This is a genomic window from Aestuariibius violaceus (genome assembly GCF_040779325.2).
Taxonomy (GTDB): domain Bacteria; phylum Pseudomonadota; class Alphaproteobacteria; order Rhodobacterales; family Rhodobacteraceae; genus Aestuariibius; species Aestuariibius violaceus.
This window is the reverse complement of the sequence record NZ_JBFONT020000001.1, coordinates 940830-992517: the sequence shown is the minus strand read 5'-3', so window position 1 is coordinate 992517 and position 51688 is coordinate 940830. Positions and strand designations below refer to the sequence as shown.

Annotated in this window: 67 protein-coding genes (2 of these 67 only partly in view); 19 read left to right on the top strand and 48 right to left on the bottom strand. The window is 65.4% G+C overall.

All coding sequences use genetic code 11. The features are described 5' to 3' along the window. Nucleotides 1-291: the start of an AfsR/SARP family transcriptional regulator gene (locus AADZ90_RS05005; protein ID WP_367308849.1), read on the bottom strand. The gene continues 1278 nt to the left of window position 1, outside the view; the window shows 291 of its 1569 coding nt (coding positions 1-291); its start codon is at nt 289-291; its stop codon lies off the left edge, out of view. A gap of 127 nt (nt 292-418) precedes the next feature. Between AADZ90_RS05005 and AADZ90_RS05000 the strand changes: the two genes are divergently transcribed. The 3 genes from AADZ90_RS05000 to AADZ90_RS04990 are packed head-to-tail and all read left to right on the top strand — an operon-like array spanning nt 419 to nt 3491. Then, nucleotides 419-1513, top strand: coding sequence for a phosphatase PAP2 family protein (locus AADZ90_RS05000; protein ID WP_367308850.1), 1095 nt, complete (start codon nt 419-421; stop codon nt 1511-1513). After that, nucleotides 1504-1749, top strand: coding sequence for a hypothetical protein (locus tag AADZ90_RS04995; protein WP_367308851.1), 246 nt, complete (start codon nt 1504-1506; stop codon nt 1747-1749). The genes AADZ90_RS05000 and AADZ90_RS04995 overlap by 10 nt, the downstream gene beginning before the upstream one ends. Next, a complete protein-coding gene (locus AADZ90_RS04990) occupies nt 1746-3491 on the top strand; it encodes a S8/S53 family peptidase (RefSeq protein WP_411996942.1) in 1746 nt (581 codons plus the stop codon). The genes AADZ90_RS04995 and AADZ90_RS04990 overlap by 4 nt, the downstream gene beginning before the upstream one ends. Nucleotides 3492-3751: 260 nt before the next feature. Here the strand turns inward: AADZ90_RS04990 and AADZ90_RS04985 are convergent, their stop codons facing one another. After that, a complete protein-coding gene (locus AADZ90_RS04985) occupies nt 3752-4525 on the bottom strand; it encodes a division plane positioning ATPase MipZ (RefSeq protein WP_367308853.1) in 774 nt (257 codons plus the stop codon). Between the two features lie 161 nt (nt 4526-4686). Here AADZ90_RS04985 and AADZ90_RS04980 point away from each other — a divergent pair, with 161 nt between their 5' ends. Beyond that, nucleotides 4687-6048, top strand: coding sequence for a TrkH family potassium uptake protein (locus AADZ90_RS04980; protein WP_367308854.1), 1362 nt, complete (start codon nt 4687-4689; stop codon nt 6046-6048). Nucleotides 6049-6057: 9 nt separating this feature from the next. Here AADZ90_RS04980 and AADZ90_RS04975 read toward each other — a convergent pair whose 3' ends face one another. From AADZ90_RS04975 to trmD, 4 genes are all read right to left on the bottom strand, one after another. Then, nucleotides 6058-6486, bottom strand: coding sequence for a hypothetical protein (locus AADZ90_RS04975; protein ID WP_367308855.1), 429 nt, complete (start codon nt 6484-6486; stop codon nt 6058-6060). A gap of 133 nt (nt 6487-6619) precedes the next feature. Further along, nucleotides 6620-6841, bottom strand: coding sequence for a 50S ribosomal protein L31 (gene rpmE / locus AADZ90_RS04970; RefSeq protein WP_367308856.1), 222 nt, complete (start codon nt 6839-6841; stop codon nt 6620-6622). A 14-nt stretch (nt 6842-6855) separates the two neighbouring features. Continuing rightward, nucleotides 6856-7248, bottom strand: a complete 393-nt coding sequence (rplS, locus tag AADZ90_RS04965; RefSeq protein WP_367308857.1) for a 50S ribosomal protein L19 — start codon at nt 7246-7248, stop codon at nt 6856-6858. A gap of 55 nt (nt 7249-7303) precedes the next feature. Further along, nucleotides 7304-8092: a tRNA (guanosine(37)-N1)-methyltransferase TrmD gene (gene trmD, locus AADZ90_RS04960; protein ID WP_367309556.1), complete on the bottom strand. Its 789-nt coding sequence runs from the start codon at nt 8090-8092 to the stop codon at nt 7304-7306. Between the two features lie 79 nt (nt 8093-8171). Between trmD and AADZ90_RS04955 the strand changes: the two genes are divergently transcribed. Then, a complete protein-coding gene (locus AADZ90_RS04955; RefSeq protein ID WP_367308858.1) occupies nt 8172-9152 on the top strand; it encodes a phosphotransferase in 981 nt (326 codons plus the stop codon). Here AADZ90_RS04955 and rimM read toward each other — a convergent pair. The 20 genes from rimM to AADZ90_RS04855 form a co-directional block, all read right to left on the bottom strand. Next, nucleotides 9149-9652, bottom strand: coding sequence for a ribosome maturation factor RimM (gene rimM / locus AADZ90_RS04950; RefSeq protein ID WP_367308859.1), 504 nt, complete (start codon nt 9650-9652; stop codon nt 9149-9151). The genes AADZ90_RS04955 and rimM overlap by 4 nt on opposite strands. Then, the gene (locus AADZ90_RS04945; RefSeq protein WP_367308860.1) at nt 9649-10074 is read right to left on the bottom strand and encodes an EVE domain-containing protein; all 426 of its coding nucleotides are present in this window, start codon (nt 10072-10074) and stop codon (nt 9649-9651) included. Before AADZ90_RS04945 ends, rimM begins: the two co-directional genes overlap by 4 nt. Beyond that, the gene (locus AADZ90_RS04940) at nt 10071-10499 is read right to left on the bottom strand and encodes an EVE domain-containing protein (RefSeq protein WP_367308861.1); all 429 of its coding nucleotides are present in this window, start codon (nt 10497-10499) and stop codon (nt 10071-10073) included. The genes AADZ90_RS04945 and AADZ90_RS04940 overlap by 4 nt, the downstream gene beginning before the upstream one ends. A 9-nt stretch (nt 10500-10508) precedes the next feature. Continuing rightward, a complete protein-coding gene (gene rpsP / locus AADZ90_RS04935; RefSeq protein ID WP_367308862.1) occupies nt 10509-10931 on the bottom strand; it encodes a 30S ribosomal protein S16 in 423 nt (140 codons plus the stop codon). Nucleotides 10932-10981: 50 nt separating this feature from the next. Beyond that, nucleotides 10982-11281 carry a chorismate mutase gene (locus AADZ90_RS04930; protein WP_367308863.1) on the bottom strand — a complete coding sequence of 100 codons (300 nt, stop codon included), beginning with the start codon at nt 11279-11281 and terminating at the stop codon, nt 10982-10984. After that, complete coding sequence (locus AADZ90_RS04925; protein WP_367308864.1) at nt 11278-11802, bottom strand: GNAT family N-acetyltransferase; 525 nt, start codon at nt 11800-11802, stop codon at nt 11278-11280. The genes AADZ90_RS04930 and AADZ90_RS04925 overlap by 4 nt, the downstream gene beginning before the upstream one ends. Further along, nucleotides 11799-12221, bottom strand: a complete 423-nt coding sequence (locus AADZ90_RS04920; protein WP_367308865.1) for a DUF6691 family protein — start codon at nt 12219-12221, stop codon at nt 11799-11801. Before AADZ90_RS04920 ends, AADZ90_RS04925 begins: the two co-directional genes overlap by 4 nt. After that, nucleotides 12221-12649, bottom strand: a complete 429-nt coding sequence (locus tag AADZ90_RS04915; RefSeq protein WP_367308866.1) for a YeeE/YedE family protein — start codon at nt 12647-12649, stop codon at nt 12221-12223. The genes AADZ90_RS04920 and AADZ90_RS04915 overlap by 1 nt, the downstream gene beginning before the upstream one ends. Further along, a complete protein-coding gene (locus AADZ90_RS04910) occupies nt 12646-13137 on the bottom strand; it encodes a GNAT family N-acetyltransferase (protein WP_367308867.1) in 492 nt (163 codons plus the stop codon). Before AADZ90_RS04910 ends, AADZ90_RS04915 begins: the two co-directional genes overlap by 4 nt. Next, nucleotides 13134-13634, bottom strand: a complete 501-nt coding sequence (locus tag AADZ90_RS04905; RefSeq protein ID WP_367308868.1) for a GNAT family N-acetyltransferase — start codon at nt 13632-13634, stop codon at nt 13134-13136. The genes AADZ90_RS04910 and AADZ90_RS04905 overlap by 4 nt, the downstream gene beginning before the upstream one ends. Then, nucleotides 13631-14137 carry a GNAT family N-acetyltransferase gene (locus AADZ90_RS04900; RefSeq protein WP_367308869.1) on the bottom strand — a complete coding sequence of 169 codons (507 nt, stop codon included), beginning with the start codon at nt 14135-14137 and terminating at the stop codon, nt 13631-13633. The genes AADZ90_RS04905 and AADZ90_RS04900 overlap by 4 nt, the downstream gene beginning before the upstream one ends. Continuing rightward, a complete protein-coding gene (locus AADZ90_RS04895; protein ID WP_367308870.1) occupies nt 14134-14694 on the bottom strand; it encodes a GNAT family N-acetyltransferase in 561 nt (186 codons plus the stop codon). The genes AADZ90_RS04900 and AADZ90_RS04895 overlap by 4 nt, the downstream gene beginning before the upstream one ends. Beyond that, nucleotides 14691-15203: a GNAT family N-acetyltransferase gene (locus tag AADZ90_RS04890; RefSeq protein WP_367308871.1), complete on the bottom strand. Its 513-nt coding sequence runs from the start codon at nt 15201-15203 to the stop codon at nt 14691-14693. The genes AADZ90_RS04895 and AADZ90_RS04890 overlap by 4 nt, the downstream gene beginning before the upstream one ends. Further along, a complete protein-coding gene (locus AADZ90_RS04885) occupies nt 15200-15715 on the bottom strand; it encodes a GNAT family N-acetyltransferase (RefSeq protein ID WP_367308872.1) in 516 nt (171 codons plus the stop codon). Before AADZ90_RS04885 ends, AADZ90_RS04890 begins: the two co-directional genes overlap by 4 nt. Next, the gene (locus AADZ90_RS04880) at nt 15712-16227 is read right to left on the bottom strand and encodes a GNAT family N-acetyltransferase (RefSeq protein WP_367308873.1); all 516 of its coding nucleotides are present in this window, start codon (nt 16225-16227) and stop codon (nt 15712-15714) included. The genes AADZ90_RS04885 and AADZ90_RS04880 overlap by 4 nt, the downstream gene beginning before the upstream one ends. Then, a complete protein-coding gene (locus tag AADZ90_RS04875; protein WP_367308874.1) occupies nt 16224-16748 on the bottom strand; it encodes a GNAT family N-acetyltransferase in 525 nt (174 codons plus the stop codon). The genes AADZ90_RS04880 and AADZ90_RS04875 overlap by 4 nt, the downstream gene beginning before the upstream one ends. Then, on the bottom strand, nt 16745-17263 hold the full coding sequence (locus AADZ90_RS04870) for a GNAT family N-acetyltransferase (RefSeq protein WP_367308875.1): 519 nt from the start codon (nt 17261-17263) through the stop codon (nt 16745-16747). The genes AADZ90_RS04875 and AADZ90_RS04870 overlap by 4 nt, the downstream gene beginning before the upstream one ends. Further along, the gene (locus AADZ90_RS04865) at nt 17260-17592 is read right to left on the bottom strand and encodes an NIPSNAP family protein (protein ID WP_367308876.1); all 333 of its coding nucleotides are present in this window, start codon (nt 17590-17592) and stop codon (nt 17260-17262) included. The genes AADZ90_RS04870 and AADZ90_RS04865 overlap by 4 nt, the downstream gene beginning before the upstream one ends. Then, nucleotides 17589-19082: a signal recognition particle protein gene (gene ffh, locus AADZ90_RS04860; protein ID WP_367308877.1), complete on the bottom strand. Its 1494-nt coding sequence runs from the start codon at nt 19080-19082 to the stop codon at nt 17589-17591. Before ffh ends, AADZ90_RS04865 begins: the two co-directional genes overlap by 4 nt. Before the next feature lie 148 nt (nt 19083-19230). Then, on the bottom strand, nt 19231-19839 hold the full coding sequence (locus AADZ90_RS04855) for a hypothetical protein (protein ID WP_367308878.1): 609 nt from the start codon (nt 19837-19839) through the stop codon (nt 19231-19233). 110 nt (nt 19840-19949) lie between these two features. Here AADZ90_RS04855 and AADZ90_RS04850 point away from each other — a divergent pair, with 110 nt between their 5' ends. Beyond that, nucleotides 19950-20663, top strand: coding sequence for a class I SAM-dependent methyltransferase (locus AADZ90_RS04850; RefSeq protein ID WP_411996941.1), 714 nt, complete (start codon nt 19950-19952; stop codon nt 20661-20663). Here AADZ90_RS04850 and AADZ90_RS04845 read toward each other — a convergent pair. The 7 genes from AADZ90_RS04845 to AADZ90_RS04815 all read right to left on the bottom strand — a co-directional run bounded on the left by AADZ90_RS04845 (nt 20660) and on the right by AADZ90_RS04815 (nt 25191). Next, nucleotides 20660-21259 carry a hypothetical protein gene (locus AADZ90_RS04845; protein ID WP_367308880.1) on the bottom strand — a complete coding sequence of 200 codons (600 nt, stop codon included), beginning with the start codon at nt 21257-21259 and terminating at the stop codon, nt 20660-20662. The genes AADZ90_RS04850 and AADZ90_RS04845 overlap by 4 nt on opposite strands. 87 nt (nt 21260-21346) lie before the next feature. Continuing rightward, the gene (locus tag AADZ90_RS04840; RefSeq protein WP_367308881.1) at nt 21347-21793 is read right to left on the bottom strand and encodes a hypothetical protein; all 447 of its coding nucleotides are present in this window, start codon (nt 21791-21793) and stop codon (nt 21347-21349) included. Between the two features lie 19 nt (nt 21794-21812). Next, complete coding sequence (locus AADZ90_RS04835; protein WP_367308882.1) at nt 21813-22361, bottom strand: hypothetical protein; 549 nt, start codon at nt 22359-22361, stop codon at nt 21813-21815. Between the two features lie 93 nt (nt 22362-22454). Beyond that, nucleotides 22455-23378 (bottom strand): alpha/beta hydrolase, encoded by a 924-nt coding sequence (locus AADZ90_RS04830; RefSeq protein ID WP_367308883.1) that lies wholly within the window; start codon nt 23376-23378, stop codon nt 22455-22457. Nucleotides 23379-23418: 40 nt separating this feature from the next. Further along, a complete protein-coding gene (locus tag AADZ90_RS04825; protein WP_367308884.1) occupies nt 23419-23991 on the bottom strand; it encodes a hypothetical protein in 573 nt (190 codons plus the stop codon). An 82-nt stretch (nt 23992-24073) separates the two neighbouring features. Continuing rightward, nucleotides 24074-24445: a DoxX family membrane protein gene (locus tag AADZ90_RS04820; RefSeq protein ID WP_367308885.1), complete on the bottom strand. Its 372-nt coding sequence runs from the start codon at nt 24443-24445 to the stop codon at nt 24074-24076. Nucleotides 24446-24609: 164 nt separating this feature from the next. Then, the gene (locus AADZ90_RS04815; protein ID WP_367308886.1) at nt 24610-25191 is read right to left on the bottom strand and encodes an FMN-dependent NADH-azoreductase; all 582 of its coding nucleotides are present in this window, start codon (nt 25189-25191) and stop codon (nt 24610-24612) included. 137 nt (nt 25192-25328) lie between these two features. On the opposite strand from AADZ90_RS04815, the gene AADZ90_RS04810 reads away from it, so the two are divergent. Both AADZ90_RS04810 and AADZ90_RS04805 read left to right on the top strand, forming a co-directional pair. Continuing rightward, complete coding sequence (locus AADZ90_RS04810) at nt 25329-26222, top strand: LysR family transcriptional regulator (protein ID WP_367308887.1); 894 nt, start codon at nt 25329-25331, stop codon at nt 26220-26222. Beyond that, entirely contained in the window at nt 26219-27124 is a 906-nt protein-coding gene (locus tag AADZ90_RS04805) for a DMT family transporter (protein WP_411996968.1), read from the top strand. Before AADZ90_RS04810 ends, AADZ90_RS04805 begins: the two co-directional genes overlap by 4 nt. A gap of 83 nt (nt 27125-27207) precedes the next feature. Here the strand turns inward: AADZ90_RS04805 and AADZ90_RS04800 are convergent, their stop codons facing one another. After that, the gene (locus AADZ90_RS04800; RefSeq protein ID WP_367308889.1) at nt 27208-27567 is read right to left on the bottom strand and encodes an ArsR/SmtB family transcription factor; all 360 of its coding nucleotides are present in this window, start codon (nt 27565-27567) and stop codon (nt 27208-27210) included. Nucleotides 27568-27775: 208 nt separating this feature from the next. On the opposite strand from AADZ90_RS04800, the gene AADZ90_RS04795 reads away from it, so the two are divergent. The 5 genes from AADZ90_RS04795 (at nt 27776) to AADZ90_RS04775 (ending at nt 30308) form a co-directional block, all read left to right on the top strand. Continuing rightward, a complete protein-coding gene (locus AADZ90_RS04795; protein WP_367308890.1) occupies nt 27776-28111 on the top strand; it encodes an AtpZ/AtpI family protein in 336 nt (111 codons plus the stop codon). After that, complete coding sequence (locus AADZ90_RS04790; RefSeq protein ID WP_367308891.1) at nt 28098-28880, top strand: F0F1 ATP synthase subunit A; 783 nt, start codon at nt 28098-28100, stop codon at nt 28878-28880. Before AADZ90_RS04795 ends, AADZ90_RS04790 begins: the two co-directional genes overlap by 14 nt. Before the next feature lie 31 nt (nt 28881-28911). After that, nucleotides 28912-29148: a F0F1 ATP synthase subunit C gene (locus tag AADZ90_RS04785; protein WP_367308892.1), complete on the top strand. Its 237-nt coding sequence runs from the start codon at nt 28912-28914 to the stop codon at nt 29146-29148. A 69-nt stretch (nt 29149-29217) separates the two neighbouring features. After that, the gene (locus AADZ90_RS04780) at nt 29218-29742 is read left to right on the top strand and encodes a F0F1 ATP synthase subunit B' (protein WP_367308893.1); all 525 of its coding nucleotides are present in this window, start codon (nt 29218-29220) and stop codon (nt 29740-29742) included. Nucleotides 29743-29744: 2 nt separating this feature from the next. Then, nucleotides 29745-30308, top strand: a complete 564-nt coding sequence (locus AADZ90_RS04775) for a F0F1 ATP synthase subunit B (protein ID WP_367309557.1) — start codon at nt 29745-29747, stop codon at nt 30306-30308. Between the two features lie 51 nt (nt 30309-30359). On the opposite strand, the gene AADZ90_RS04770 is transcribed toward AADZ90_RS04775, so the two are convergent. The 5 genes from AADZ90_RS04770 to AADZ90_RS04750 form a co-directional block, all read right to left on the bottom strand. After that, nucleotides 30360-31019, bottom strand: a complete 660-nt coding sequence (locus tag AADZ90_RS04770) for a hypothetical protein (protein WP_367308894.1) — start codon at nt 31017-31019, stop codon at nt 30360-30362. 15 nt (nt 31020-31034) lie between these two features. Further along, nucleotides 31035-32435, bottom strand: coding sequence for a selenium-binding protein SBP56-related protein (locus AADZ90_RS04765; protein WP_367308895.1), 1401 nt, complete (start codon nt 32433-32435; stop codon nt 31035-31037). Between the two features lie 388 nt (nt 32436-32823). Next, the gene (locus AADZ90_RS04760) at nt 32824-33588 is read right to left on the bottom strand and encodes a FadR/GntR family transcriptional regulator (protein WP_367308896.1); all 765 of its coding nucleotides are present in this window, start codon (nt 33586-33588) and stop codon (nt 32824-32826) included. Between the two features lie 139 nt (nt 33589-33727). Continuing rightward, nucleotides 33728-34384: a YiaD family glycine zipper/OmpA-like lipoprotein gene (locus AADZ90_RS04755; protein ID WP_490372063.1), complete on the bottom strand. Its 657-nt coding sequence runs from the start codon at nt 34382-34384 to the stop codon at nt 33728-33730. Nucleotides 34385-34522: 138 nt separating this feature from the next. Beyond that, nucleotides 34523-35377, bottom strand: a complete 855-nt coding sequence (locus AADZ90_RS04750) for a methylated-DNA--[protein]-cysteine S-methyltransferase (RefSeq protein ID WP_367308898.1) — start codon at nt 35375-35377, stop codon at nt 34523-34525. 106 nt (nt 35378-35483) lie between these two features. Here AADZ90_RS04750 and nth point away from each other — a divergent pair, with 106 nt between their 5' ends. Both nth and AADZ90_RS04740 read left to right on the top strand, forming a co-directional pair. Continuing rightward, nucleotides 35484-36134, top strand: coding sequence for an endonuclease III (nth, locus tag AADZ90_RS04745; RefSeq protein WP_367308899.1), 651 nt, complete (start codon nt 35484-35486; stop codon nt 36132-36134). Next, the gene (locus tag AADZ90_RS04740; RefSeq protein ID WP_367308900.1) at nt 36131-37123 is read left to right on the top strand and encodes an adenosine kinase; all 993 of its coding nucleotides are present in this window, start codon (nt 36131-36133) and stop codon (nt 37121-37123) included. Before nth ends, AADZ90_RS04740 begins: the two co-directional genes overlap by 4 nt. 367 nt (nt 37124-37490) lie before the next feature. On the opposite strand, the gene AADZ90_RS04735 is transcribed toward AADZ90_RS04740, so the two are convergent. Continuing rightward, nucleotides 37491-38288: a sulfotransferase family protein gene (locus tag AADZ90_RS04735; protein ID WP_367308901.1), complete on the bottom strand. Its 798-nt coding sequence runs from the start codon at nt 38286-38288 to the stop codon at nt 37491-37493. A 149-nt stretch (nt 38289-38437) separates the two neighbouring features. On the opposite strand from AADZ90_RS04735, the gene AADZ90_RS04730 reads away from it, so the two are divergent. Both AADZ90_RS04730 and AADZ90_RS04725 read left to right on the top strand, forming a co-directional pair. Next, nucleotides 38438-40015 (top strand): DUF5928 domain-containing protein, encoded by a 1578-nt coding sequence (locus tag AADZ90_RS04730; RefSeq protein ID WP_367308902.1) that lies wholly within the window; start codon nt 38438-38440, stop codon nt 40013-40015. 12 nt (nt 40016-40027) lie between these two features. Continuing rightward, complete coding sequence (locus AADZ90_RS04725; protein WP_367308903.1) at nt 40028-40390, top strand: histidine triad nucleotide-binding protein; 363 nt, start codon at nt 40028-40030, stop codon at nt 40388-40390. 10 nt (nt 40391-40400) lie between these two features. Here AADZ90_RS04725 and ptsP read toward each other — a convergent pair whose 3' ends face one another. Then, nucleotides 40401-42650 carry a phosphoenolpyruvate--protein phosphotransferase gene (ptsP, locus tag AADZ90_RS04720; RefSeq protein ID WP_367308904.1) on the bottom strand — a complete coding sequence of 750 codons (2250 nt, stop codon included), beginning with the start codon at nt 42648-42650 and terminating at the stop codon, nt 40401-40403. A 335-nt stretch (nt 42651-42985) separates the two neighbouring features. Here ptsP and AADZ90_RS04715 point away from each other — a divergent pair, with 335 nt between their 5' ends. Further along, on the top strand, nt 42986-43306 hold the full coding sequence (locus AADZ90_RS04715; protein WP_367308905.1) for a hypothetical protein: 321 nt from the start codon (nt 42986-42988) through the stop codon (nt 43304-43306). A gap of 440 nt (nt 43307-43746) precedes the next feature. On the opposite strand, the gene AADZ90_RS04710 is transcribed toward AADZ90_RS04715, so the two are convergent. Continuing rightward, nucleotides 43747-44316: a YceI family protein gene (locus tag AADZ90_RS04710; RefSeq protein WP_367308906.1), complete on the bottom strand. Its 570-nt coding sequence runs from the start codon at nt 44314-44316 to the stop codon at nt 43747-43749. A 181-nt stretch (nt 44317-44497) separates the two neighbouring features. Between AADZ90_RS04710 and AADZ90_RS04705 the strand changes: the two genes are divergently transcribed. Continuing rightward, the gene (locus AADZ90_RS04705) at nt 44498-45742 is read left to right on the top strand and encodes an aminopeptidase P family protein (RefSeq protein WP_367308907.1); all 1245 of its coding nucleotides are present in this window, start codon (nt 44498-44500) and stop codon (nt 45740-45742) included. Here AADZ90_RS04705 and AADZ90_RS04700 read toward each other — a convergent pair. The 6 genes from AADZ90_RS04700 to AADZ90_RS04675 form a co-directional block, all read right to left on the bottom strand. Beyond that, nucleotides 45721-46728 (bottom strand): ABC transporter ATP-binding protein, encoded by a 1008-nt coding sequence (locus AADZ90_RS04700; protein WP_367308908.1) that lies wholly within the window; start codon nt 46726-46728, stop codon nt 45721-45723. The genes AADZ90_RS04705 and AADZ90_RS04700 overlap by 22 nt on opposite strands. Beyond that, the gene (locus AADZ90_RS04695) at nt 46725-47693 is read right to left on the bottom strand and encodes an oligopeptide/dipeptide ABC transporter ATP-binding protein (RefSeq protein ID WP_367308909.1); all 969 of its coding nucleotides are present in this window, start codon (nt 47691-47693) and stop codon (nt 46725-46727) included. Before AADZ90_RS04695 ends, AADZ90_RS04700 begins: the two co-directional genes overlap by 4 nt. Further along, entirely contained in the window at nt 47693-48616 is a 924-nt protein-coding gene (locus AADZ90_RS04690) for an ABC transporter permease subunit (RefSeq protein ID WP_367308910.1), read from the bottom strand. The genes AADZ90_RS04695 and AADZ90_RS04690 overlap by 1 nt, the downstream gene beginning before the upstream one ends. Nucleotides 48617-48626: 10 nt before the next feature. Beyond that, nucleotides 48627-49550, bottom strand: a complete 924-nt coding sequence (gene oppB, locus AADZ90_RS04685) for an oligopeptide ABC transporter permease OppB (protein WP_367308911.1) — start codon at nt 49548-49550, stop codon at nt 48627-48629. A 125-nt stretch (nt 49551-49675) separates the two neighbouring features. Continuing rightward, a complete protein-coding gene (locus AADZ90_RS04680; RefSeq protein ID WP_367308912.1) occupies nt 49676-51310 on the bottom strand; it encodes a peptide ABC transporter substrate-binding protein in 1635 nt (544 codons plus the stop codon). Nucleotides 51311-51446: 136 nt separating this feature from the next. Further along, on the bottom strand, nt 51447-51688 hold the 3' end of the coding sequence (locus AADZ90_RS04675; protein ID WP_367308913.1) for a serine hydrolase domain-containing protein. 913 nt of this gene lie beyond the right edge of the window; the window shows 242 of its 1155 coding nt (coding positions 914-1155); its start codon lies off the right edge, out of view; the stop codon is at nt 51447-51449.

Sequence of the window (51688 nt, the reverse complement as noted above, 5' to 3'; positions counted from 1 at the left end):
GATGACGTTTGGATCAAGTCCAATCCATCCCGGTCCGCTGACAAGCGCCGAGCGCAACGGCCCGAACGTGCGGCGGATCTCCGTCAGCGCCTGACGCAGACTGGCGCTGCCCTGTTCCGGTGACCGCTCGCTCCACAGCTTGTCCTGGAGCTTGGCGCGGGACATACGATGTTCGCGCGCGGTGCCAAGAATGGCCAAAATCCCCCGGGCCTTCATGGACAGCGGAGTCCGATCCTGCCCCTCGCTGTCTACAAGCGATACAGGTCCGGCAAGTGTGAGTGTCGCACGCATGTCAGCGATCCGTACAACTCCTTGGAACATTTACGAAGTTATCGCTCTACCCAGCATTTACGCATGGTCAACCTTCCAAGGCGACGCTAGCATATTCTCGTTGTAATGCGAAACAGGGAGGCATCCTGTGCTTCAAAACGCCGAGAATGCGGAGAACGCAGAGAATGCGGAAAACGCTGAAAACGCCGAGAATGCCGAAGGGCGATTTGCTGGCGGAGGACGCGGGTCGTTCTTGCTTTCGACGGCTCTGGCACGCACCCGCGATGGAATTATCGGCACCGAAATAATCACCGGGGCGCTTGGGACGATCCCCGATTTGTCTCTCGGCCATCGCTTTGATCGGCTTAACGGGTCGCATCGGACTGCGGTGCTGCTTGCCGAGATTCTGGCGGATCTCGAGTTTTCAAGCAACGCGGCGAACCCGGATGCGCGGGCCACGACCTCTACCCTGTCGGTCCGTACCAATGCCGGGACGCCCACTTACGCGACGCTTCTTGAAATGATTCGCCCCTCGAATGCCGAGTTTGAGAGGGATACCGAGATGGTCGCCAACTATGCCGATCTCCGCACCGAGCGCCTGCCGGAGATCTTTACGCAGCGCACCGATGTCCTCTCATTCTTCGGGGCGATCGACTATCTCACGCCGACGCGGAACAAGTGGACGATCTATCTGCTGTCGATCGTCCTCGACATCGCCACATCGGTCGCGCAGACGATGAAGCTCACGCTCGCCTGTCCGCGGCCGATCGTCTTCACGCCGAAGCTGCAGCCCCTGATCCAGACACCGGAACACGGCAGCTATCCCAGCGGTCATGCGACGCAAGCCTTTGCAGTCGCTACGGTTTTGGCCGAGCTCGCCGGGGCCGGTGTAGCGGCGGACAGCCAGCGGTTTCGGCTCGCATCGCGAATCGCTGCGAACCGGACGGTGGCCGGGGTGCACTTCACCTCGGACAGTGCGGCCGGAGCGATCCTTGGGACAACGCTTGGCCAGTACCTCGTCGCCCGTGCAAGGGGCAGCGGGTCGAGCCCGGCGCGGGAGTTCAAAGGTCAGAACTATGTCGAGAACGGCGCGACGCGCGACTTCACCTATGCCGAGTTCGCGAAGATGCTCGCCGGCGATCCCTCGACCTCTCAGACCGGGACGGTCACGCCGCGGCCCGCCGATATCCTGAACTGGATCTGGACCAAGGCCCTGAAGGAGCACGCGGACCAATGGACCTGAAATGGGATACCTGTGAGGACGACAACGCGCCGCCCTTCGACAACGACACCGATCCGGCGATCCATTACTGGCTGTCGCAGTTGCCGGTGGCCGCGCCGGGGCTGCCGACAGAGGACAAGCGCCGGAGCACGCTCGACCAGACCGTGCGGCTGAGCAAGAGCGCCGAAGAGCTGGTAGAGCGGGCCTTCGGCGGCGTGGACAGCAGCGACAAGCCCGTGGGGAAGTCCTTGAAATGATTGCGATGCAGGCGCTTGATGCGTTCGACGGGCTGCTCGACAACATCGCGGGGCTGGCCGAGAGCGACTCGCTCAACGCCGACCCTCAGCCCTATGACGAGACGACCGAAGAAGACTTCCCCTATCTCACCAAGGACGCCATTCCCGACGATCCGTCGAAGGCGGCAATCATCGGGATCATCGACGATGCGCTGCCGTTTGCCCACGAGCAGTTCCGGGTAGGAAAGGCAACGTCCCGCATTGCCTCTGTCTGGTTTCAGGATGCCTTTTGGGATCCGACAAACCCTGTCGGCCAGGATCTCCCCTTCGGGAAAGAGCTTCGCGGAGGGCAGATCACCCAGCTGCTGAAGGAGCTGCAGAACGGCACGCTGAAGAGCGAGGGCGACCTTTATCGCAAGGCGGGCGTGCTGGACCTCAACCGGCCGGTGCCGCCCCGGCTGGCCCTGACCGGCGGTCATGGGGCCTCGGTCGGGGGGCTGGCGGCTGGCGTCTCGCCCAAGGATCCTGATCTCGGGCAGGCGTTGCCGATCATCGCGACGTGCCTGCCGCCCGCGGTTATCCGGGATACGCTGGGCTTTGCGGCGCCATTCTATATCATCCTCGGGACGCTTCAGATCATCTTTCGGGCACGCCGCCTGTGCCGCTGGATCGAGAGGGTCAAAGGCCTGCCTGCGAACAGTGTCAGGCTGCCGGTTCTGATCAACCTGAGCTTCGGCCTGACCGCCGGGCCGAAGGACGGATCGAGCCTGATGGACCAGCTGTTCGACGCCATCGCCGATGTTCAATCGCCCGATCTTGGCCCGGTGCGGTTCCTGATCGCGATGGGCAATCATCGCCTGTCGCGGGTCCGGGCGCGGGTGCCGGCGAATGCGGCGGAGCCGCTGGATTGGAGCGTGAAGCCGGACGACCGCACGGCCAGCTTCGTTGAGATCTGGGGGGCGCCGGGCGGCACCAGGCCGCCATCGCAACCGATGCAGATCGAGGTCACGCCGCCGGGGCAAAGCACTGCGATCACAACGACTTTTGCCAGTCACGGCACCTACCAGAACTTCTTTCTGAACGGCCGCGAGATCGCGCGGGCCTATCTGCAATTCAAGCTGTTCGAGGGACGCGGCAGAGAGGTCATCACCCTGGTCGTGCCGCCGACGGTGCCCGAGAAGATCGGCGAGGATTATGGGGTGCCCGGTCGCTGGCAATTGCGGGTCATCGCCCCTGCCGGGGCCTTTTTCGACTGCTATATTCAGCGCGACGATACCGTGCCGGGCTTCGGGGTTCGCCGCGGGCGGCAGTCGCGGTTTCAGGATCCGGATGATCCGATCTACGCCCCAGATGGCCGGCCGATCCTGTTCGATCCGCCGGGGAAGATGACCGGGGGGCTGCGGATGGGCACGATCAACGCCTTTGCCTGCGGGCGCAATCAGATCCGCGTCGGTGGGCTCTACGAGGAGAGCTGCGAGACGGTGCCGTATTCGGCGCTTGGCTTTGAGCAGCCACAAACGGCGGCGGAAGGGGATGTGCGGGCATCGTCCGCGGTCAGCACGGTTCTGCGCAGCCTGCCGGTCATGGGGATGCAGAGCGGGGGCCGTTGGGAGATGGCGGGGACCAGCATGGCGACGCCGATCGTGACGCGGGCGCTTGCCCAGGCGTTTATCGATGGGGCGGTGACGGATGACAGCCATACGGGGCTGGTGAAGCTCTTGCGGAGCCGGGTGCCGTGCAACGGGCCGCCGCTGACGAGTTGAGGACCGGTTAAGATCGGGTTGCGAGGACGTTCGGTGGGCTGAGACAGGTATCGGGCGGAACCTGCACGAATCATCCTATTTTGCGCATTAACCTTGATTTTGCAGGGGGGCGGCGTTCCGTCGGCTTTGTGTCGGACTCCTGTCGGACAAAGGGATCGGAAATCGGCCTGATTAACGGTGCGGACGGTGGCGCGGCGCGCAACACCGATTCAATAATGAATTTGACACGAAATTGTCTCGTAAAATGAGACAATGATGCGCTAGACCCGGACCTGCACCCCCGGCAGGTCGAGGGCCTTGAGCAGGTCGCGCACCTCCTGCCGGGCGGCGATGTTCGACATGTTGAGCTGGCGGATGCCGGTATCGCGCAGGTCGAGGAGGGTGAGGCCCTTGGGAAAAAGCTCCCGAAACACCACGCGTTCGCCGAAGCCGGGCGCGGTGCGGAAGCCGATCCGGCGGGAGAGGAGCGCGAGCGCGGTTTCGACGCGCTTCTTGTTGACCATGTTCTGCGCGCCCAAGCGGTTGCGCACGACCACCCAGTCGATCGCCTCGCGCCCCTCGCGGGCGCGCATCTGGCGGGCTTTCCACACCATCTCGGCATAGACGCTGGGGCCTTTGATCTTCTCTCCTTCGCCGTCGATCCGGGCGAGAAGGTCGAAATCGACGAAGCTGTCGTTCAAGGGCGTGACGAGCGTGTCGGCGAGGCTGTGGGCCTGTTCGCTGAGCGCATTGTGCGAGCCGGGGCAGTCGATCAGGACGAAGTCGTGGTGGGCGAGGCTCGTCACCAGTGCGGGCAGGGCCGCCTCGTCGATCTGGGGCGCGTCGACGAGGGTCGGCGTGGGTAGGGCGGGGCCGCCATTCGCCATGAAGTCCTGCCGGTTCTCGATATAGCGGCCCAGCGAGCGCTGGCGGAGGTCGAGGTCGAGCACGGCGATGTCGTGGCCCATGCGGGCGAGCGCCGTTGCCACGTGCATCGACACGGTGGATTTGCCGGCACCGCCCTTTTCGTTGCCGACCACGATGATATGCGCCACGTCTGCCTCGGGATTTTCGGGAACTTTTCGAGGCTCCGTATATTTGGTTCATCGCGGCAGCGAAAGCTGGCGCGCGGGTCTTTACGAAAGGAAAGCTGCCCGGTGGTCGCGACTTTCAGGCTGGCCATTGCCAGCGCGTCGCCGGCGGCTCTCGGACATAGATGACGTCACCTCAAGCCCCCGAGCCGGTTCTGCACGGCATGGCACGTTTCCGGATGTTCCTGCTGAGTTTGCCGCCGGCAAAGATGCTTCTGTTCGGCTATGCGCTTTATATGGTGACGGGCTGGATCCTGCTGGCGCTCCCTTTCGCGCAGGAGGTGCCGGTCGCGCCGATCGACACGCTGTTCATCGCGACCTCGGCGGTGTCGACGACCGGCCTCGTGACGGTCGATCCGGGGACGAGCTTCACGCTGTTCGGGGAGATCGTGATCATCCTGCTGATCCAGGCCGGGGGGCTGGGTTATATGACGCTGGGGTCGTTCGCGGCGCTGGCCTTGCAGAACAAGCTGAGCCCGGTGCGGGAGAAGGCGACGCGAAGCGCCTTCAACCTGCCCGAGGACATCAAGATCGGGCCGTTCATCCGGTCGGTCGTGATCTTTACGCTGATCTGCGAGGCGATCGGGGCGCTGATCCTGTACTTCATGTTCCGGGCCGAAGGGGTGGAGGGCGCTGTCTGGAGCGCGATCTTCCACGCGATCTCGGCCTTCTGCACGGCGGGGTTCAGCCTGAACTCGACCAGTCTGGAGGCGTTCCGGGACAATGCCGGGATCAACATCGTCGTGTCGGTGCTGTGTATCCTGGGCGCGATGGGGTTCCTGATCGTGGTCGATGGCTGGCGGAACTTCACCGGCAAGGCGCGGCATCTGGGGTTCACCAGCAAGGTGATCGTGCGCATCACGATGAGCTTTCTGCTGCTCGGCACGATCTTCATCTTCGTGGCCGATGCCTCGCTGCAGGAGCTTGCGCCGCGGGAGCGTCTGTTGGCCGCGTTCTTTCAGACGATGACGGCCTCGACCACGGTCGGGTTCAACACGCATCCGATTTCGGCGATGTCGCTGTCGGTGATCGTGGTGCTGTTCTTTCTGATGGTGATCGGCGCGTCGCCCTCGGGGACCGGGGGCGGGCTGAAGACGACGTCGTTCGCGGCGCTGGTGGGCCTTGTCCGGTCGACGCTGAAGGGGCGGGAGCGGGTGCGGTTCGCCAAGCGCCAGGTGCGGCTGAAGACGCTGCAGACGGCGACGGCGGGGCTGGCCTATTACATGGTCCTGATGCTGGTCGCGATGATGCTGCTGTTCCTGACGGAGCCGGCGGCGGCGTTCGAGGTGGTGATGTTCGAGGTGATTTCGGCGCTGGGCACGGTGGGCCTGTCGCTGGGGATCACGGGCGATCTGTCGGTGCTGGGCAAGGTGATCGTCATCATCCTGATGACCGCCGGCCGGGTCGGGATCCTGACCTTCGGGATCGCCATCGCGGCCCATGACGAGAGCCGCGAGGAAGAGCGGGACAACGAGCTTGTCTGCTAGGGGCCGGGATCAGCGGCGGGCGCGGGCGCGGTACTGGATCCGGATGGAGCCCGGTCCGGCCTCTGCTGCGGGATAGCCCGTGGCCTTGCAGTTTCCGGTGGCATCCTCGGCCCTGCGGACGTTGCGCGGCTGTTCCCAGTAGCTGAGATCCTCGAGCACGACTTGGTCATTGATGAGGACCTTGGCCTGGCGAAGGCCGCGCCGCAATTCCTGACGGTAGATCGAGGTCGGGATGATCGCCGCGCCGCAGATTTCGATCTGGCCGTTTACGGCGATCGGCTGCCAGCCGATGATCTGGCCGACCGTGCCGTCGGTCCAGCGGGTTTCTGTAAATTCGAGTTCACTGGATGGAATTTGGCGCGACAGAACCTCTTGCGCGCCTGCAATGCTGGCGGTCAGGGCGAAGAAGAGCCCGGCCGCTAGGTCTCTGAATGTCATGGTCTTTCCTTGTCAAAACCCCTCAACCCAAAGTTCGTTTTGTCGGCTGCACCGCCGGGCCGCAACCCGTTTTTCTGCACATGCAAAAACGCCGCCCGGAGGGCGGCGTTTCAGCAAACGAGGTCGGCGTGTCTTAGAAGCCCAGACCTTCGTATTTCTTCTTGAACTTCGACACGCGGCCGCCGGTATCCATGAGGCGGGTGTTGCCGCCCGTCCAGGCCGGGTGGACCGTGGGATCGATGTCGAGCGACAGCTGGTCGCCTTCGGAGCCCCAGGTCGAGCGCATCTGGATGATGTCGCCGTTCGTCATCTTGACGTTGATGACGTGGTAGTCGGGATGGGTGTCTTTTCTCATCGCTGCGGATCCTCTCAGGCCTTGGCGCCGGCGTCAGCGGATTTCGGTTTGTAGTTGGCGACCTCGGCGATCCGCGCGGATTTCCCGCGGCGCGAGCGGAGGTAGTAGAGCTTGGCCCGGCGGACCCGGCCACGGCGGACGACCGTGATGCTCTCGATATTCGTGGAATGCAGGGGGAAGACGCGCTCGACGCCTTCGCCGAAGGAAATCTTGCGGACGGTGAAGGATCCGGCGATGCCATCGCCGTTCTTGCGGCTGATGCAGACGCCTTCGTAGTTCTGCACGCGGCTGCGCGTGCCTTCCGTCACCTTGTAGCCTACGCGGATCGTGTCCCCGGCCTTGAAATCCGGGATGTCCTTGCCGAGCTCCGCGATCTGCTCGGCCTCCAATTGTGCGATCAGGTCCATCTGTCGCGTCTCCTCATACTGCCCCCGGTTTGTCCGGAGAGGTGTCTGTGCCGCCTCAGAGCTCTGGGTCTTCGTCGCTGTCCCTACCGGTGTAGGCGCGCCAGAGGTCAGGTCGTCGTTCCTTTGTCAGCCTTTCGGCCTGGGCCTTGCGCCAGTCGGATATATGCGCGTGGTGGCCGGAGAGAAGCACCTCCGGGATCGCACGCCCCTTCCAGACCGCAGGCCGCGTATACTGCGGATGTTCGAGCAGGCCGTCGGAAAAGCTTTCTTCCTCGGTGCTTGCCTGATTCCCGAGCACGCGGGGTATAAGTCGGACGGTCGCGTCAATCAAGGCTTGTGCGGCGATCTCTCCCCCCGTCAGAACGAAGTCCCCCAACGAGATCTCTTCGATGGCGTATTCATCGATGACGCGCTCGTCGATGCCTTCGAAGCGGCCGCAGATCAGCGTCATGCCGGGGCCGTGGGCCAGCGCGCGGGCGCGGGCCTGGGTGAAGGGCGTGCCGCGGGGGCTGAGATAGATCAGCGGGCCGGTGCGGTGGGTCGCCTCGATCGCCTGGCCGAGGATGTCGGGCCGCAGGACCATGCCCGCGCCGCCGCCCGCGGGCGTGTCGTCGACATTGCGGTGTTTGCCCTCGCCCCAGCGGCGGAGGTCGGCGGTGTGAAGCTGCCAGAGACCTTCTTTCAGGGCCTTGCCGGTCAGACTGAGGCCGAGCGTGCCGGGGAAGGCTTCGGGGAAGAGGGTCAGGACCGTGGCCTGCCAGATCCCCGCCAGCGTCGGCGGCTCTGACATCAGATCCTGCGGCGCGCTGGAGGCGCGGATGGATTTGCGGCCGTGGCTTTTCATGGTTTGCCCGCGATAGCCGGGAAACGGTTTGGAACGGAAGCGTTTTTCGCGCTGCCGGTTCCTGCTAGGGGTGGCCGCCATGCTGGGATTGGAGATCAGACCCTACAGATCGGCGCTGGAGCGCACATGGCAGGCGCTGGTTCGCGAGATCGGCGTCGATCCAGCCTCCCTGCGGTCGGAGGTTCTGTGGCGGCGGGTTGAGGACGACCGGGTGCGGTTCGTGCTGCGGCTCAAACGGGCGGGCGCGCCGGATCTGATCTTCAAGCAGGTCTTCGCGCCCCATGACCCGGAAGCGTTTCGCATCTCGACCGTGATGCAGGAGCGGATGGCAGGGGCATTGCGGCCGCCATTTGCGGCGCCGCGGGTGCTGGCGCGGGCTGACAATGATCTGGCGCTTCTGATGGAAGAGGCGCCGGGGCTCACCGCCCATGACGCCCTGCTCGAGGCCTACGGGGATGCGGCGGCGCAGGTGCGTGTGATGCGCAGCGTCGGCGGATGGATCGGGGCCTTCCACCGGACGTCTCCGCAGCCCGAGCGGCCGTTCCGGCCGTCCTTCATCCTTAACCACATGCGCAAGCGCCGGCGCGAATTGGAGGACGGGGCAGGCGCCTTGCGCCGGCCCGCGCATTACCGGCGGGCGCTGGCGGCGCTGATGTCCTACGGCGAACCGGCGAAGGGGGCGGTGCTGCCGGTGGGGCCGAACCATGGCGATCTGCATGCGAAGAACATCCTGATCGGCCCGGACGTCGTGAACGGGATCGATTTTCGCAACGCCCATGACGCGCCGGTTTGCTACGATCTGGCCCGGTTCCTCGTCGATGCGACGGCACGGGTGATCGGGCCGCCGTCGGAGGGCGGGTCCCTTCTGGGCCCCGACCTGGCGGCGGCGTTTTGGGAGGGGTACGGCACCGATCTGTCGGCGCATCCTGCGCTGGATCTGATGATCCGGGTGCGGCTGCTGGAGGATTGGCAGGCGATGCCGGAAGGGCGGCTGGGGCGGATGCAGCGGGTGCGGTTCGACAACATCCTGGCGCTGGCGAGCGATCTGCTGGCGGCTTAGAACAGCCCCTCCGGCGGGTCGGCGACGATGCGGCCTGCGGTGAGGTCGACGGTGGGGACCGCCTCTTGCGTGAAGGGCAGGAGGATCGTGGTCGAGCGGCCGGGGGCGTGGATTTCCAGAAGGTCTCCCGCCCCGTGGTTCTGGACGGCGCGGACCGTGCCGAGCTGTTCGCCGCCAGTGTCGAAGACAGGCAGGCCGATCAGGTCGGCGTAGTAGAATTCGTCGTCATCCGTCGGCGGCAAGCGGTCGCGGGGGGCAAAGAGTTCGGTGTTGCGGAGCGCGTCGGCCTCTTCCTTCGTGGTGACGCCGTCGAGGCGGGCGGTGAGGCCGTTCTTGGTGCGGCCCGTCAGGACGATCTGGTTGAAAACGCGGCCCTTTTCAGTCTCCAAGGGCGTATAGTCGGCGATGTCTTCGGGGATCGCGCAGAAGCTTTTGAGGCGCACTTCGCCATGGACGCCGAAGGCGCCGCCGATGGTGCCGAGAACGACCTTGTCGGTCATGGAGTGCCTCCAAGCAGGGCGCCTGCCAGTCTGGAATAGTCGTCGGCCGAAATCTCGCGCTTGCCGTTCCGGAAGGCGGTGCCCCAGGACGGGCCATCGGGGACGAAATCGAGCTGGTCGCGGATTTGGGCGACCGGGATGTCCGTCACATCATCAAACGTTGCGCTGCGGATAAACCCCTGGCCCCAATCGCCGAAATCCCGCGTCTCGACCACGTCGCCGGTGACCGTGGCGTGGGCGATGAAGGCGCGGACGGGGGTGCCGTCCATATCGGATTTGGGCGCGTAGTAGATGACCTTGTCGCCGGGATTGAGCGGCTTGATGAAGGCCTCGCGCCCGTGGCTGAAGGAGACGAAGCCTTCTTCCTGCGCGATCTCGACCTGGCGCCGGTGGACGACGCTGATGTAGTAGCGGGCGGTCATGATCCACCCAGCATCGCACCTGCGATGCGTTGGTAGTCGCCCGCTGAGATCTCGCGCTTGCCGCCCTGAAGGTAGAAGCCCCAGTTTTTGGAGTCTTCAATGAAATCAAGGTCTTCGAGCAGTGGCTGGATCGGGGTTTCCTGCACATCCTCATAAGCGCAGTCGCGGACATGCGCCTCGAACCCGGTGTGGTCGGGCCAGTCGGTTTTCAGGCGTACCTCGTTGCCGGTAATCTCCCCAAGCGCGGTAAACGCCTGGAGGGGGTCGCCGTCATGGGCATCTTTTGGTGAATAGAAGATGACCTTATCGCCCGGTGCGGTGTTGCGCACGGGTGCCTCGCGGCCGCCGGAGAAGAGGACGACCCCTTCCCCGACAGCCGCGCGGACATAGGCCCGTTCGGCCACGCCGATGAAATAGCGCGCCATGGGGGCGGCTTACTCGGCTTTCTCTTCTGCCGCTTCTTCAGCGGGTGCCTCTTCCGCAGGCTCTTCGGCCGGGGCGTTGGCAGCCTCGTCGGCAGCGGCGGCCTTGGCGGCCTTCTCTTCGGCCCGCTCCTGGGCCTTCTTGCCGGGCGTGCCCTTGTTGGGGTTGTTGCGTTCCTTCTTGTCGAGGATGCCTGCGGCCTCGAGCATGCGGCTGACGCGGTCGGTCGGCTGGGCGCCCTGGTCCATCCAGTGCTTCACGCGGTCGAGGTCCATCTTCACGCGATCTTCGCTGTCTTTCGGCAGCAGCGGATTATAGGTGCCCAGCTTTTCGATATAGCGGCCGTCGCGCGGCATGCGGCTGTCGGCCGCGACGATGCGGTAGAACGGGCGCTTCTTGGAGCCTCCACGAGCGAGGCGGATCTTCATAGCCATTGTGTGTCCTTTCGTTAATGGCGGGTTTGGCGGCGGTCTGCCGCCCTACATCACAGTTTCGATTGATGTTCTTCGTGGTGACGGATGACTTCCTGGATGATGAAGGCCAGGAATTTCTTGGCGAAGGCGGGGTCGAGATCGGCCCGCTTGGCCAGATCCTCGAGACGGGCGATCTGCGCCGCCTCGCGGGTCGGGTCGGAGGCCGGCAGGTCGTTGGCCGCCTTGAGTTTCCCCACGGCTTGCGTGTGCTTGAAACGCTCGCCGAGGGTATAGACGAGGATCGCATCGAGCCGGTCGATGCTGTCCCTGTGATCCTTGAGGAGATCCGCTGCGCGGGCGGCGTCGGTCATTGGGGGAATCCTCCCGGGCGGTGGCGATAGACGAGGTCGATGTCGTCCGGGCCTTTGGCGGTTGTGTCGAGCGTCGCGCCGAGGCGTTCGGCGGTGCGGATCGAGGCGGCGTTGTCCGGTTCGATATTGCTGACGGCCGTCGTCCAGCCGAGCGTCTGCCACGCATAGGGCAGGATCGCCGACATCGCCTCAACGATATAGCCGTGGCCTTCGTGTTCGGCGGACCAGAGCGTCCAGCCGAATTCGTGTTCCGGCCAGCCTTCGGGGAACCAGGGACCCGCCGCGCCGATGGGCGTGCCGTCGCGGTCGAGCACGAAGGAGCCGAAGCCGCGGAGCGGCCAGTGGCCGACGATGTGCCCGAAGACGCGCCAGGCCTTGCGGCGGTCGAGATCCTCCGACCGAACGAAGCGGGACCGGTCGGTCGCCATGAACGCGGCGAAAGCGTCGAAATCCGACAGCTGCGGCAGGCGCAGGGTTAGACGTTCGGTCTTGAGCGTGGGGCCGGTGAGGGTGACGGTCATATCGCGGCCTCCTTCCGGCCGGGCAGGCGGGCGAGCGCCATGCCGGCGAGCATGGCGAGGAAGAAGAGCGAGGCAGGCCAGCCGCCGAAGCCGAGGACGGCCATGGCGGGGCCGGGGCAGAGGCCAACCAGCGCCCAGCCGATGCCGAAGAGCGCTGCACCGGTCAGCAGGCGGGCGTCGATGACGGGCGCGGGCCTCGTCGGAAGCGGGTCGCCGAGGACGGAGGTGCTGCGGTGCGCGGCGATGCGCCAGGCGACGGCCATGGGCAGGATCGCTCCGCCGAGGACGAAGGCGAGCGTCGGGTCCCAGGCGCCGAAGAGGTCGAGCCAGCCCTGGACCTTCGCCGTGTCGGTCATCCCCGACACAAGGAGGCCGCTGCCGAAGAGCGCGCCGGTGAGGAAAGCCACGAGCGGGCGCATCAGATCACCCCCAGCCCGTGACGAAGCAGCGCCATCGTGGCGAACCCGGCGCCGAGATAGACCAGCGTCGCGACGATGCCCCGCGGGGCGAGCCGCGAGATGCCGCAGACGCCGTGGCCGGACGTGCAGCCATTGCCGATCCGCGTCCCGAAGCCCACCAGCAGCCCGCCCGCGATCAGGAGCCAGGGTGCTGTGGTGATGTTGGTCGCGGGGGCCGCGACAAGCAGCGCAATGGCGGCCGGGGTGGCGATGGTGCCGGTGACGAAGGCGAGGCGTTCCTTCGCGGTGTTCCGCCCCGTGCCGTCGACAAGCCCGCCGAGGAGGCCCGAGGCGCCCATGATCCCGCCGGAGACGAGCAGGTAGAACGCCGCCGCGCTGCCAATCATCAGGCCGCCGATCAGGCCCAGTATCCAGTCCATGGGAATCATGATGGCCTCCTATGCGCCCAGACCTCGCAGGCCGGGTCGTGAGCTGCCATGTCGCCGGTCCAACTGGCGCCGAGTTTGGTCGCGACGGCCTTGGAGGCGGCGTTGTCGCGGTCGATATAGCTGACGATCCGGGGCGCGTCGGTGATGGTCCAGCCCCAGTCCAAGACGGCCCGGGCGGCTTCGGTCGCGTAGCCTTTGCCCTGAGCCGCGGGGAAGGTGTTCCAGCCGATCTCGATCTCGGCCTGGTGGGGCGGATGGTGAAGGCCGCAGGCCCCGACCGCTCCGGTGCCGTCGTCGAGGATGAACCAGCCGAAGCCCTTGAGGCGCCAGTGACCCGCATCTCCGGCAAAGAGCGTCCAGGCCTGTTTCGCGTCATAGGGGCCGCCGGTATAGCGGGTCGCGTCGGAGGCGTAGAAGTCCCGGTAGGCGGGCCAGTCGGACATCTCTTGCTGGCGGAGCGTCAGGCGGTCTGTGGTGAGCGTCGTCATGCGGGGACCTCGTGCCGGTAGACGAGGTCGTCCTTCGCGGGCGCCGGGGCGGTGGCGTCGCGGGTCGCGCCGAGGCGTTCGGCAAGCGCGATGGACCGGGTGTTGTCCTTCGAAATGTAGCTGACGAGCGTCGGCAGGTTGAGGGTGGCGAAGGCCCAGTTGCGGGCGGCGCGGGCGGCCTCGCTGGCGATGCCTTTGCCTTCGGCCTGGGCCATGAGAGTCCAGCCGAGTTCGGGTTCGGCGAAGGCGGGGGGCTGCTGGATCAGGACCTCGCCGAGATAGTCGCCGGTTACGCTGTCCTCGATCGACCAGGCGCCGAAGCCGTGGAGGAGCCAGCTGCCCGCGGCGGCGGCGAATTCGCCCCAGGCGGCGTCGCGGTCGAGCGGGCCGTCCTCGAACGTCGCGCGGGGGGACGCGCAGTGATCGGCGAAGGCCTCGAAATCGGCGAGGTGGGGCGCGCGGAGCGTCAGGCGCTCGGTCGTCAGGGTGGGGATCATGGGGACACCCCCGGCTGGCGGAAGACGTGGCAGGGTTTGTCCGGATCGGGGATCCGGGCCGCTGGGTCTTCGGTTGCGCCCAGCCTTTTGGCGAGCGCGACCGAGCGGTCGTTGCCGTGGGCGATGTAGTGCACGATCTCCGTCCAGCCGAGGCGGCTGCGGGCATCGGCGATCGCCGCCTTCGCGGCCTCGAAGGCGTAGCCGTGCCCTTCGGCGCCGTCGAACATGACCCAGCCGATCTCGGTCTCGGGCCAGCCTTCGGGGAAATAGGGGCCGACGAGCCCGATGATCCGGTCGTCGTCTTTGCGGGTCACCGCCCAGAGGCCGTAGCCGCGGGCCTGCCAGTGGCCGAGCGTGTAGGCGTAGGTCCTCCACGCCCTTGGACGGGGCACATGACCGCCGGCCATTGCCGAGCGTTCGGAGATGTAGAACTCCGTGATCGCCTCGGCATCCTGCGGGCCGGGGCGGCGGAGGGTCAGGCGGTCGGTGGTGAGCGTCGTCATGCGGTCCCCCCGTGACGATAGACGACGGTGTCGCCTTCGATCAGGTCCGGCTCGGGGTGCGCGCCGAGGCGCTGGGCGACGGCGAGGGAGGGGGCGTTGTCCTGATCGATATAGCTGACGAAGCGGCCCGCGCCGAGGAGGGCGAGAGCGTGGTCGCGGGCGGCCGCGGCGGCCTCGGTCGCGTAGCCCTGGCCGCGGTGGTCGGGGCCGAAGAGCCAGCCGAGTTCGGGTTCGAGATCGTCCCATTCGAGGCCGAGATGGACGAAGCCGAGGAGGGCGTCGTCGGTCTTGCGGGTGACCGACCAGAGACCATGGCCGTGGAGCAGCCAGCAAGCGGTGTAGTAGCTGAATTCCTCCCACGCCTTCTCGGGCGTGTAGGGGCCGCCGATATGGGTCGAGTCGGGACCGGTGAAGACCTGCGTCCAGAGGGGCAGGTCCGTCAGTTCGGGCGCGCGCAGGACGCAGCGCTCGGTCTCCAGCCGCGGGAGGGGGGCACGGTGGCGGGCGGCGGCCTGGGCCGCGCGGCCAGTCGGGGCCTGAGTGCAGCGGGGGGTCATGCGGGCACCTTGGCGGTCAGGCGGTAGGTGAGGCAGCCGTGGTAATGGTCCGGCGCCGGTTCCTCGGTCCGCTCTGCGCCGAGCTTTTCGGCGAGGCGGATGGAGGCCGCATTTTCGGGCTGGATGCGGACGAGCATTTCGGACCAGCCGAGATCTTTGCTGAGATGCGTCCAGACCGCCTGGGCGGCTTCGGTGGCGAAGCCGTGGCCTTCGCTTTCGGCGTCCCAGAGCGTCCAGCTGAGCTCGGGCACTTCTTCGCCCTCATGAACGGCAAGCGGGCCGACATGGCCGATGGGGCGGCCCTCGTGGACGATCACGTAGCGCCCGAAGCCGCGGATCGCCCAATGGCCGATCATGGCGGCGAAGCGGTCAAAGGTCCGGGCCTCGGTGAAGGGGCCGCCGACGAAATGGCTGCGCTCGCTTGCGCAATAGGCGGCGTAGGCGGGGAGGTCGGAGGCCTGCGGCTGGCGGAGGGTGAGGCGCCGGGTCTGGAGAGTCGCGGCGGTCATTGCAGCCCCTCCGGCCCCGGGTGGCGGTAGACGACGCACTCGTCATCGGGTCGCTCGGCAGCGGTGTCGAGCCGGGCGCCGAGGCGTTCGGCCAGCGCGATGGAGCGGGCATTCGACGGGTCGATATAGCTGACGGCCGTGGGCCAGCCGAGGTCGCCATAGGCCCAGCGGCGGGCGGCCAGCGCGGCCTCGTAGGCGATGCCCTTGCCTTCGGAGGCGGCGTCCCAGATGTGCCAGCCGAGCTCTTTCTCGGGCCAGTCGGCGGGGTAATAGGGGCCGGAAATGCCGAGGGTCCGGCCGGTTTCCTTCTCGGTGACGGCGAAGAGGCCAAAGCCGCGGAGCGTCCAGTGGCCGACCATCTTGGCATGGGCCCGCCAGGCCTGCCCGAGGGAGAGGGGGCCTCCGACACTCCGCGACCGTTCCCCCGTCAGGAAGGCGATCGCGGCGTCGGTGTCGCGATCGTCGGGCCTGCGCAGGATCAGCCGCTCGGTTTCAAGCACGGGGGCGGTCATGCGGCGCCTTCCGGTAGCAGGAAGACGTCGCGGGTGACGCCGTCGGGGAACGTGACGCGATCGGTGACCGTTCCGCCCAGCCGTTCGGCCAGCCGGCGGGCGGGCTGGTTGGTGTCGCGCATATGCGTTTCGACGCGGTCCCAGCCGAGGGTCCGGTGAGCGAAGAGGATCACGGCGCGGGAGGCCTCTGTCGCGATGCCCTGGCCGCGGAAGGCGCGCAGGAGCCACCACGTGAGCTCGTGCCGCGGCCAGCCCATGGGGTGCCAGAGACCGCATCCGCCGACTGCCGTTCCGGTCTGGCGGAACACGATGATCCACTTGCCGAAGCCGCGCAGGTGCCAATGGCCGATATCGGCGGCGAGGCGGCGGAACGCCTCGTCCGGGCGCAGAGGGCCGCCGTAATTCCCGGACCCCTCCGCATCGGCGTAGAAGTCGCGATAAAGCGGGAAATCTTCGGCCTGTGGCGCGCGCAGGGTCAGGCGATCGGTTTCGAGGGTGGGGATAGAGGTCATGCCAGAGCCTCTGGCGCCGGGTGGCGGTAGACGGTGAGCGTGCCGAAGCGGGGATGGGTGTAGTCGTCTTCGCGCCGGGCGCCCATCGCCTCGGCCACGCGGATGGACGCGCCATTGGCGGGGGCGATCATGCTGACGAGGGTGCTCCAGCCGAGCGTGCGGTAGGCGTGGTCGCGGGCGGCGCGGCCCGCTTCGCTGGCATAGCCCTTGCCGTTGCCGGACCACATGAACCAGCCGACCTCGGGTTCCGGCCAGTCGAGCGGGTAGTGCAGGCCGACGAGGCCGATCGCCTCGTCCTCGTCCTTCAACGTGACGATCCAGCGGCCATAGCCGCGCATCGTCCAGTGGCCGATCACCTCGGCCAGGTAGCGCCAGGTCTGCGCCGCATCGAGCGGGCCGCCGACGAAGCCGGCCGCGTCCGACGCGTAGAAGGCAGCGAAGGGGGGCACGTCCTTTGGCTGCGGAGCGCGCAGGATCAGCCGCTCTGTTTCGAGCGTGGGGATTGCGGCGACGAGAGTCATGCGGCCCTCTGGTGAAGCCAGGCGATGGCGTCCGGGTTGTGCGAGGGTGCGCGGGTCGGTGTCGCACCCAAACGGCGGGCGACGGCTTCTGATGCGGTGTTGCCGGGCAGGATGTTCGACGTCAGGCGCGGTTGTCCGCCTTGGAAGCTTTCCATCCACCAGTCACGTGCCGCGCGGGCGGCCTCTGTCGCATAGCCCCGGCCTCGGCCGCGGGCGAAAAGCAGCCAGCCCAGTTCCGGCTCTTCATGCGAAGGCGGGGCATGGATACCGCAGGTGCCGATGGGACCCGTGCCGTCGTCCAGCGTCCACCAGCCGAAGCCCTTGAAGGCCCAGTGTCCCATGTCGGCGGTGAACCGGCGCCAAGCCTCCCGCATCTCCATGGGCCCGCCGACGGAGCTGGACGCGCTACCATCCGCGTAGAAGGCGGCAAAAGGCGCGAAGTCCGCCTCGCGCGGAGCGCGCAGGATCAGCCGGTCGGTTTCGAGCGTGGGGATATGGAGCGCCGGGTCGGTCACAGGCCCAGTTCGTCCACGGTGGCCCCGTCCAGCAAAGGGCGGGTGAAGGAGCGGTCGTAGCGGCGGATGCATTTCGTGCGCTGGGCGTGGGCGTAGGTGCGCTGGCACTCCGCATCCGCCCACATCTTCGTGCGGTAGGCTTCGTAATCGGCGAGGCTTGGGAACGAGAAGTGGCAATAGGCGATATCGTTCGGCCCTTCGTGGGGCAGGTGATAGCCGTGATGCGTGCCGCCCAGCTTGGTCACGAGGTGGATCCACGCCTTGGCGTAGGCCTCGAACGCGTCAAGCTGATCGGGGTCGATCTCGTATCGGACGGTGCAGGTGATCATTTCTTCTTACCGAAGCCCGAGAGGCCTGGGGGCAGGCCACCGCCGCCCATGCCGGGAAGGCCGCCCATGCCCGGCGGCATCCGGCCCTTGAGCGCCTTGGCGGCCTGTTCCATCGCGGCCGGATCGCCCATATCGGGCATGCCGCCGCCCTTGCCCATCATGCCCTTCATCATCTGCTTGAGCATGCCGCCCTTGCCCATCTTCTTCATCATGTCCGCCGTCTGGCGGTGCATCTTGAGAAGCTGGTTCAGCTCGCGCACCTCGAGCCCCGCGCCCGCCGCGATCCGCTTCTTGCGGGAGGCCTGGAGGATCTGGGGATTGGCGCGTTCCTTCTTGGTCATCGACTGGATCAGTGCGATCTGGCGCTTGAGCATCCGGTCATCAATGCCCGCATCAGCGGCCTGGGCGGCCATCTTCTTGGCCCCGGGCAACATGCCCATCATACTTTCCATGCCGCCCATCTTGAGCATCTGGTCCAGCTGCATCCGCAGGTCGTTCATGTTGAACTGACCCTTCTGGAAGCGCCGCATCATGCGTTCGGCCTGTTCGGCCTCGATCGTTTCCTGCGCCTTTTCGACGAGGCTGACGATGTCGCCCATGCCGAGGATGCGGCCCGCGATGCGGTCAGGCTCGAACGTCTCGAGCGCGTCCATCTTTTCGCCGAGGCCCACGAAGCGGATCGGCTTGCCGGTGACGGCGCGCATCGACAGCGCCGCACCACCGCGGCCGTCACCGTCCATCCGGGTCAGGACGACGCCGGAGATGCCGATGCGGTCGTCGAAGTTCTGGGCGGTGTTCACGGCGTCCTGCCCGGTCAGGCCGTCGACCACCAGGAGCGTTTCGCGCGGGTTCGCGACGTCGCGGACGGCTTCGACCTGGGCCATGAGCTCTTCGTCGATGGAGAGGCGGCCCGCGGTGTCGAGCATGTAGACGTCGTAGCCACCCAGGGAGGCCTGGGTCTTGGCGCGTTTGGCGATGGCGACAGGATCCTCGCCCTTGACGATGGGCAGGGTGTCGACGCCGATCTGGGCGCCGAGGATCGCCAGTTGCTCCATCGCCGCGGGGCGGTTCACGTCGAGCGAGGCCATGAGAACGCGCTTGCCCTCACGTTCGGTCAGGCGCTTGGCGAGTTTCGCTGTGGTCGTCGTCTTACCGCCGCCCTGCAGGCCCACCATCAGGATCGGCGCGGGCGGATTGTCGATCTTGAGCGCGCCGGGATCGCCTTCGCCGGTCAGCGTGACCACGAGTTCGTCGTGGACGATCTTGACGACCTGCTGGCCCGGGGTGACGGATTTGGTGACGGCCTGGCCGGTCGCCTTTTCCTGCACGCGCGAGACGAAATCGCGCGCGACGGGCAGCGAGACGTCGGCCTCGAGCAGGGCGGTGCGCACCTCGCGCAGGGCGGTCTTGACGTCGGCCTCGGACAGCGCGCCTTGCTTGGTCAGACGCTCGAAGACGCCGCCGAGGCGTTCGGACAGGTTTTCGAACATGGGCCGTCTCCTTTGGCTGTTGTCTCACCGATATAGGACCGGCGGGGCGAAAATGCAGAACGACCCCCGTGGGCGAAACTCGCTGACGGGGGGCGATCCCGGACTTCGTGCCGGGACCGGAGGCTGTGGCTCTCCGGATGGAGGCGCTCTAAGGGGGCGGAGCGCGGGAGTCAACTGGCGCTGCGGTTCTGCTTTCGAGAGGCGGGCCGTCGCCGCGGCCGCCAAGGACAGGAGCGCCGCGGGCGGCTTGCCAGGCATTGATGCGGGCGACAGTCGGGATAGTGCCCTTGTGGGTGGTAAGGAGGGATGTGACGGGAATTTCGATGACGCGCCCATCGATCTCGAAAATCAGGATCGCGCGATGCTCTCTTCTGTAGTTGTTAATTCCCTTTCCGCTGCTGATCCTGGTTTGAGCGCGTGCGCCGCGGAAAGCCTCTAGCGGCCACTCCGCACTCGCATTTCGGAAGAAGCCCTCCTTGTGCAGAAAGACCCAGCCCTGATCCGCGTCGAGCTCAAGGCGGATCGCGTAGCCTTTCCATCCATAACGGAGGATGATGCCGATCAGGATCAGGACAACGAGCCCTGTCACTCCATAATCCGAAATCCCTTTCTCAGGGTCTCGAGTGTTTGCCCAAAGACCGTCGTCGGCGAAAAGGAAGATCGAGGCCCCAAGAAGGCACAGGACGATTGTGAGGATCGCCTCCTGAGGATATTCCTTCGCCACCAGGCGAATGTTGGTGTCTTCGGTTACGCGCACATTGTCTATCCGTCTCGGTCTCTGGATGACATAGAGGTGGGCCTGATCGGATGCCATGGGCGCGGTGCGGGCGGACTTCGGTCAGGCGGGTGCTGGCGGCGGGGGCAGCGATGGGTGAGACGGATTGGGACCGGTCGGCTGCGGCGTGGATCGCCGATATGGCGGGCGGTGGGGACAGCAGCAGGGTGGATGTGCTTGATCCGGTGATGGTGGCGCTGGCCGAGGGCTCGGGGGCGTCGGAGATGCTGGATGTGGGCTGCGGCGAGGGGCGGTTCTGCCGGATGATGGCGGCGCGCGGGCTGCGCTGCGTGGGGGTGGACCCGACCGCGGCGCTGCTGGCCGAAGCGCGGCGGCTGGATCCGGGCGGGACCTATCTGGACGGGCGGGCGGAGGCGTTGCCGGTCGAAGACGGGGCCTTCGGGCTGGTGGTCAGCTACCTCAGCCTGATCGACATCCCCGGCATGGAGGCCGCGGTGGCCGAGATGGCCCGCGCGCTGCGGCCCGGTGGGCAGTGCCTGATCGCCAACCTGCAGAGCTTTTCGACCGCCTCGCAGATCAAGGGCAGCGGGTGGCAGCGGCAGGAGGACGGGAGCGTCCGCATGACCATGAGCCGCTATCTGGAGGAGCACACCCATAAAGCCGCCTGGCGCGGGGTCGAGATCGAGAACTGGCACCGGCCCTTGTCGGCCTACATGCAAGCGTTCCTTTGCGCGGGCCTGCGGCTGGTCCGGTTCGAAGAGCCGCCCGCGATCCGGCCCGAGCGGGCGGTGCGGTATAACGAGGCGCCCTATTTCCTCGTGATGCTTTGGGAGAAACCGGTTTAACGGGCGACCGGGTATTTCGCGGTGATATCCAAGTCGCTTGTGCTGACCGGGATCGGGTCGCCGAGCTTGAGGGCGATGCGGGGCGGGCCGTCGCCGGGATCCTCGAACATCTCTCCGCCCCGGCGGCGATGCCAGCTGTTGATCCGCTCGGCCGTGAACCGCGGGGCAGCGCCCTTTTGCATGAAGGCAGAGATCGGCACTTCGCGGCGGGTGCCGCCCAGATCGAACATCAGGACAAGCCGGTTTCGGGTGACGTACCGGCGGCGTTCGTAGCGGCGCTGGGCCTCGATCCGGGCGCCGCGGAACGTGTCGAGCGGAAGCTCGGTACTGGCATTCACGAACGGTCCCTTCCGCGTGACGGAGACCCAGTTCTGCTCGGTGTCGAATTCGAGGCGCGTGGTGTAGATATGGTAAGCGAAATAGCCACCGAGGCCGAGCCCGAGAGGAACGGCCCAGTGCAGCGCTTCACCCGTGCCGGTCGGATCGACGATCCCGATGACCGGGATGGCCAGAAGCGCTGTGACGGCGCCGGTGATGGCGATGCCCGGGCCTTCGGTCAGGACCAGACGGTCGGGCGTGTCTTCGGTCGGCGTCATCGCGGTTTCCCCATCAGGCTGCGGCAGGATCGTTCGCAGCCAAATGGGAGCGGAATGGGGCAGGCCGTGGGCAATCTGGCGGAGCGGTCAGGCGTGCGGGGCGTGGAACCAGTCGTTGATCACGGCAACTACCTCTTGGTCGAGCGAGGCGGCGCGGACCGCGATCGGGGGTAGGACGATCTGCCCGGTCGGGCCGGTCGTATTGAGGACGAGGCGGGAGACGCGGCGACGTTCTTTGGACGATGTTTCATCACGGATCTCGGCACCGCGAATGTCCTTCAGATCGGCGATGATCCTGCGGCCGGGAAAGAGGCGGTGGCGTGTCCGCAGGACCGTTCCCGCATCGCGGTCGAACGTGAGAGTGATACCCCGCGTCTTGAGAAGGAGCTCCCAGACCAGAAAGGCCGCAAGGCCGATGATCGCGATCTGGAATATCTGCCCGCCAATTGTGGATGCTGCGCGTGGACCGGGAATTGTCAATATGTTGTAGAAGATCGTCAGGAAGATCGCGACCCCGAGGAGTGGCTCAGCCATGCGTCAGACCCCTGGCGGATCACGAGCCGTCTTTCGGTCTGTTCGAGAATGACGCGGGGCGGGAAGGAGGGTTCTTCAGGACGTATTCGGTCGGCAGATCGCGCCCCAGCCATCCGTTGATCTGGTCGACGAGGCCGGTCTGGATGAAGCTGCCGCTGATATGTGTGAGCGGCAGCGTTAGGTCCTCGCCCTCGGTGGTAGAGATCAGGAGGGCTGGGCGGTACGCGTCCCCGTCGCCGCTATTGTCCCGCTGGATCACCGCCTTGAGGACGTGGTCGAGCGAATGGGTCTGCCGCGTGGTGCTGAAGATGCTGCGGCAGAGGTGTTCGACGGTTCGCGCGGATCGGTCGAAGGTGAACCGTTTCACCTCGGCAAAGGAGATAAGACCGAGGAGGCCCATGCCGCCGCCCACGAAAAAGGCGATTGCGGCATCCCCAGAGGCACCGGCGGCGGCCTTCTGCATTGCGACGTAGACGAAGGCGAGAATGACCGGGATGAACAGGACGCTGAGAAGCAACGGACGGCTCTCGACGATCAGACAGTCCTGGCTTTCGTGTATCACGCGCATAGCGGGATCCGTTCTGAGCCTTTGGTTTGAATGTCGGGGCTGGGCCGAGGTTCTTTCAAGATGCGTTGCCGAGATGGTTCCTCAGCGTGGATTTCAGGCCGCAGGCTTTGCCACGTTCAGGTGGCGTTTGAGGAACGCGCCGATATGGGCGACGGCGTCGTCCGCTTCCGGGGAGAGGCCGCAATTGATCTGCCAGACATGGGGCAGGCCTTCGGTTTCCTCGATCTCGACCTCGCCACCCGCGCGGCGGAGGGCGTCGGCCATCAGGCGGGTGTCATCATGGAGCATCTCGGTCCGGTCGACCTGGAAGAGGGTCGGGCAGACCCCCTCGAAGCGGCCCAGGACCGGAGAGGCGCGGGGGTCGGACGGGTCGGCATCGGCGAGGTAGTCGAGGATCTGGCGGCGGCAGGCCTCGGCCGGGAGGAGGATTTCGCTGCGGCGGTTGGCCATCAGGGACGGGTTGATCAGGCGCAGATCGGTGACGGGCGAAAGGAAGGCGGCTGCAGCGGGCATCGGCAGACCTTCGGCCAGCGCCTGGTGAAGCGTCGCGAGGACGAGGTTTCCGCCCGCGCTGTCGCCTGCGAGGACCAGGTCTTCGGGCGCGGTCAGGGCGAGGGTGGCGCGGTAGGCGGTCAGCGCGTCCTCAACCGCTGCCGGGAACGGATGTTCGGGGGCGAGGCGGTAGTCGACATAGAGACCCCTTGCGCCCGCGGTTTTGGCGATGGCTGCGATCAGGTGCTGGTAGCCGCGCAGCGAGCCCACGGTGAAGCCGCCGCCATGGATATAGAGCAGGGTTGCCGGGCCGGGATCGCCTGCAGAGATCCATGCGGCGGGAAGATGTACCCCGTCGTGGGACAGGGTGAAGCGTTCGACCTTGAGGTCGTTCGGCTGCGGGTAGAGGACGCGTGCGTTGAGGTCGAACCCCGCGCGGGCGAGGCTTGGCCAGGGCAGCGCCAGTGCGGGTTTCTGTGCGATGCGGGCGAAGACGTTCAGAAGGCGTTGGGGGCGTGAGGTCATGGAACGAGCGTTCGCGCCGGTCGGGCCCGCGGTCAAGGGCCTAAAACTGTGCCTCGCGGCGGCCCCAGGGCAGGCCACGCCCATCGGCATTGACGGGAGAGGCCGGGATATCGGCCAGTTCATCGGCCACCGCGCCGCCGCGGCGGATTTGCCAGAGGTTCAGGGCGAAGACGATCTCGGGCGCCTTTCCGCGGGCGAGGAGCGGGAGGGACAGGGGATGTTCGGCCTGCTGTCCATTCTCGTCGAAGAGGAGTGTGACGCGGCTGGTACGTTCGGAAAGCTGGCCCAGACGGGCACCGCGGAATGTGTCGAGGGGGAGGGTCCGGCGGCCGGTGAGACCTGCGCCGAGGCGGACGGTATCCGACATGGCGTCGAAATCGGCCTCCCCCATGCCGAGCGCGGCGCCGATGCTGGCGGTCAGAAGCGATGCGAGGGCGAGACCGGCCGGCAGAAGGTCAGGGTTGATGGGGCCTGTGGTCAGCGCGGGCGGGATCAGCGCAGGCGCGACAAGAGCCAGCGCTGCGAGCCCGGCGAGGCCGAGGGAAGCCGCGATGGTAAGATGGGGAAGGCCGTGGAGCGTGAACCGGTCTGCATCCTGACATGTGATCCGCATATTCGTACTCCTTCACCACTTGGAGTGAGAAACGCAGGCGATGCGGGCGCCGTTGCGACCCAAGAGGGACGCTTTTGCGGCTTTACCGGGGAGAGGGCAGAAAGCGGACAAGCTGGTGGCGGTAGGCGATCACGATTGCGGCGCTCGCGAAGCCGAGGACGATGAGATGCCAGAAAGCTCGGTCCGTGAAGAGCAGGAGGCCGGAGAGGCCCGTGATCATCGTCGCCACCAGAAGGAGGCCCGCGATGGCTTGCGCGCCGGGGAGCCAGAGGAGGAGGGCGGCGGTGACCTCCACGCTGCCGGTCACATAGCGGGGCCATTGGCCGAAACCGAGATCGTTGTAGATCTCGATGTCGGCTGTCCCGCCTAGGAGCTTGCGGAGGCCGAAATAGAGGAAGAGCGCGGTGAGCGTAACGCGGAGTGCGGTGAGCCGGTGGTCTGTTGTCGGAGTCATCGCGTCTGGCCCTCTGGTCTGGCTTCAGAGATAGCGCGGGCGGTGACGTGGGCCACGATCTTCTAGAAGATCGTGGCTTTGCAGAATTTTCTAGAAAATTCTGGGGGTTAAAATCCTTCTAGAAGTATTTTGCCCCGCCGGTGGCGGGGCTGGTTCTCGGTGCGTCAGGCGGCAAGCGCCTCGATCTCGTCATAGGCGGCTTCGATCTTGCTCTCGGCCTCCATGTTCAGCTGATCGGCGGTGATCACCTGAACGTCGGTGATGCCGAGGAAACCGAGGAAGAACTTGAGCCACGGCGTCGCCCAGTCGATCTCGGAGCCGCTTTCGGTGCCGCCTGAGGCCACGGCGATGATCGCGCGCTTGCCGTCGAGCAGGCCTTTCGGGCCATCCGCGGAATACTGGAACGTCACACCGACGCGGGCGGCCAGATCGGCCCAGGCCTTGAGTGCGGCCGGTACGCCGAAGTTGTAGATCGGCATGCCGATGACGATCGTGTCGGCCTTCTGGAGCTCGGCGACGACGGCGTTGGAGGCGTCGAGCGTCGCGTCCTGTGCGGCGCTACGGTCGGCGGGCGGTGTGAAATAGGCGCCGATCATCTCTTCGGTCACGAAGGACGGCGGTGTTTCGGCGAGGTCGCGGTGAATGACATCGCCACCAAGCTTGGCAGTGATACGGTCGGTCAGCTGGCGTGACACCGAGGCGGCATCGCGGGCCGAGGCATCGATCCGGAGAATGGTGTGGGACATGGCGGGTCTCCTCGTGGGATAAAGCGTGTGGGGGTAGAGCTAGAACCTCTCCCTTTTGCGCGCCATTCCGCAAGAATTTCGGTGACTATGTGCGCAGATGCATATAAAAGTTATGTTGTTACGTAAGGAGATCGCCAATGCCGTTCAGCAACTGGGACGAGATTCGAACCGCCTATCACGTTGCGCGGGCAGGGACCGTTTCGGGCGCGGCCGAGGCGTTGGGCGTGCACCATGCGACGGTCATCCGGCATATCGATTCGCTTGAGAGCAAACTGGGCGTAAAGCTGTTCCAGCGCCATGCGCGCGGCTACACGGCGACCGAGGCGGGCGAGGATCTTTTGCAGGTCGCAGGCGCGACGGATGACCAGTTCACCCAGCTGCTCGGGCGGATCCGGGGCCGTGGCGAGGGGGTGACCGGGGACATGGTCGTGACGTCGCTGACATCCTTGTCGCCGCTTCTGGCGCCGGTGCTGGCCGACTTTCAGGAGGAGAACCCGGATGTCCGCATCCGGTATCTGACCGGCGACCGGCTGTTCCGGCTGGAATACGGCGAGGCGCATGTGGCGATCCGCGCGGGGGCTGCTCCGGACCAGCCCGACAATGTCGTGCAGCCCTTCATGCACCAGCAGATGCGGATGGTCGCGGCAAACGCCTATGTCGCGGCGCGCGGGAAGCCGGGAAGCGTGGAGGATCTGGCGAACCACCGGATGATCGGCCACGACAGCGCGACCTCGCGTGCGCCGTTCAACATCTGGCTCAGGAACAACGTGCCGGACGAGGCGATCTCGTTCCGGGTCACCGACAACAGGGCGATGGGCGATGCGGTTCTGTCCGGCGCGGGGATCGGGTTCCTGCCGGTCTGGGAGTATGAACGGCATGACGGGCTGGTCGAGATCCTGCCGGCGATGACGGACTGGGCGGCGCCCCTCTGGCTGGTAACCCACGTGGATCTGCACCGCACGTCGAAGGTGCAGGCCTGCCTGACCTTCCTCAAGGCGCGGGCGAAGGAGTGGTCGGCGAAGTGGGGCTGAGCGAGCGGGCGCGCGGTCACCTGGCCATGCTGCTTTTCTCGATGCTCGTGGCGGGGTCGTTCTCGCTGGGGGCGTCGGCGGCGAACGAGATCGCGCCGCCGGTCCTGAACCTCGTGCGGTTCCTGATCGCGGCGGCGATCCTGGGCACGCTGGCCGTCGTGCTGGTGCCGCGGGTCCGCTGGCGGCAGGCGCGGCAGGCGCCGTGGCGGTATTTCGTTCTGGGCGGGCTTTTCTCGATCTACTTCGTGCTGATGTTCGAGGGGCTGAAGACAGCGCCGCCGGTCAGTGCGGCGGCGGTCTTCACGCTGACGCCGGTTCTGGCGGGAGGCTTTGGGTATCTCGTGCTGCGCCAGCGGATGACGGCGCGGATGGCTCTTGCGCTGGCCATCGGGGCGGCGGGGGCCATCTGGGTGATCTTCCGGGCGGATCTGGTGGCGATCCTCGCCTTCCAGGTCGGCCGCGGCGAGGCGATCTATTTCGTCGGCTGCGCGGCGCACGCGCTCTACACGCCGATGGTGGCGAAGCTGAACCGGGGGGAGCCACCGCTTCTGTTCACCTTCGGGATGCTGATGGCCGGGGCGGTGATCCTGGGTGTTGTCGGCACGCCTGCCGTCGCGGCGACGCAATGGGGCGCGCTGCCGCCGATCGTCTGGGTCACGATCCTTTACACGGCGGTCTTCGCGAGTGCGGCGACCTTCGTTCTGCTGCAATACGCGACGCTGCGGCTGCCCTCGGCCAAGGTGATGGCCTACACCTATCTGGTGCCCGCCTGGGTGATCGGATGGGAGCTGGTCCGCTCGGGGGCCGGCGCGCCGTGGGCCGTTGCGTCGGGGGTGGCGGCGACGCTTCTGGCGCTCGGATTGTTGCTCAAGGACGAAGCGCCGGTGGAACGGGCCGCGTGATTGCGCGTTGGGCGGTGTCAAAGGAAAGGACCACCCGATGCGTAATATCATCTATCTGATCGGCCTGATCGTTGTCGTTCTGTTCATTCTGCGGCTGCTCGGCGTCCTCTAGGGGCAGGCGACGGGCCGAGCTCTGCCTCGAGAAATCGTTCGAACGCGTCGAGATTGACGGGTTCGAACTGCCCGAAGGACTGCATCCAGACAGAGGCGGCGCGGAGCGCATCGGGGTCCAGCTTGCACCACTTGACCCGGCCGCGCTTTTCCTGGGCGATCAGCCCGGCCCTCGTCAGCACCATCAGGTGTTTCGAGATCGCGGCGAGCGACACCTCGAACGGCTCGGCCACGTCGGTGACGGCCATGTCATCCTCAAGCAGCATCTGCAGGATCGCCCGACGGGTCGGGTCGGCCAGAGCGGAGAAAACGGTGTCGAGGTCGCGCGACATGGCGCCCCGGGTGCCCTATTCGGACCGGATGGTCAACCGGCCGGTTGAATGAGACGGTTTGGCGCGGAGAGACTCCCCCTGCTTCATCTGGCTAAAAATACTCATTTAAAACAGATGGATAAGCGTCAACGTCCGGCCCATCGCGGCACATTGACTCTCTCCATCCCGCAGACTACCCACCCGACAACCCGAAGGAGGGGTGAAGGCGATGGGTGAGCCGCAGGACAGGGACCGGCTGAGGGACCTGGAAGAGCGGATCGCGGCCGCGAAGGGCAAGCCGGAGCCGAAACACCACTCTGAGGAGCATTACTCCCAGGCCCATCTGGCCTGGCGGATGGTAATCGAGCTGGTCGTGGGGCTGGGGTTTGGCTTTGCGATTGGCTACGGGCTCGACACGTTGTTCGGGACCCGGCCGATCCTGATGGTGGTGTTCCTGTTCTTCGGTTTCGCGGCGGGCATCAAGGCGATGCTGAGAACCGCGCAGGAAGTGACGCAGAAGGGGCAGGGCCCCGCCGAGAAGGACGAACGAGATGGCGACGGATAGCGAGGCAGGCGGCCTTTCCTTTCATCCGATGGACCAGTTCATCGTGTCGCGGCTGTTCTGTTCGGACAATGCCGAGACGGCGATCAACGAATGCACCACCAACATCGCGTGGTACGAGATCACCAATATGACGGTGTGGCTGGCGCTGTCGGTGCTTGCGGTCTTTGCCCTGCTGGTCCTCGGCACGCGCAAGCGGGGCGTCGTGCCGTCGCGGACCCAGTCGGTGGCAGAGCTGGCCTACGGCTTCATCCACAAGATGGTCGAGGATGTGTGCGGCCGCGAGGGTCTGAAATACTTCCCCTACATCATGACGCTGTTCATGTTCATCGTGATGGCGAACTTCCTAGCGCTGATCCCCATGTCGTTCTCGCCGACCAGCCAGTTTGCCGTGACCGGCGTGCTGGCGATCGCGGTCTTCGTCACCGTGATCGTCCTTGGCTTCGTCAAGAACGGCGTCGGGTTTCTGGGGCTGTTCTGGCTGACCGCCGCGCCGCTTGTCATGCGGCCGATCCTTGCGGTGATCGAATTCATCCTCTTCTGGATGCGGCCCGTCAGCCACGCCGTCCGTCTGGGCGGCGCGATCCTGGCCGGTCACGCGCTTCTGAAAGTGTTCGCGGGCTTCGCGCAGATCACGCCCGCCGCACCGCTGGCGATTTTCGGGGTGGTGTCGATCTACGCCCTCGAAGTGCTGGTGGCCGCCATCCAGGCCTACGTCTTTACCATCCTCACCTGCGTCTACCTCAAGGACGCGCTGCATCCGCATCACTAATCCATCTTCCAACCGTAAGGAGAAACACGTCATGGAAGGCGATATCGCAAATATGGGTCAATTCATCGGCGCCGGTCTGGCCGCGATCGGGTCGGGCGCCGCTGCCATCGGTGTGGGCCACGTGGCCGGCAACTTCCTGGCCGGCGCGCTGCGCAACCCGTCGGCCGCCCCCGGCCAGACGGCCACGCTTTTCATCGGCATCGCTTTCGCCGAAGCGCTGGGGATCTTCGCGTTCCTCGTGTCGCTTCTGCTGATGTTCGCGGTCTAAGAGCCGAGTTATCCTTACGGGCGGGGCGGTACTATGCCGCCCCGGACAATCCTTTAGGGCGGAGACGTCATGGCAACCGAAAGCAGTGCGGGCGAAGAGCAGGCGACGGGTCTTCCGCAGCTCGATTTCTCGACCTTCGACAACCAGATCTTCTGGCTCGTCATCGCGCTTGTGGCCATCTACTTCATCCTGTCGCGGGTGGCGCTGCCCCGGATCGGATCGGTTCTGGCCGAACGGCAGGGGACGATTACCAACGACATCGCCGCGGCCGAAGAGCTGAAGACCAAGGCGACCGAGGCCGAGGCGGCGTATGAGAAGGCGCTGGCCGAGGCAAGGTCAGAGGCGAACCGGATCGTCGCCGAAGCCAAGGCCGAGATCCAGAAGGAGCTCGACGCCGAACTGGCGCGTGCCGACGAACAGATCGCGGAACGGACCGCGGAAAGCGAAGCGGCCATCGCCGAGATCCGGGCGGGCGCGCTGGACAGCGTGCGGGAGGTCGCCAAGGACACGGCGGCCGCCATCGTCGCGGCGCTTGGCCGGGAGGCGGATCAGTCCGCCATCGACAGCGCCGTCGAAGCGCAGGTGAAGGGATGAGCATGATGCGGATGGCACTGACCCTTGGCCTTGCCGTGGCCGCCGGACCGGCGCTTGCGGCGTCGGAATACGGTTTCTTCTCGCTCAGGAACACCGACTTCATCGTCCTGATCGGCTTTCTCATCTTCCTGGGCATCCTGGTCTACTTCAAGGTGCCCCCGATGCTTGCCAAGATGCTCGACGATCGGGCGGCGGGCATCCAGAGGGATCTCGATGAGGCGCGGGCGCTCAGGGAAGAGGCGCAGACGCTGCTGGCCTCCTACGAGCGCAAGGCGCGCGAGGTGAACGACCAGGCCGACCGGATCGTGGCCCGCGCCAAGGAAGAGGCGGCCGAGGCCGCGGAGCAGTCCAAGGAGGATATCCGCAAATCGGTGGAACGGCGCCTGAACGCAGCCGAAGAGCAGATCGCCTCGGCCCGCGCGGCGGCGGTCAAGGATGTGCGCGATCAGGCGGTGAATGTCGCCATCTCGGCCGCCCGCGACGTGGTCGCATCGCAGATGAGCGCCGACGACCGCAACAAGCTGACCGACGAGGCCATCGGCACGATCGAGGCGAAGCTGCACTGACAGCGGTCCCTTCCGACGGATCTGACCCGGCCCCGCGGCCGGGTTTTTTCGTCAGTGGCCCCCGGCGGCTGTCACCAGGCCGAGCAGACCGACGGCGATGAGCGACAGCGCCCATACGACCTCCAGATCGAACCAGCTGCGGCGCAGGAATTGCAGGCCCAGCCAGCGGTATACGGCAAAGGCCAGCGCCCCGCCGGACAGCAGCATCGCCGCCGTGTGGCTGATCGCGACGAGGAAGGTCAGGCCGATGTTCCGCGCCATCAGGTCGGCCGCGGCGCGGTGGCCCATATCGAGCTCGTCCAGCCTGCAGAGCCCCAGATAGATCGGCACCAGCATAAGCGCCGCGCCGTGAGCGATGGCCACCAGAAAGGACCAGAGCGCAAGCCGCGAGGGCGGCACGCGGGCGAGGAACCGCGGGTGGCGGCGCGTGATCAGGATGTAGAGGCCGATTGCCGTGACGAGGACGCCCGCGCCGATCCGCAGCTCGGTCTGGTAGGTGACGAGCGTCCCCAGCATCGAGAAGGGCAGCAGGATCAGCAGCATGGCAACGAAATGCCCGGCGGCGAGCGCCACAAGCGCACCGAACAGCGCCTTGCGCCGCTGCTCCATCAGTGCCGACGACACGGCAAGCGGCCAGCCCATGCCCGGATTGACCCCGTGATAGATGCCGCTTGCGATCACGGCCAGCCAGAGGCCCGCCGTGGTCGTCATCAGCCCCGACACCGCCTAGACGGACGGATAGCAGAAGCTGTCGGTTGAACAGTCGCCCCCTTCAAGCCGGATCTGGTGGCTTCGGTAGCCCTTGGGGAAGTCGACCCAGAAGTCTTGGTCGAGCGTCAGGCCGCCGCCCTCACCCACATTGGCCATGACCATCGCCGCGCCGCGATCACCGGGATAGAACTGGTCATCCCACGTGGAATAGAGCGAGTTTGTCCAGTAGACCCGTTTGCCGTCGCGGCTGATCTCGACCATCTGAGGGCCGTAGCCGAACTCCTTGCCATTCGGGTGCTGCGTCTTCGCGACGATCCCGCCGATCTCGACCTTGCCGGCCAACTTGGGCGCCATCGGGTCGGAGACGTCGTATTGGTGCATCTCGCCCAGACCCCAGCAGGCGACGTAGAGGTACTTGTCGTCGAGGCTGAGGTCGATATCGGTGACGAGCGGCGGGACGGCGCCGAAGCCTTTCAGCAGCTCCGGCAGGTCGCCCGGATCGGCGGGCACCGGGTCGATGGTGACCGTCTTCTTCGCCTCGAACGTGCCGTCGGGATTGCGCCACCAGGTGAAGATCGCGCCTTGCAGGTTGGTGGTGTCGACCACAACGCCGCAGAAGCCGTATTCCTTGACCGGATCGTGGGCAGGTCGGATCTCGAGCGCCATCTGGTGGTTTTCGCCCAGATCGATCGTCTGGATGTTTTTCCGCGCCCGCAGATCCCAGAAGTGGATCCGGTGGCCGTATTTGTTGCTGAGCAGATCCTCGGGCACCAGGCCGTTTTCGAATTGCGGCGGCAGGCCCCATTCGCTGCTGACCATGTAGTCGCGCGGCAGGTTCCACCAGAAATCGTAGTGCTTGTCCTGCACCCCGCGCTCCATCTCGTAGCGGCCGAGGATCTCGAAGCTTTCGCAATCCATGATGAAGATGCCCGGCGGGCCGTCGGTCCCGTCCGGTCCACCGCCGCCGAGGGTCGAGACATAGATGCCTTCCGGCCCGCAATGGATGGTGTGGGGCCGGGAATAGCCGGTCTTGGCGAAGACCTCTTCGGGTTCGATGATCTTGTGGATCTTCGCCTTCAGTGGCTCTTTCACGTCGATAACGTAGATGCGCGAGGACCGGATGCCGGGGATGATCAGGTAGCGTCGTTCGAGGAAGGCATGCCCGGTCAGCGGGGAGAGGGCCGAGGAACAGGCGTTCCAGCCGAAATGGTGAAACTCGTCGCCCGTGTTCGGCATGAGGAGCTGGTGGACGATCTGGCTGTAGGTCTTCGATGACGGGTCCACGTCGATGACCGCCAGCCCGTCGGGTTGCGACCCGTCAGGGCTGAGCATCAGGGTGAAGGCAAGCGTTTCCACCGGCGCCTCCATCGCGATCCTGGGCGACGGATAGAACGTCGGGTCTGGTCGTAAGTTCATGATTTCCTCCCACCGGTTTGCCGGCGTCGGAGCCTTCTGCGGGCCTCCCGTCCGCCGATGGGATCAGCGTCGCGCCGATGCGCTGCGCGGGTCAACTGTTTTCGGGGATTGCTCTTGAAGCTGAGTGCTAAGGGCTGCGCCCGACCCTGGGTGGGGTGAGCGGCGTCGCGGAAATCGTACAGTGGACGATTCAGCCGCGAACGCGCGAAGCGCAGGGCGTTCCGCTGGGTGATGAGGGACGCGCCCGACCCTGGGTGGGCGCTCTTCGATACGGCTGGCGTGATCACTTCAAAGCATCCATGTCGGTCGGGCTGCGAATGACATCGCCGAGCGCCCTCCCGGGGGGAGGGTCGGGCGCGGCCCGGCGATGCCGCCGGGCCATACAGGATCACCCGCGCCGCGCCTCTTGCTCCATCCGCTTCTTTGCAAACCCGGCATTCGCCTCGGCGCGGCGCTGGGAACGGATGGCGGCTTCGACCGTGTCGAGATGGGTGGCGATGGCGGCTTTCGCGCGCTCGGGGTCGCGGGCCTGCAGGGCAGCGTTGATCGCCTGATGCTGGGCGAGCAGCGTGTCACGCGTCGGGCTTTGGTGGAACATGACCTGGCGGTTGTAGATGACGCCGTCGCGCAGGAGTTCGTACATCGAGCGCATCATGTGCAGCATGACGATGTTGTGGCCCGCCTCGATGATGGCGAGGTGGAATTCGGTGTCGAGGCGCGCTTCGTCCTCCGGGCTGCGGGGGCCTTCCGCCATCCGGCGGGTCAGCCGGTCGATGACGGCAAGGTCTTCGTCCGAGGCGAGCGTGGCGGCGCGGGCGGCGGCGATCCCTTCGACATCGCGGCGAAAGGCGAGCACGTCGAAGATCGCCGCGTCATGGCGCGCGAAAAGATCGATCAGCGCGGGCGAGAAGGCAGAGCCGAGCACATCGGCGACATAGACGCCCGCCCCGGGGCGGCTTTCCAGAAGGCCGTTCTCCTGCAATTCCCCCAAGGCTTCGCGAAGCGAGGGGCGCGAGACGGCCATCTGCGCGGCAAGGTCGCGTTCCCCCGGCAGGCGGTCGCCGGGGCGCAGGATGCCGCGCAGGATCAGCCCCTCGATCTGGCGAACGATGCCGGTGCTGAGCTTGTCGGACTGAACCTTTTCGAAGGGCATGGGGGCCTCTTGGGCGGATTGGTCAGATTATATGACCGCCGCCGCGAGGCCCACAACACGAAAAGGGCCGCCCCTCGGGCAGGAGGGGCGGCCCACTGAGCGTCTCCGTGGAGGGTGAGACGTCTGCTCGAATAACCCCTTAGATCGGGGTGATGATGACCTCGACCCGGCGGTTCTGCTGACGGCCTTCCGGCGTCAGGTTCGTCGCGACCGGCTGGCTTTCGCCGCGGCCGGTGGCCGAGATCCGGGACGGTGACACGCCGGAATTGATCAGGGTGTTCGCGACAGACCGCGCGCGGCGTTCGGACAGGCCCTGGTTATAGCCAGCCTCGCCCACATTGTCGGTGTGGCCGATCACGTTGACGCGGGTGTCGGGATATTGCTGCAGGTTCGCGGCCAGGGCGCGCAGGTCGCGCTGCAGGTCGGGCCGCAGCGTGGCGCTGTCGGTCGCGAAGAGGATGTCCTGCGGCAGGGTCAGGATCAGCTGATTGCCCGTGTTCTGGATGCCAACCTGGTTGCCGAGCGCGGCGCGCAGGGCGGCCTCTTGCTGGTCAAGGCGGTTGCCGACCAGGGCGCCACCACCGGCACCGGCCAGGGCGCCGACGACCGCGTTACGGCGGCGTTGCTCTTCGCTGTCGCCGATCTGCCCGCCGACGACGGCGCCGCCGATACCGCCGATCAGGGCACCCGTCTGGGTGTTCCGGTTCGGGTTGTTCGGATCCTGGAGCGGGGCGCAGGCGGTCAATGCGAGCGTACCGGCGGTCATGAGCGCGAGGGTTTTCGTGATCGAAGCCATGGTCTCTACTTTCATTTTTATCTCTGACAGGCGCGCAGACGCACTGCGTGCCCGGGGTATGGGGCCGGATTACAGCCCCATGCCCCTGATATTCAATAACACGTCTCTGATAGGGGAGTTCCGGCGAAAATAAGCCGGTCAGGCCGCCCCGTCCTGGCGGGCGCCTTCATAGGCCAGCATGGCGCGCTTGACCGGAAGGCCCCAGTGATAGCCCCCCAGACCGCCCGATTTCCTCAGCGCCCGGTGACAGGGAATCAGCCAGCTGACCGGGTTCCGGCCCACGGCGGTGCCCACGGCGCGGACGGCTTTGGGGTGGCCGATGGCCTGAGCGATCTCGGAATAGGTCGTCACGTGGCCCGACGGGATGCGCAGAAGCGCTTCCCACACCTTGATCTGGAACGGCGCGCCGATAAGGTGCAGCTGCGCCTCGCCGCCCAGGCCGAAGGCGGCGTGGGTCAGTTTCTCCACCGCCTCGGTGTCCTCGATGAAGGTCGCGTTGGGCCAGCGGGATGTCATGTCGTCCAAGGCGGCGTCGCGACCTGTTTCCTCGGCGAAGGCCATGCCGCAGATACCACGGTCGGTCGCCATGGCCAGCGTGTCGCCGAAGGGGCTTTCGACCCAGCCATAGCGGATCGTCAGGCCGTCGCCTTTGCGGGCGTATTCGCCGGGGCTCATCGCCTCCCACCGCAGGAACAGGTCGTGCAGGCGGCTGGTGCCGGAGAGGCCCACGGCATTGGCCGTATCAAGCGTCGTGAAGCGATCGTCGAGCAGGCTCTTGGCATAACCCAGCGTCAGGTATTGCTGGTAGCGCTTGGGCGAAACGCCCGCCCAGCGGGAAAAGAGCCGCTGGAAATGCGCCGGGCTCATATCCATCTGCGCTGCGATCTGGTCGAGCGTCGGCTGGGTCTCGGTCGAGGCATCGATCGCCTCGATCGCGCGGCGCATCACGTGGAAGTGGTAGCTGTCGGTCGGGTCGGTGCGGGTCTGGAGCATGGATGTGCCCTCCGGAGATCTTCTGTTGCCCTTAAACTAGGGGATCCGCACCCCTCCTGCGACCCGGATATTGCGCATCTCGTGCCGCGCAGGCATAGGGGCGCGGATGGCGAAACAGCTTGATTATCATACGATCCGTCAGGTCTTTGACCGGTTTCACGAGGCGGAACCCGAGCCCAAGGGCGAGCTGGAGCATCTGAACGCCTACACGCTTGTCGTGGCCGTGGCGCTGTCGGCGCAGGCGACGGATGCGGGGGTGAACAAGGCGACGAAGGCCCTGTTCGAAATCGCCGACACGCCGCAGAAGATGCTGGATCTGGGCGAGGAGGGGCTGACCCAGCACATCAAGTCGATCGGGCTCTACCGGAACAAGGCCAAGAACGTGATGCGGCTGAGCCGGATCCTGGTCGAGGAGTATGGCGGTGAGGTGCCCAATTCGCGCGCGGCGCTGGAAAGCCTGCCCGGAGTGGGGCGGAAGACGGCGAATGTGGTGCTGAACATGTGGTGGGGGTATCCGTCGCAAGCGGTCGACACCCATATCTTCCGCGTCGGCAACCGCACCGGCATCGCGCCCGGCAAGGACGTGATCGCAGTCGAGCGCGCGATCGAGGACAACGTGCCCGTCGATTTCGCCCGCCACGCCCACCATTGGCTGATCCTGCATGGCCGCTACATCTGCAAGGCGCGCAAGCCCGCCTGCCCGGCCTGCCTGATCCGTGACCTGTGCCCCTTTGAAGAGAAGACCGAGGTCTCATGAGCAAAACCTACGACGTCGTCGGCATCGGCAATGCGATGGTCGACGTGATCGCCCCTGCGAGTGACCTGTTCCTCGGCCAGATGGGGATCACCAAGGGGATCATGCAGCTGGTCGAGCGCGAGCGGGCCGAAGTGCTTTATGCCGCGATGGACAGCCGGGTGGAGACGCCGGGCGGGTCGGTGGCGAACACGCTGGCGGGTGTCGGCATGCTGGGGCTCGATTGCGGCTTTGTGGGGCGCGTGGCTGACGATGCGCTGGGCCGGTTCTATGCCGATGCGATGAACAACGGCGGCACGGCTTTCATGAATGCGCCGGTGGCGGAGGCGGACCTGCCGACCTCGCGGTCGATGATCTTTGTCTCGCCGGACGGCGAGCGGTCGATGAACACGTTTCTGGGAGAGAGCACCGCGCTCGTGGCCGACGACGTGCCCGAGGCCGATCTGGGCCGTGCGCGGTTCCTGTTCCTCGAAGGCTACCTGTTCGACAAGGACACGAACAAGAGCGCCTTCCTCGCCGCCGCGGCGGCCTGCCGCACGGGCGGCGGCAAGCCCGGGATCACCTTGAGCGATCCGTTCTGCGTCGACCGACACCGCGCCGATTTCCGGCGGCTGGTGCATCAGGAGATGGAGTTCGTCATCGGCAACGAGGAGGAATGGATGTCGCTCTACGAGGTCACCGATTTCCACGCCGCGCTCGACCATGCGGTGACGGAATGCGGGACGGTCGCCTTCACGCGGTCCGGCTCGCCCGTAACGGTGGTCCATGACGGCGTTCGGGCCGAGATCCCGGTCGACCACGTGGTCCCCGTCGATGCAACCGGCGCGGGCGATCAGTTCGCGGCCGGCTTCCTCTACGGGCTCGCCACCGGCCGCGACGCCGAGACCTGCGGCAAGATGGGCTGCGTCGCCGCCGCCGAAGTCATCTCCCATATCGGCCCGCGGCCCGAGACGGATCTGAAGGCGCTGTTTGCGAAGGCGGGGCTGGTCTGATCCGGCGCCTGCGCCTGTTCAGAGTGCGGGATTGCCTTCGGCGAGGATATTTACAAGGCAAAGACGAGCCGCAAGCTCTCCTTTCTCCAGCGGTCGTTAAGGTTAGCATCCGTTAGGGTTAACATGCCTTCGATAGGAGGTGGGGCCCCGGAGACCGGTCGGTCGGCACCTGCCGATGCAGCCGGGCTCCAGGAACCGTCTTCGCCTGCGATCATCGGCGTCCCCGCCTGTACCGCCCATTCGGTATCCGCGATTCAGCTTAAGAAAGGCTTTCTTTGCCTCTTGAAATATCCTGGGGGTGAATTGGCGCAGCCAAGAGGGGGCAACGCCCCCTGCTCCTCCCTGCCGTGAACAAAATCGTCTCGGATCAATCGCCCAGCTTGGCGTGCACCTCCGTCAGATCGATCTCCCGCACGGGCATCTTGTTCGACGGATCCTGAGGATCGTAGCCGAACAGAAGGAAGTCCTTCTTGTAGATCTCGTAGACGAGATGCATCGAGAGGTCGTCGAAGTAATCCTCGACCGGGTGGGCGCGTTTGGGGCCGTGGCCTTCGCTTTCGTTGAAACGGGGGATCGCCGCGAGGTCGACGGGCTTGGGTGTCTCGACCGCGTCGAGGACGCCCTGCATGCCGTCGTTGAACTTCTCGGTCCAGAAGATGTGGTCGTAGCGCCCGCCATTGGCGATGAAGGTCGACACGTGACTGGCAACGGGCGACCAGTGAATGTCGGGGTCCATTGGGCGGCGGAAGCGGATCGTGTCGCGTGCGAATAACAGGAACCGCCGGAACGACCGGATCTGGTCGAACTCCTGCTTGCCGTCCTCGCCACCGACCTCGATCCCGTATTTCTGGATAATCTGCGGGACGAGGTTGCCGCGGTAACGCCGCCCGTTCCGCTGGATGCCGCAGATCTTGTCGAAGAACGACGACAGGATTCGCGTGTAGGGGTTGCGCACGCAGGTGAAGGCATAGCTGCGATGGGTGGTCACGTTATCGGCGATCAGCGACTGGCTGTCGTCGATTGCCCATTTGTGCAGGCCCGACGTTGCATCGTGGATGTCGCCGTCGAAGAACTCTCCGTGGTCGGAGAAATACATGATCTGACCGATGGACGAGCAGGCGCATTTCGGCACCACCCGGTAGACCATGCTTTCGCTGGTGGTCATCCATGTTCCTGGGAAAGTTGCCATTCGTGTCACCGCGGCGGGTGCCGCCCCCTCGTTACCTCCGCGACAAAAAAGCAAACATCCCCTTCCACTTCAATGCGGCTTTCCGTTATCTGAGCGGACAAAAGCCCCCCGCACCGGATATCGCCTTGGCCAAAATCGCCTTCATTCTGTTGTGCCATAAGAACCCGGCAGGGGTGATCCAGCAGGCAGAGCAGTTGACGGCGACCGGCGACTGCATCGCGATCCACTATGATGCGCGCGCGTCCGAGGCGGATTACAGGCGCATTACCGAAGCCTTGGCCGACAATCCGGGCGTGGTCTTCGCCAGGACCCGGGTGCGCTGTGGCTGGGGCGCGTGGAGCCTTGTTCAGGCGACGCTGAACGCCATCGAGGCCGCCCTGGAGGCGTTCGAGGATACGACGCACCTCTACATGGTTTCGGGCGATTGCATGGCGATCAAGTCGGCCCGTTATGCCAAGGGCGTGCTTGACGGGCACGATGCCGACTATATCGAAAGCGTCGATTTCTTCGAAAGCGGCTGGATCAAGACCGGCCTGAAGGAAGAGCGGCTGATCTACCGTCATTTCTTCAACGAGCGGGAGAGCAAGGGGCTCTTCTATGCCTCGATGAACCTGCAGCGACGGCTGGGGCTGGAACGGGCGATTCCCGAAGATCTGGAGATCATGATCGGCAGCCAGTGGTGGTGCCTTCGTCGCAAGACGGTCCAGGCGATCATGGATTTCCTGGCGCAGCGGCCCGACGTCCTGCGGTTCTTCCGCACCACCTGGATCCCGGACGAGACGTTCTTTCAGACGTTGGTGCGCCATCTGGTGCCCGAGGAGGAGATCCGGCCGCGCACGCTGACCTTCCTGCTCTTCTCCGACTACGGGATGCCGGTGACGTTCTACAACGATCACTATGACATGCTGCTCAACCAGGATTACCTCTTTGCCCGCAAGATCAGCCCCGAGGCGCACGAGTTGAGAGATCGTCTGGGCGTGCTCTATGCCTCTGACCGTCAGGACTTCGCCGTCTCGAACGAGGGGCAGAACCTCTATTCCTTCCTCACCGGCCGCGGGCGCGAGGGGCGCCGGTTCGCCGCCCGGTTCTGGGAAACGGAAAGCTCCCTCGGCCGTGACCGGGAGCTGATGGTCGTCGTCAGCAAGAAGTGGCACGTGGCCAAGCGCCTTGTGGAGGCGATCCGGAAGTTCACCAACGTGCCGACGATCGACTACCTCTTCAGCGAAGAACATACGGAGCTGCCGGATCTCGGCGGTATCCAGTCGACGCTGGAAAAGCGCAACCGCCACCGGCGGTCGCTGATGCGGATGCTGTTCGATCATTTCGGGACCGACCGGCTGGTCATCTGCCTGGACCCGTCCCATTTCGATCTCTTGACCGATTTCGGATCCGACCGGTCGACCATGCGAGTGCTGGAGGTCGAAAGCACCTTCACCGACGAGTATCTGACCGGCCATGCCCTGCGTGTGGGGCTTGCCGGCGAAAACACCGAGGCCGCGACCCTGGAACGTCTGCTGCCGACCATCCGCTACGATATCCGCTATGAAAGCGAGCGGCTGCGGGATGCGAACTTCCCGAATTTCGGGCGCGTTCGCGAGACGTCCTCACCAGCCGAGAATGGTGCTGCGATTGCCGAATTCCTGGATGTCCCCGCCGAGATCGGGCTTCAGATCGCCGAGACGGATCATCTTTTTGCCGATTGAGGGGAGGGCGCGATGCCGACCTATGACGACCAGAATATCTTTGCCAAGATCCTGCGGGGCGAGATCCCGAACGACACGGTCTACGAGAACGACCACGCGCTCGCCTTCCGCGATATCCGCCCGCAGGCGCCGGTCCATGTTCTGATCATCCCCAAGGGGCCTTACGTCGATTTCGCCCATTTCGCAGCCGAGGCGAGCGAGGCCGAGATCATCGGCTGGATGCGCGCCATCGCCGAGGTCTGCAAGATGGAAGGGGTCGAGGCGGACGGGTTCCGGGCGATCTCGAACGCCGGAGTGAACGGCGTGCAGGAAGTGCCGCATCTGCATGTCCATATCCTGGGCGGGCGTCCGCTTGGCCGGATGCTGCAGCCCTAGCGGCTCGATCCTAAGGCAGGGTCCGCAGCCAGTCCGACACGGCGCGGCGCACGGACATCTCACCCCTGTCACGGGCGGCGTCGATCACGGCGCGCGCCTCGTCCAGGTCGACCCGGCAGATCAGATGCTTGACCGGCCCGATCGAGGCGGGGCGCATCGAGAGCGTCCTGAGGCCCATCGCGGCAAAGCACACCGCTTCGACCGGGCGGCCTGCATCTTCCCCGCAGAACGACAGCGGCGTGCCCGTCTCCTTGCAGCGCTCCACGACCATTTCGAGGTAGGACAGGAACGACACGTTCAGCGTGTCGTAGCGCCGCCGCACACGTTCGTTTTCACGGTCGGCGGCAAAGAAGAACTGCTTGAGGTCGTTCCCGCCGATCGACAGGAATTCTACCTCCTGAAAGAACTTCGTCGGCGCAAAGCCCAGCGACGGCGTCTCAAGCATCGCGCCGACCTCAACCGTCGAGGGCAGGGGATGGCCCAGGATCGTCTCGCGCTCCAGCGCCTTGTCGAGTTCCGCCTTCGCGGCCGTATATTCCTCGTATTGCGCGATGAACGGGAACATCACCGTCAGCGGCCCGCCATCGGCCGCCCGGATCAGCGCCTGCAGCTGCATCCTGAGGACGCCCGGCTTGTCGAGGCCCACGCGGATCGCGCGCCAGCCCAGCGCCGGGTTCGGCTCGTCCTGCCGCTTCATGTAGGGCAGCACCTTGTCCGATCCGATATCGAGGGTGCGGAACACCACGCGCTTGCCCTTTGCCGCCGCAAGCACCCGTTTGTAGAGGTTCGCAAGCTCCGTCCGCGTGGGCATCTGGTTGCGGACGAGGAATTGCAGCTCGGTCCGGAACAGGCCCACACCCTCGGCCCCCGACCCGTCAAGCGAGGGAAGATCGGCCATCAGCCCTGCATTCATGTGCAGCGCCACGACCGACCCGCACCGGGCCTTCGCCGGCTTCTCGCGCAGGGACGCGTAGCGCTCCTGCGCGCGGGTGGCCATCGCGATCTTGTCCTTGAACGCAGCGTGGACGGTATCGTCGGGCCGCAGGTGGACGATGCCCTGATCCCCGTCGACAAGGATCGGATCGCGGTTCAACGCCTCGGTCGTGATACCGCGCGCGTTGATGACCAGCGGGATCGCCCAGGCCCGCGCGACGATCGCCGCGTGTGACCCGACCGAGCCCTCTTCAAGCACGATCCCGCGCAGCATCGTCTTGCCGTAATCCAGCAGCTCTCCCGGCCCGATATTGCGCGCCACGAGAACGGCGTTCGGCGGGATCTCGGCGCCTGTCTCCTGCCCCTGGCCGGTCAGGATACGCAAGAGCCGGTTCGACAGATCGTCGAGGTCATGCAAGCGGTCACGCAGGTAATTGTCGCCCGCCTGCTCCATCCGCGACCGGGCCAGAGACTGCTCCTTCTCGACCGCCGCCTCCGCCGACAGGCCGCCCTTGATGTCCTCCTCCATCCGGCGCAGCCACGACCGGGAATTGGCGAACATCCGGTAGGCCTCAAGCACCTCCGCCTGATCGGCCCCCGTGACGGTCGCGCCCGACAGCAGCTGGTCGACCGACACGCGCAGGGTGTCGACCGCGTCGGTCAGCCGTTTCAGCTCGGTTACCGTATCGCCTGCGAAGGGGTTGGTGATGACGACCCGCGGTTCGTGCAGAAAGACGCAGCCTTCGACCGCGCCTTCCTGCGCGCAGATCCCGCGGAACAGAACCGGCTGCTGGTGCCGCGCGGCGATGCCGGTGCCTTCGTTGGTGAAGGCGCCGAGTTCGGTCATCTCGGCCAGAACCATGGCCACGACTTCCAGCGCATAGATCTCGTCAGGCGTGAACTCACGGGCCTGCTTTGATTGAACGACGAGAACGCCCAGCACCTCGCCCAGCCGCTGGATGGGCACGCCAAGGAAGGACGAGAACCGCTCCTCCCCCGTCTCGGGCATGTAGCGGAAACCCTTCTCGCCCGGTGCGTTCGCGGTGTTGATGACGCTTTTCTGCCGCGCCACCCGACCGACGAGGCCTTCGCCCAGCCGCATCCGCGTCTTGTGCACGGCCTCCGCCGCCAGGCCCTCTGTCGCGCTCAACTCAAGCGTCTCGGCGTCGCGGAAGAGGTAGATCGAACATACTTCGGTTTGCATGGACGAGGCGATCAGGTCCACGATCCGGTCCAGCCGCGCCTGCCCGTCGCCACCGCCATCGGCCATGGCATCGCGCAGACGCCCCAGAAGGGCGCGGCTCGATGTCTCGGCGCGGTGTGGCATATGATGTTCCCCTGTAAGGCGGTCCCGGCAGGTGCTGATCCCGGATTTACAGGTCCGCCCCTCGTGGCGCAATCACGGATCAGAGCGTGCGGCCGCCTCATGGCAAATACGATGGCAGAGCACTCTGTCAGATATCGTGATGGAGGATTTGTCCTCCCCAAGCCAGAAACGGCAATGCGATATGAGACCAGCAACCAAAACAACCCGCTGGCTTTTTTGCGGTCTGTCGGTTTCCTGCCAGACGACGAGAAGCTTGCGCAGCTTGGATCCAGCGTGTTTTCTCGTCCTGGACCTTTGGTGTGACGAGTGACGGATCTATGAGTGAAAGACGTAAGATGCAGGCGTTTGACTGGTTCAACGCGGCTGCAATTGTCGCGATAGGGGTTTTTCTCGGCTTGGCTGTCGACGGCATGGTAGACCTCGTGGGCACCCCGTTCTGGCCAATGATCATCATCATCCCGGTCCTGTTCGGATGTTGGTACGTTTTCTATCTGTTTTTGGAGCGGCTGTCCGATTGGATATTCACGGGAAGATTTTTCGTGACCAAACAAAAGATAAATAAACGCAGACCTCTCGCCCTCCTCTTCAGCCTGCCCGTCGGTATCGTCATCGGCGTGATCGGGGCGCAGTTTGGCTTAGGCGAGATCGTTCTTTAGGTCGTCCGACCCTCTACTCCGTCCACGCCACATTTTGTGCCGCCGCCCCATTTCAGACCCAATCGTGGCACCGGCCGTCCGGAATAACCGCGAAAAACCCCCTGTCCGGTCCAAGTCCCGCCGCGCCTTCGGGTGATGACGGCGCAGGTTAGGTTTTGACGGTAAAGGGTGCTTCTGCACGAGTGAGAAATCTGCCCGATGCGGGTTTGAGTATGGTGTGAAATTGCTGGAGTTGGTGTGTGCCGCATCGGCCGGGGACGTGTCCAGGACGCCCCGGCGTCCACTACGCTGACGATGGACTGGACCGCGGATTGCTGGCCGCGAGCAGGCGACCGGAATGCGTGGGAAGGGTGGCCGGGCAGCTGGGTGCCCGGCCGGGTCGGGGTCGATCGTCCGCAAGGACGGTCCCCCGGCCCACTCTATCCCTCGGGGTCGTGCCCCTAGCGGTCGAAGACCAGCGTGAAGTTCACCGGTACGGCCAGCTGGATGGAGTCGAGCCCCGCAATCTCCTGCAGCGTCACAAGCCCGTCCGCATAGCCCAGTTCGTCGGCATAGACGATCACCGGCTGGCGTGAGGCGACGGCGACCCGATCCTCGCCCACCCGCGTCACGGTGGCGAGCGCATCATAGGTCCGCTCTTCCCCGTTGGTGGCGACGGTCACGGCAAATTCCGTCTGCTTGGTTTCGCCCGCGGCCATCGTCTCGTAGTCGGCCATATCAAGCTCGGCCGTCAGCGTGGCGACCGGATGCTCTGCGACCCTGAACAGATGCTCCTGCATCCGTTCGTTGCGGATGTCGATATAGGTCTCGACCGTGGCGAGATCGATCTGGATCTCCGCCGTGCCGTCCTCGTCGACCGACCCGCTGAGGCCGGGCAGCAGATTGGGTTCTGCCGTGTCCGCGTTCTTGATGCTGACATAGCCGATCGCCGACGCCTCCCCGTCGAGCGTCCAGGCCGAAGCGGTCGTTGCCGCAAAAAGCGCGGCGCAGGATAACGAGAGAACTTTCATGATCGGTTTCCCCCTTGGAGTGAGTCTGCTCCCAGCCTAACCCGGACGATCTCGTTTTCAAAAGGTTCAACACTCTTGCATGGATAGCGGCCACCGCCATAGGTTTAACCCGTCGGCGATGGCGTCGTCGGCTTTTTCATTGTTATCCGTCCTGTACGCCCGGACATCTTCGGAGTCCGTTATGGAAGTCCGTCCCAATTTCTTCACCAATCAGACCGTCTCCAAAGCCCCACGCCCCTTCAGCGACGCGGAATACGAACGCCGGCTGGCCGCCCTGCGCGCAATGATGGCCGAGAAAGACCTGCCCGCGGTGCTGCTGACCTCGACACACAACATCGCCTACTACTCCGGCTTCCTGCCCTGCAGTTTCGGCCGCCCCTATGGCTGCGTCGTGACGCCAGAGCGCTGCACGACGATCAGTTCCCGTATCGATGGCGGACAGCCTGCGCGCCGGTCTGTTGGCGACAACGTCATCTATACAGACTGGCAGCGCGATAACTTCTGGCGCGCAGCTGCCGACCTCCTCCCGCCCGGGCAGCTGGGGGTGGAGTGGGATCACCTGACACTGTCCATGCGGACGGCGCTGGCCATCCATCTGGGCGACCGGCGGCTTGTCGATGTTGCCTTCGACACGATGGCGATGCGAATGGTCAAGTCGGACGAGGAAATCGCGCTGATCCGGGAAGGCGCACGCATCGCCGATATCGGCGGCGCCGCGATCCGCGATGCGATCCGCCCGGGCACGCGAGAGATCGATGTCGCCATGGCCGGACGCGACGCGATGGAGGCCGAGATCGCGCGCACCTTTCCGGGGAGCGAGCTGCGCGACACCTGGGTCTGGTTCCAGTCCGGCCCCAACACCGATGGTGCGCATAACCCCGTGACAACGCGTGTTCTGCAGGACGGCGACCTCCTGTCGCTGAATGCCTTCCCCATGATCTCGGGCTACTACATCGCGCTCGAACGCACGCTCTTTCTGGGCGAGCCGCCGGATGAGGTGCTGCGCCTCTGGCGGATCAATGTTGCGGCGCACGAGCTTGGGCTATCGCTCATCCGCCCCGGGGCGACCTGCGCGGGGATCTGCGCCGAACTGAACCGCTTCCTCAAATACGAAGGCGTCCTTCAGTACCGATCCTTCGGATATGGCCATTCCTTCGGCCTCCTCAGCCACTATTACGGCCGGGAAGCGGGGCTGGAACTGCGGGAAGACATCGAGACCGCCCTAGAGCCCGGCATGGTCCTCTCGATGGAACCGATGCTGTGGGTGCCAGAGGGCAAGCGTGGCGCAGGGGGGTACCGCGAGCATGACATCCTCGTCGTCACCGAGACGGGGGCGGAGAACATCACCGGTTTCCCCTACGGTCCCGAGGCGAACGTGATCCCGTCCCAACCGCTCGAGCGCGCCTATTCCGCCGCGTCGCGGTGAAAATCCATCCGCTCGTTGAAATAGCAGGCCGAGAGGTGGCCGGTGCTGACTTCTTCCATCGGCGGGCGCTCCCCCGCGCAAACCTCCTGCGCCTTGGGACAGCGCGTGCGGAAGACGCAGCCTGACGGCGGGGCGAGCGGCGAGGGAAGCTCCCCTTCCAGCGGAATGCGGGCATGGGCGGCTTTCTTCGACGGGTCCGGAACCGGGACGGAGGCAAGCAGCGCCTGGCTATAGGGATGGTGCGGCGCGCGGACGATATCGGCGGACGATCCCGTCTCCATCTGGCGGCCCAGATACATCACGAAGATCCGGTCCGAGATGTGCTTCACCACCGACAGGTCATGGGCGATGAAGAGGATCGACAGGTCCATGTCCGTCTGGATGTCGCGCAACAGGTTCACCACCTGCGCCTGCACCGACACGTCCAGCGCCGAGACGGGCTCGTCGCAAAGGATCAGCCGCGGCTTCACGATCAGCGCGCGCGCGATGCCGATCCGCTGACATTGCCCGCCGGAGAATTCATGCGGATAGCGATTGAGCAGCTTCGGCAGCAGGCCGACCCGCTCCATCATCTCGCCCGCCCGCCTGCGCACCTCGGCCTTGTCGAGATTCGGCTCGTGCGTCGTCAACGGCTCGGCCACGATCTGGCCGACGGTCATCCGCGGGTTCAGGGCGGCGAGCGGGTCCTGAAAGATCATCTGCACATCGCGCCGGTGCTTGCGCCGCTCCGTCGGAGACATCGCGGCCAGATCCTTGCCGTCGAAGATGATCTCGCCCGAGGCCACCGGCACCGTCCCGGCAATCGCGCGCGCCAGCGTTGACTTGCCCGACCCGCTTTCGCCGACAATGCCCAGCGTTTCCCCCGCCGCCAGTTCGAACGAGGCGTCGGTGACCGCATAAAGCTTGTGATGCGGTGTCCATGGCCAGGCATTGCGCGGCTGGATGTCGAAGATGACGGACAGATCCCTGACGGACAGAAGGCTCATGCGGCGACGGCTCCCGGTTCGGCGTGGCAGGCGCGGCGCAGGCGGTCATGGTGCCGAAGCTCCGGCATCACCGTCTCGCAACGCGGCATCTTCAGCGGGCAGCGCGGCGCGAAGGGGCAGCCCGCGGGCAAGCGCGACATATCGGGCGGCTCGCCCGGGATCGCGGCCAGTTCCTCCTGATCGATGTCGATCCGCGGCACCGCCTTCAGCAGGCCCAGCGTATAGGGGTGGCTCGGCGCCGCGAACAGCTCCTCGGTCGGGCCGCTTTCCATGATCCGCCCGCCATAAAGGACGATCGTCCGCTCGCAGGCCTCGGCCACGATGCCCAGATCATGGGTGATCAGGATCAGCGCCGTGTCGAACTCCGTCCGGATCTCGGCCAGCAGATCCATGATCTGCGCCTGCACCGTGACGTCCAGCGCCGTGGTCGGCTCGTCCGCGATCAAGAGCTTCGGCCGGCAGAGCAGCGCCATCGCGATCATGATCCGCTGCCGCATCCCACCCGAGAACTCATGCGGATACATCGACAGCCGCGCCGCCGCGTCGGGCATCTTGACCGCATCCAGCATCCGCGCCGCCTCGGCCCGGGCCTCCGTCTTGCCCATCCCCTTGTGCAGGGTCAGAACCTCGATCATCTGGTCACCGATCCGCATATAGGGGTTCAGCGACGACATCGGGTCCTGAAAGATCATCGCGATCTGCTCGGCCCGGATCCTGTTCATCTTCCGCTCCGGCAGGCCGAGGATCTCCTGCCCCTCGAACCGGACCGACCCGTCGGCCTGGCCGTTCTTGGCCAGCAGTCCCATGATGGCGAACGCCGTCTGGCTCTTGCCCGACCCGCTTTCGCCCACGACGGCCAGCGCGGCGCCCGCGTCCAGCTCCAGCGACAGCCCGTTCACGGCCCGCACCGGGCCGTCATTGGTCGCGAACGTGACGCTCAGATTATCGACCGACAGCAGGGTCATCAGCGGTCCTTCGGATCAAGCGCGTCGCGCAGGCCGTCGCCGATGAAGAACAGCGCAAACAGCGTGACGGTAAAGAACAGCAGCGGAAAGCCCAGCATCCAGCCGACATAGCGCATATGGTCCGCCCCCTGATTGATCAGCGCCCCCCAGCTTGTCAGCGGCTCCTGCACGCCAAGGCCGAGGAAGCTGATGAAGCTCTCAAAGATGATCATCGAGGGGACCAGAAGCGTCGCATAGACGATCACGACCCCCAGCAGGTTCGGCACGATGTGGCGGAAGATGATGACCGGGGTCGACACCCCCGTCGCCACCGCCGCCTCCACGAACTCGGTATTCTTCAGCGACAGCGTCTGCCCCCGCACGATCCGCGCCATGTCGAGCCACGAGATCAGGCCGATCCCGACGAACAGCATGAACATCGACCGCCCGAAGACGACCAGCAGCAGGATCAGCACGAACATGTAGGGGATCGACATCAGCACATCGACCAGCCGCATCATCAGCTGGTCGGTCCGCCCGCCGACATAGCCCGCCACGGCGCCATAGGTGGTGCCGACGATCACGGCCACCAGCGCGCCGATCAGCCCGATCATCAGCGAGATGCGGCTGCCCTGCACCGTCCGCGCGAACAGATCGCGCCCCGTCTCGTCCACGCCGAAATAATGCCGGTTCTCCCAGGACGGTCCGCCTTCCTCGTAGACCTGCCCGAGGAGCGACCAGTCGACCTCCTCGTTCGACCAGGGCGTCAAGAACTGCCCGAACGACGCGAAGAGGACGACAAACAGCAGCACCGGCACGCTGGCCATCGCGGCCTTGTTCCGCACGAAACGCTGGCCTGCATCCTGCCAGAGCGACCGGCCCTTATCTCCCGCCGGAAGCCCGGCCAGATCGGCCGTCTCTGCCATGGTTTTCTGAGCGAACATCGGCGGCCCCTCAATACCGGATCTTGGGGTCGATCCAAGCGTAAAGCACATCGACCACAAGGTTGAAGAAGATCGTCAGCGCCCCCACGAGGATCGTGATCCCCATGATGACCGAGTAATCCCGCGCCAGCGCTGCCGACACGAAGAATTGCCCGATCCCCCCCGTCGAGAAGAAGATGTCGATCACCACCGATCCGGTGATCATCCCCACGAAGGCGGGCCCGAGATACGAGATCACGGGCAGCAGCGCCGGCTTCAGCGCGTGGCGGAAGATCACACGCCGCATGGGCAGCCCCTTGGCGCGCGCCGTGCGGATGAAGCCCGCATTCAGCACCTCCAGCATCGAGGATCGCGTCAGCCGCGCGATCGACGCCATGTAAGAGGTCGAGAGCGCAATGACCGGCAGGATCAGATACTCGATCTGCCCCCCGCGCCAGCCGCCCCCCGGCAACCAGCCCAGCCAAAGCGTGAAGATCAGCACCAGGATCGGCGCCATCACGAAGTTCGGCAGCACCTGCGCGCCGATCGACACCCCGACGGCGGCGTAATCGAGCCAGGAATTGTGATAGACCGCCGCCGCGATCCCCAGCGCCCCGCCGCAGAGGACGGCGACGATGAACGACCAGAAGCCGTAGGTCAGCGTGATCGGAAAGCCCTGCTCGATCAGGTCGTTCACCGTCCGGTTGGTATAGGTGAAGGATGGCCCGAAATCGAACTGGGTCACGACGTTCCAGATATAGATCCCCATCCGCTCGACCATCGGCCGGTCCAGGCCGTATTTCGCCTCCAGATTGGCCAGCACCTGCGGCGGCACGCCGCGTTCGGTGTCGAAGGGGCTGCCGGGGGCGGCCTCCATCAGGATGAAGGAAAAGACGATCAGCAAAAGCAGCGTCGGGATCGCCACGGCAAGGCGGCGCAGGATGTAAACGGTCATGGCACCCCTCCGTCAGGGCGTGCTTGGGTTATCCGAAGGTGATGTCGGAGTGGGTCCCGCGGTGTCAGCGCGGGAAAGGGGCAAAGGCCCCGGCACATGGCCGGGACCAGAGGTGAGGGAACGGATCACTCCTCCGCGACGCGGTAGAAGTCCTTCACGTACCAGTTGTTTTCGGCATTGCCGTAGGGCCAGCCCTTGATCGTCGCATCAAGCAGGAAGGTGTTGGCGTAATGGTAGATCGGGATCATCCCCATATCCGCCGCCAGGATCCGCTCGATCTCGGCATAGCCCGCATTCGGATCTTCCGACGTCAGGACCGTGTCTAGGATCGCATCGACCTCGGGGTTGGAATACTTGCCGTCGTTGTTTTCATGGTCGGTCCGCAGGATCTTGGTGAAGGTCGAGCCTTCGTTGTAATCCGCGCACCAGCCCGACCGGGCAAGGTCGAAGTTCCCGGCCTTCCGCAGGTCCAGATAGGTCGTCCACTCATAGTTGGTGAGCGTGATGTCGACCCCCAGCTTCTGCTTCCACATCTGGCTGATGACGGTCGCGATCTGCCGGTGGCTTTCCGAGGTGTTATAAATCAGCTCAAACTCCAGCGGCTCGCCATCCGGGCCATAACCCGCTGCGGCGATCAGCTCGGCCGCTTCCGCGTCCCGCTCGGCCTGCGTCATGGACGCATAGTCGATCTCGGGCACGGTGAAGCCCGCCGTATCGGCATGGATGAAGTTATAGGCCGCCAGCTGCCCGCCCTGCAGGATCTGGTCGACGATCACGTCCCGATCGACCGCAAGGCTCAGCGCGCGGCGCACATCCGGGTTCTGCAGCGCCGGATGGGCATCGGGCCGCTGGTTGAATTGGTAGTAATAGGAGCACAGACGCGAGATCGAGGTCGCCTCGTCCGGATACTGCTCCTGCAGACGCGGGAAGGATCCAGCGGGCAGCGGTTCCAGATGGTCGAACTCGTCGGCTTCCCAGCGGGTCAGCGCCTGGTTCACATCGTTGATGATGACGCCGGTGATCTCTTCGATGATGACACTGTCGGCATCCCAGTATTCCGGGTTCTTCGTGGCCGACCAGCGCTCGTTCAGGGCGACCTCTTCCAGCACATAGGCGCCGTTCGACACCATGTTCTCGGGCGCGGTCCAGTTGTCGCCGTGTTCTTCGACCGTCGCGCGGTGGACCGGCATGAAAGTGGCGTAGGTCACAATCGACGGGAAGAAGGGCAGGGGCTGGGTCAGGTTGACCCTGAGCGTCCGCTCGTCGACCGCCTCGACGCCCAACGTCTCGGGATCTGCCTCGCCGGCGAGGATCTCGGCCGCGTTCTCGATCGACGACAGCTCGATATACCACGCATAGGGCGACGCCGTCGCGGGATCGACCGCACGGCGCCAGGAATAGATGAAGTCCTCGGTCGTGACCGGATCTCCGTTCGACCAGCGCGCATCCTCGCGCAGCGTGAACGTCCAGGTCGTGTAATCCGTGTTTTCCCAGCTCTCGGCGACGCCGGGAATGATGTTGCCCTCGGCATCCTGGCTCACCAGCGCCTCGAAAAGCTGGCGGATCGCGTGAAAGCCCGCGGTCTCTTCGTTCAGCGCGGGATCAAGCGTCGGGAACTGGTCGAGCAGGCGGTAGGAGAACGTCTGGTTCTCGGCCAGCGGCTCCCCGGTTTCGGGATGCGTCTCCTGGCCGAGCGCGCTCTGGGTGGAAAGGGCAACAAACGTGGCGGCGGTAAACGACAGAACGGTTCTACGCTTCATGAGGTATCTCCCTGTCTTGCGGTGACCATGGATCTGAGGCGGCCCCGCTATTTCTTAATGGCAGGCATCCTTCGCCTCTTTGGCGAAAGGTGCAAGAGCCGCGTAGGGTCAAACCGGTGCGAAACCGGGCAGTTGCCTAGAATTGCCGCAGAATGAAAAGTTCATCTTCCGCATAGAAGGCCTCCTCGTCCTGACCTTCCGTAAGGTCAGGCATTCCAAGGAGAAAATAGGCCCAGGCCGTGCCGCTCCCCTGGTCGAACCAGGCCCCGCCGGAGAAGCCCAGCGCGTGCCCCGCATGGCCGACCAGCTTTCCCGGAATACGCGGGTGGCCCTCATAGACAGACAACCCCAAAGCGAATCGCTGGAACAGCCCGTCGC

Excerpts from the sequence above, each read along its gene's own strand:
- AADZ90_RS04760 (WP_367308896.1), bottom strand. The coding sequence starts at position 33,588 with ATGCCCTTCGAAAAGGTTCAGTCCGACAAGCTCAGCACCGGCATCGTT.
- AADZ90_RS04775 (WP_367309557.1), top strand. The coding sequence starts at position 29,745 with ATGATGCGGATGGCACTGACCCTTGGCCTTGCCGTGGCCGCCGGACCG.
- AADZ90_RS04800 (WP_367308889.1), bottom strand. The coding sequence starts at position 27,567 with ATGTCGCGCGACCTCGACACCGTTTTCTCCGCTCTGGCCGACCCGACC.
- AADZ90_RS04905 (WP_367308868.1), bottom strand. The coding sequence starts at position 13,634 with ATGATCCCCACCCTGACGACCGAGCGCCTGACGCTCCGCGCGCCCCAC.
- AADZ90_RS04845 (WP_367308880.1), bottom strand. The coding sequence starts at position 21,259 with ATGACGCCGACCGAAGACACGCCCGACCGTCTGGTCCTGACCGAAGGC.
- AADZ90_RS04900 (WP_367308869.1), bottom strand. The coding sequence starts at position 14,137 with ATGACGACGCTCACCACCGACCGCCTGACCCTCCGCCGCCCCGGCCCG.
- AADZ90_RS04865 (WP_367308876.1), bottom strand. The coding sequence starts at position 17,592 with ATGATCACCTGCACCGTCCGATACGAGATCGACCCCGATCAGCTTGAC.
- rpsP (WP_367308862.1), bottom strand. The coding sequence starts at position 10,931 with ATGGCTATGAAGATCCGCCTCGCTCGTGGAGGCTCCAAGAAGCGCCCG.
- AADZ90_RS04810 (WP_367308887.1), top strand. The coding sequence starts at position 25,329 with ATGCCGTTCAGCAACTGGGACGAGATTCGAACCGCCTATCACGTTGCG.
- AADZ90_RS04890 (WP_367308871.1), bottom strand. The coding sequence starts at position 15,203 with ATGACCGCCGCGACTCTCCAGACCCGGCGCCTCACCCTCCGCCAGCCG.
- AADZ90_RS04840 (WP_367308881.1), bottom strand. The coding sequence starts at position 21,793 with ATGGCTGAGCCACTCCTCGGGGTCGCGATCTTCCTGACGATCTTCTAC.
- AADZ90_RS04740 (WP_367308900.1), top strand. The coding sequence starts at position 36,131 with ATGAGCAAAACCTACGACGTCGTCGGCATCGGCAATGCGATGGTCGAC.
- AADZ90_RS04835 (WP_367308882.1), bottom strand. The coding sequence starts at position 22,361 with ATGCGCGTGATACACGAAAGCCAGGACTGTCTGATCGTCGAGAGCCGT.
- AADZ90_RS04940 (WP_367308861.1), bottom strand. The coding sequence starts at position 10,499 with ATGGCGCGCTATTTCATCGGCGTGGCCGAACGGGCCTATGTCCGCGCG.
- AADZ90_RS04755 (WP_490372063.1), bottom strand. The coding sequence starts at position 34,384 with ATGGCTTCGATCACGAAAACCCTCGCGCTCATGACCGCCGGTACGCTC.
- AADZ90_RS04790 (WP_367308891.1), top strand. The coding sequence starts at position 28,098 with ATGGCGACGGATAGCGAGGCAGGCGGCCTTTCCTTTCATCCGATGGAC.
- AADZ90_RS04820 (WP_367308885.1), bottom strand. The coding sequence starts at position 24,445 with ATGACTCCGACAACAGACCACCGGCTCACCGCACTCCGCGTTACGCTC.
- AADZ90_RS04705 (WP_367308907.1), top strand. The coding sequence starts at position 44,498 with ATGGAAGTCCGTCCCAATTTCTTCACCAATCAGACCGTCTCCAAAGCC.
- ptsP (WP_367308904.1), bottom strand. The coding sequence starts at position 42,650 with ATGCCACACCGCGCCGAGACATCGAGCCGCGCCCTTCTGGGGCGTCTG.
- AADZ90_RS04715 (WP_367308905.1), top strand. The coding sequence starts at position 42,986 with ATGCAGGCGTTTGACTGGTTCAACGCGGCTGCAATTGTCGCGATAGGG.
- rplS (WP_367308857.1), bottom strand. The coding sequence starts at position 7,248 with ATGGACCTGATCGCACAATTGGAGGCCGAGCAGATCGCGGAGCTCGGC.
- AADZ90_RS04690 (WP_367308910.1), bottom strand. The coding sequence starts at position 48,616 with ATGTTCGCTCAGAAAACCATGGCAGAGACGGCCGATCTGGCCGGGCTT.
- AADZ90_RS04825 (WP_367308884.1), bottom strand. The coding sequence starts at position 23,991 with ATGCGGATCACATGTCAGGATGCAGACCGGTTCACGCTCCACGGCCTT.
- AADZ90_RS04930 (WP_367308863.1), bottom strand. The coding sequence starts at position 11,281 with ATGACCGACGCCGCCCGCGCAGCGGATCTCCTCAAGGATCACAGGGAC.
- AADZ90_RS04945 (WP_367308860.1), bottom strand. The coding sequence starts at position 10,074 with ATGACCGCCCGCTACTACATCAGCGTCGTCCACCGGCGCCAGGTCGAG.
- AADZ90_RS04915 (WP_367308866.1), bottom strand. The coding sequence starts at position 12,649 with ATGATTCCCATGGACTGGATACTGGGCCTGATCGGCGGCCTGATGATT.
- rpmE (WP_367308856.1), bottom strand. The coding sequence starts at position 6,841 with ATGAGAAAAGACACCCATCCCGACTACCACGTCATCAACGTCAAGATG.
- AADZ90_RS04910 (WP_367308867.1), bottom strand. The coding sequence starts at position 13,137 with ATGACGACGCTCACCACAGACCGCCTGACGCTCCGCCAGCAAGAGATG.
- AADZ90_RS04795 (WP_367308890.1), top strand. The coding sequence starts at position 27,776 with ATGGGTGAGCCGCAGGACAGGGACCGGCTGAGGGACCTGGAAGAGCGG.
- AADZ90_RS04700 (WP_367308908.1), bottom strand. The coding sequence starts at position 46,728 with ATGAGCCTTCTGTCCGTCAGGGATCTGTCCGTCATCTTCGACATCCAG.
- AADZ90_RS04975 (WP_367308855.1), bottom strand. The coding sequence starts at position 6,486 with ATGACATTCAGAGACCTAGCGGCCGGGCTCTTCTTCGCCCTGACCGCC.
- AADZ90_RS04895 (WP_367308870.1), bottom strand. The coding sequence starts at position 14,694 with ATGACCCCCCGCTGCACTCAGGCCCCGACTGGCCGCGCGGCCCAGGCC.
- rimM (WP_367308859.1), bottom strand. The coding sequence starts at position 9,652 with ATGACCGACAAGGTCGTTCTCGGCACCATCGGCGGCGCCTTCGGCGTC.
- AADZ90_RS04695 (WP_367308909.1), bottom strand. The coding sequence starts at position 47,693 with ATGACCCTGCTGTCGGTCGATAATCTGAGCGTCACGTTCGCGACCAAT.
- AADZ90_RS04990 (WP_411996942.1), top strand. The coding sequence starts at position 1,746 with ATGATTGCGATGCAGGCGCTTGATGCGTTCGACGGGCTGCTCGACAAC.
- AADZ90_RS04680 (WP_367308912.1), bottom strand. The coding sequence starts at position 51,310 with ATGAAGCGTAGAACCGTTCTGTCGTTTACCGCCGCCACGTTTGTTGCC.
- AADZ90_RS04770 (WP_367308894.1), bottom strand. The coding sequence starts at position 31,019 with ATGACGACCACGGCGGGCCTCTGGCTGGCCGTGATCGCAAGCGGCATC.
- AADZ90_RS04920 (WP_367308865.1), bottom strand. The coding sequence starts at position 12,221 with ATGCGCCCGCTCGTGGCTTTCCTCACCGGCGCGCTCTTCGGCAGCGGC.
- AADZ90_RS04780 (WP_367308893.1), top strand. The coding sequence starts at position 29,218 with ATGGCAACCGAAAGCAGTGCGGGCGAAGAGCAGGCGACGGGTCTTCCG.
- AADZ90_RS04725 (WP_367308903.1), top strand. The coding sequence starts at position 40,028 with ATGCCGACCTATGACGACCAGAATATCTTTGCCAAGATCCTGCGGGGC.
- AADZ90_RS04885 (WP_367308872.1), bottom strand. The coding sequence starts at position 15,715 with ATGACCGCCCCCGTGCTTGAAACCGAGCGGCTGATCCTGCGCAGGCCC.
- AADZ90_RS04875 (WP_367308874.1), bottom strand. The coding sequence starts at position 16,748 with ATGACTCTCGTCGCCGCAATCCCCACGCTCGAAACAGAGCGGCTGATC.
- AADZ90_RS04880 (WP_367308873.1), bottom strand. The coding sequence starts at position 16,227 with ATGACCTCTATCCCCACCCTCGAAACCGATCGCCTGACCCTGCGCGCG.
- AADZ90_RS04925 (WP_367308864.1), bottom strand. The coding sequence starts at position 11,802 with ATGACCGTCACCCTCACCGGCCCCACGCTCAAGACCGAACGTCTAACC.
- AADZ90_RS04955 (WP_367308858.1), top strand. The coding sequence starts at position 8,172 with ATGCTGGGATTGGAGATCAGACCCTACAGATCGGCGCTGGAGCGCACA.
- AADZ90_RS04785 (WP_367308892.1), top strand. The coding sequence starts at position 28,912 with ATGGAAGGCGATATCGCAAATATGGGTCAATTCATCGGCGCCGGTCTG.
- AADZ90_RS04710 (WP_367308906.1), bottom strand. The coding sequence starts at position 44,316 with ATGAAAGTTCTCTCGTTATCCTGCGCCGCGCTTTTTGCGGCAACGACC.
- AADZ90_RS04815 (WP_367308886.1), bottom strand. The coding sequence starts at position 25,191 with ATGTCCCACACCATTCTCCGGATCGATGCCTCGGCCCGCGATGCCGCC.
- AADZ90_RS04735 (WP_367308901.1), bottom strand. The coding sequence starts at position 38,288 with ATGACCACCAGCGAAAGCATGGTCTACCGGGTGGTGCCGAAATGCGCC.
- trmD (WP_367309556.1), bottom strand. The coding sequence starts at position 8,092 with ATGAAAAGCCACGGCCGCAAATCCATCCGCGCCTCCAGCGCGCCGCAG.
- AADZ90_RS04750 (WP_367308898.1), bottom strand. The coding sequence starts at position 35,377 with ATGCTCCAGACCCGCACCGACCCGACCGACAGCTACCACTTCCACGTG.
- AADZ90_RS04995 (WP_367308851.1), top strand. The coding sequence starts at position 1,504 with ATGGACCTGAAATGGGATACCTGTGAGGACGACAACGCGCCGCCCTTC.
- oppB (WP_367308911.1), bottom strand. The coding sequence starts at position 49,550 with ATGACCGTTTACATCCTGCGCCGCCTTGCCGTGGCGATCCCGACGCTG.
- AADZ90_RS04850 (WP_411996941.1), top strand. The coding sequence starts at position 19,950 with ATGGGTGAGACGGATTGGGACCGGTCGGCTGCGGCGTGGATCGCCGAT.
- AADZ90_RS04980 (WP_367308854.1), top strand. The coding sequence starts at position 4,687 with ATGACGTCACCTCAAGCCCCCGAGCCGGTTCTGCACGGCATGGCACGT.
- AADZ90_RS04765 (WP_367308895.1), bottom strand. The coding sequence starts at position 32,435 with ATGAACTTACGACCAGACCCGACGTTCTATCCGTCGCCCAGGATCGCG.
- AADZ90_RS04830 (WP_367308883.1), bottom strand. The coding sequence starts at position 23,378 with ATGACCTCACGCCCCCAACGCCTTCTGAACGTCTTCGCCCGCATCGCA.
- nth (WP_367308899.1), top strand. The coding sequence starts at position 35,484 with ATGGCGAAACAGCTTGATTATCATACGATCCGTCAGGTCTTTGACCGG.
- ffh (WP_367308877.1), bottom strand. The coding sequence starts at position 19,082 with ATGTTCGAAAACCTGTCCGAACGCCTCGGCGGCGTCTTCGAGCGTCTG.